57 protein-coding genes (1 of these 57 running past the window's edge) are annotated in these 56210 nt (G+C 58.1%); 31 read left to right on the forward strand and 26 right to left on the reverse strand.

Features of this window, described 5'->3' with window-relative positions:
- Positions 1-173: 173 nt before the first annotated feature.
- From mazG to eno, 3 genes are all read left to right on the forward strand, one after another.
- Positions 174-965: a nucleoside triphosphate pyrophosphohydrolase gene (gene mazG, locus HMPREF3142_RS14880; protein ID WP_070612185.1), complete on the forward strand. Its 792-nt coding sequence runs from the start codon at positions 174-176 to the stop codon at positions 963-965.
- A 280-nt stretch (positions 966-1245) separates the two neighbouring features.
- A complete protein-coding gene (pyrG, locus tag HMPREF3142_RS14885; RefSeq protein WP_008806244.1) occupies positions 1246-2883 on the forward strand; it encodes a glutamine hydrolyzing CTP synthase in 1638 nt (545 codons plus the stop codon).
- 80 nt (positions 2884-2963) lie between these two features.
- Positions 2964-4262 carry a phosphopyruvate hydratase gene (gene eno, locus HMPREF3142_RS14890; protein WP_008806243.1) on the forward strand — a complete coding sequence of 433 codons (1299 nt, stop codon included), beginning with the start codon at positions 2964-2966 and terminating at the stop codon, positions 4260-4262.
- Between the two features lie 62 nt (positions 4263-4324).
- Here the strand turns inward: eno and HMPREF3142_RS14895 are convergent, their stop codons facing one another.
- Positions 4325-5434: an SDR family oxidoreductase gene (locus HMPREF3142_RS14895; RefSeq protein ID WP_008806242.1), complete on the reverse strand. Its 1110-nt coding sequence runs from the start codon at positions 5432-5434 to the stop codon at positions 4325-4327.
- A 475-nt stretch (positions 5435-5909) separates the two neighbouring features.
- Between HMPREF3142_RS14895 and queE the strand changes: the two genes are divergently transcribed.
- Positions 5910-6581, forward strand: a complete 672-nt coding sequence (queE, locus tag HMPREF3142_RS14900; protein ID WP_008806241.1) for a 7-carboxy-7-deazaguanine synthase QueE — start codon at positions 5910-5912, stop codon at positions 6579-6581.
- Positions 6582-6621: 40 nt separating this feature from the next.
- On the opposite strand, the gene queD is transcribed toward queE, so the two are convergent.
- Positions 6622-6987: a 6-carboxytetrahydropterin synthase QueD gene (gene queD / locus HMPREF3142_RS14905; RefSeq protein WP_004174641.1), complete on the reverse strand. Its 366-nt coding sequence runs from the start codon at positions 6985-6987 to the stop codon at positions 6622-6624.
- A 316-nt stretch (positions 6988-7303) separates the two neighbouring features.
- Between queD and cysJ the strand changes: the two genes are divergently transcribed.
- The 3 genes from cysJ (at position 7304) to cysH (ending at position 11648) form a co-directional block, all read left to right on the forward strand.
- Positions 7304-9103 carry an NADPH-dependent assimilatory sulfite reductase flavoprotein subunit gene (gene cysJ / locus HMPREF3142_RS14910; protein ID WP_008806240.1) on the forward strand — a complete coding sequence of 600 codons (1800 nt, stop codon included), beginning with the start codon at positions 7304-7306 and terminating at the stop codon, positions 9101-9103.
- Positions 9103-10815, forward strand: coding sequence for an assimilatory sulfite reductase (NADPH) hemoprotein subunit (gene cysI, locus HMPREF3142_RS14915; protein WP_008806239.1), 1713 nt, complete (start codon positions 9103-9105; stop codon positions 10813-10815). Before cysJ ends, cysI begins: the two co-directional genes overlap by 1 nt.
- Positions 10816-10913: 98 nt before the next feature.
- Positions 10914-11648 (forward strand): phosphoadenosine phosphosulfate reductase, encoded by a 735-nt coding sequence (cysH, locus tag HMPREF3142_RS14920; RefSeq protein WP_008806238.1) that lies wholly within the window; start codon positions 10914-10916, stop codon positions 11646-11648.
- A 72-nt stretch (positions 11649-11720) separates the two neighbouring features.
- Here the strand turns inward: cysH and HMPREF3142_RS14925 are convergent, their stop codons facing one another.
- Positions 11721-12767 (reverse strand): aminopeptidase, encoded by a 1047-nt coding sequence (locus HMPREF3142_RS14925; RefSeq protein WP_012540734.1) that lies wholly within the window; start codon positions 12765-12767, stop codon positions 11721-11723.
- Between the two features lie 246 nt (positions 12768-13013).
- On the opposite strand from HMPREF3142_RS14925, the gene cysG reads away from it, so the two are divergent.
- The 13 genes from cysG to rpoS all read left to right on the forward strand — a co-directional run bounded on the left by cysG (position 13014) and on the right by rpoS (position 24244).
- On the forward strand, positions 13014-14420 hold the full coding sequence (gene cysG, locus HMPREF3142_RS14930) for a siroheme synthase CysG (RefSeq protein WP_162494494.1): 1407 nt from the start codon (positions 13014-13016) through the stop codon (positions 14418-14420).
- A gap of 9 nt (positions 14421-14429) precedes the next feature.
- On the forward strand, positions 14430-15338 hold the full coding sequence (gene cysD, locus HMPREF3142_RS14935; RefSeq protein ID WP_048268107.1) for a sulfate adenylyltransferase subunit CysD: 909 nt from the start codon (positions 14430-14432) through the stop codon (positions 15336-15338).
- 9 nt (positions 15339-15347) lie between these two features.
- A complete protein-coding gene (cysN, locus tag HMPREF3142_RS14940) occupies positions 15348-16775 on the forward strand; it encodes a sulfate adenylyltransferase subunit CysN (RefSeq protein ID WP_012967340.1) in 1428 nt (475 codons plus the stop codon).
- Positions 16775-17380, forward strand: a complete 606-nt coding sequence (cysC, locus tag HMPREF3142_RS14945; protein WP_002915158.1) for an adenylyl-sulfate kinase — start codon at positions 16775-16777, stop codon at positions 17378-17380. Before cysN ends, cysC begins: the two co-directional genes overlap by 1 nt.
- 50 nt (positions 17381-17430) lie before the next feature.
- Entirely contained in the window at positions 17431-17757 is a 327-nt protein-coding gene (locus HMPREF3142_RS14950; RefSeq protein ID WP_008806224.1) for a DUF3561 family protein, read from the forward strand.
- A gap of 140 nt (positions 17758-17897) precedes the next feature.
- Positions 17898-18215 (forward strand): cell division protein FtsB, encoded by a 318-nt coding sequence (gene ftsB, locus HMPREF3142_RS14955; protein ID WP_002915156.1) that lies wholly within the window; start codon positions 17898-17900, stop codon positions 18213-18215.
- 19 nt (positions 18216-18234) lie between these two features.
- The gene (gene ispD, locus HMPREF3142_RS14960; RefSeq protein ID WP_008806223.1) at positions 18235-18945 is read left to right on the forward strand and encodes a 2-C-methyl-D-erythritol 4-phosphate cytidylyltransferase; all 711 of its coding nucleotides are present in this window, start codon (positions 18235-18237) and stop codon (positions 18943-18945) included.
- The gene (ispF, locus tag HMPREF3142_RS14965; RefSeq protein ID WP_008806222.1) at positions 18945-19424 is read left to right on the forward strand and encodes a 2-C-methyl-D-erythritol 2,4-cyclodiphosphate synthase; all 480 of its coding nucleotides are present in this window, start codon (positions 18945-18947) and stop codon (positions 19422-19424) included. Before ispD ends, ispF begins: the two co-directional genes overlap by 1 nt.
- Positions 19421-20470 (forward strand): tRNA pseudouridine(13) synthase TruD, encoded by a 1050-nt coding sequence (gene truD, locus HMPREF3142_RS14970; RefSeq protein ID WP_012540736.1) that lies wholly within the window; start codon positions 19421-19423, stop codon positions 20468-20470. Before ispF ends, truD begins: the two co-directional genes overlap by 4 nt.
- A complete protein-coding gene (gene surE / locus HMPREF3142_RS14975; RefSeq protein ID WP_012540737.1) occupies positions 20451-21212 on the forward strand; it encodes a 5'/3'-nucleotidase SurE in 762 nt (253 codons plus the stop codon). The genes truD and surE overlap by 20 nt, the downstream gene beginning before the upstream one ends.
- A complete protein-coding gene (locus tag HMPREF3142_RS14980) occupies positions 21206-21832 on the forward strand; it encodes a protein-L-isoaspartate(D-aspartate) O-methyltransferase (protein ID WP_008806219.1) in 627 nt (208 codons plus the stop codon). Before surE ends, HMPREF3142_RS14980 begins: the two co-directional genes overlap by 7 nt.
- Positions 21833-21956: 124 nt before the next feature.
- Complete coding sequence (nlpD, locus tag HMPREF3142_RS14985; RefSeq protein WP_016161719.1) at positions 21957-23093, forward strand: murein hydrolase activator NlpD; 1137 nt, start codon at positions 21957-21959, stop codon at positions 23091-23093.
- A gap of 158 nt (positions 23094-23251) precedes the next feature.
- Complete coding sequence (gene rpoS / locus HMPREF3142_RS14990; RefSeq protein ID WP_002915106.1) at positions 23252-24244, forward strand: RNA polymerase sigma factor RpoS; 993 nt, start codon at positions 23252-23254, stop codon at positions 24242-24244.
- 52 nt (positions 24245-24296) lie between these two features.
- Here the strand turns inward: rpoS and HMPREF3142_RS14995 are convergent, their stop codons facing one another.
- Positions 24297-24674 carry a DUF4440 domain-containing protein gene (locus HMPREF3142_RS14995; protein ID WP_032731156.1) on the reverse strand — a complete coding sequence of 126 codons (378 nt, stop codon included), beginning with the start codon at positions 24672-24674 and terminating at the stop codon, positions 24297-24299.
- Positions 24671-25873, reverse strand: a complete 1203-nt coding sequence (locus HMPREF3142_RS15000) for an MFS transporter (RefSeq protein WP_064176443.1) — start codon at positions 25871-25873, stop codon at positions 24671-24673. Before HMPREF3142_RS15000 ends, HMPREF3142_RS14995 begins: the two co-directional genes overlap by 4 nt.
- 108 nt (positions 25874-25981) lie before the next feature.
- Between HMPREF3142_RS15000 and HMPREF3142_RS15005 the strand changes: the two genes are divergently transcribed.
- Positions 25982-26869 carry a LysR family transcriptional regulator gene (locus HMPREF3142_RS15005; protein WP_064166573.1) on the forward strand — a complete coding sequence of 296 codons (888 nt, stop codon included), beginning with the start codon at positions 25982-25984 and terminating at the stop codon, positions 26867-26869.
- Between the two features lie 8 nt (positions 26870-26877).
- Here HMPREF3142_RS15005 and HMPREF3142_RS15010 read toward each other — a convergent pair whose 3' ends face one another.
- Positions 26878-27285, reverse strand: coding sequence for a MarR family winged helix-turn-helix transcriptional regulator (locus HMPREF3142_RS15010; RefSeq protein WP_008806213.1), 408 nt, complete (start codon positions 27283-27285; stop codon positions 26878-26880).
- A gap of 174 nt (positions 27286-27459) precedes the next feature.
- Between HMPREF3142_RS15010 and HMPREF3142_RS15015 the strand changes: the two genes are divergently transcribed.
- The 4 genes from HMPREF3142_RS15015 to HMPREF3142_RS15030 all read left to right on the forward strand — a co-directional run bounded on the left by HMPREF3142_RS15015 (position 27460) and on the right by HMPREF3142_RS15030 (position 30218).
- Positions 27460-28053 (forward strand): non-oxidative hydroxyarylic acid decarboxylases subunit B, encoded by a 594-nt coding sequence (locus HMPREF3142_RS15015; RefSeq protein ID WP_002915099.1) that lies wholly within the window; start codon positions 27460-27462, stop codon positions 28051-28053.
- Positions 28053-29480: a non-oxidative hydroxyarylic acid decarboxylases subunit C gene (locus tag HMPREF3142_RS15020; RefSeq protein WP_004205612.1), complete on the forward strand. Its 1428-nt coding sequence runs from the start codon at positions 28053-28055 to the stop codon at positions 29478-29480. Before HMPREF3142_RS15015 ends, HMPREF3142_RS15020 begins: the two co-directional genes overlap by 1 nt.
- A 10-nt stretch (positions 29481-29490) precedes the next feature.
- Positions 29491-29727: a non-oxidative hydroxyarylic acid decarboxylases subunit D gene (locus HMPREF3142_RS15025; protein ID WP_049162931.1), complete on the forward strand. Its 237-nt coding sequence runs from the start codon at positions 29491-29493 to the stop codon at positions 29725-29727.
- Between the two features lie 338 nt (positions 29728-30065).
- A complete protein-coding gene (locus tag HMPREF3142_RS15030) occupies positions 30066-30218 on the forward strand; it encodes a Hok/Gef family protein (protein WP_002915097.1) in 153 nt (50 codons plus the stop codon).
- Positions 30219-30336: 118 nt separating this feature from the next.
- Here HMPREF3142_RS15030 and mutS read toward each other — a convergent pair whose 3' ends face one another.
- From mutS to HMPREF3142_RS15070, 9 genes are all read right to left on the reverse strand, one after another.
- Positions 30337-32898, reverse strand: coding sequence for a DNA mismatch repair protein MutS (gene mutS, locus HMPREF3142_RS15035; protein WP_012967342.1), 2562 nt, complete (start codon positions 32896-32898; stop codon positions 30337-30339).
- 268 nt (positions 32899-33166) lie between these two features.
- Positions 33167-33514 carry a DUF1493 family protein gene (locus HMPREF3142_RS15040; protein ID WP_008806210.1) on the reverse strand — a complete coding sequence of 116 codons (348 nt, stop codon included), beginning with the start codon at positions 33512-33514 and terminating at the stop codon, positions 33167-33169.
- The gene (locus tag HMPREF3142_RS28010; protein WP_004188736.1) at positions 33499-33948 is read right to left on the reverse strand and encodes an STM2901 family protein; all 450 of its coding nucleotides are present in this window, start codon (positions 33946-33948) and stop codon (positions 33499-33501) included. Before HMPREF3142_RS28010 ends, HMPREF3142_RS15040 begins: the two co-directional genes overlap by 16 nt.
- Positions 33949-33959: 11 nt before the next feature.
- Positions 33960-34442, reverse strand: a complete 483-nt coding sequence (locus HMPREF3142_RS15045; protein ID WP_002915094.1) for an Hcp family type VI secretion system effector — start codon at positions 34440-34442, stop codon at positions 33960-33962.
- Positions 34443-34720: 278 nt separating this feature from the next.
- On the reverse strand, positions 34721-35500 hold the full coding sequence (locus HMPREF3142_RS15050; RefSeq protein WP_023323188.1) for a heme ABC transporter ATP-binding protein: 780 nt from the start codon (positions 35498-35500) through the stop codon (positions 34721-34723).
- Positions 35493-36488, reverse strand: coding sequence for a FecCD family ABC transporter permease (locus HMPREF3142_RS15055; protein ID WP_064166571.1), 996 nt, complete (start codon positions 36486-36488; stop codon positions 35493-35495). Before HMPREF3142_RS15055 ends, HMPREF3142_RS15050 begins: the two co-directional genes overlap by 8 nt.
- A complete protein-coding gene (locus tag HMPREF3142_RS15060; protein WP_070612186.1) occupies positions 36488-37306 on the reverse strand; it encodes a heme/hemin ABC transporter substrate-binding protein in 819 nt (272 codons plus the stop codon). Before HMPREF3142_RS15060 ends, HMPREF3142_RS15055 begins: the two co-directional genes overlap by 1 nt.
- Entirely contained in the window at positions 37303-38334 is a 1032-nt protein-coding gene (locus tag HMPREF3142_RS15065) for a hemin-degrading factor (protein WP_012540747.1), read from the reverse strand. The genes HMPREF3142_RS15060 and HMPREF3142_RS15065 overlap by 4 nt, the downstream gene beginning before the upstream one ends.
- A 71-nt stretch (positions 38335-38405) precedes the next feature.
- Positions 38406-40769, reverse strand: a complete 2364-nt coding sequence (locus HMPREF3142_RS15070) for a TonB-dependent receptor domain-containing protein (protein ID WP_060619910.1) — start codon at positions 40767-40769, stop codon at positions 38406-38408.
- 215 nt (positions 40770-40984) lie between these two features.
- On the opposite strand from HMPREF3142_RS15070, the gene HMPREF3142_RS15075 reads away from it, so the two are divergent.
- Positions 40985-41278: an Rdx family protein gene (locus HMPREF3142_RS15075; protein ID WP_016161711.1), complete on the forward strand. Its 294-nt coding sequence runs from the start codon at positions 40985-40987 to the stop codon at positions 41276-41278.
- 39 nt (positions 41279-41317) lie between these two features.
- Here HMPREF3142_RS15075 and HMPREF3142_RS15080 read toward each other — a convergent pair whose 3' ends face one another.
- Both HMPREF3142_RS15080 and HMPREF3142_RS15085 read right to left on the reverse strand, forming a co-directional pair.
- Complete coding sequence (locus HMPREF3142_RS15080) at positions 41318-43027, reverse strand: thiamine pyrophosphate-requiring protein (RefSeq protein WP_064171190.1); 1710 nt, start codon at positions 43025-43027, stop codon at positions 41318-41320.
- Positions 43028-43062: 35 nt separating this feature from the next.
- Positions 43063-44004: an AEC family transporter gene (locus tag HMPREF3142_RS15085; RefSeq protein WP_008806201.1), complete on the reverse strand. Its 942-nt coding sequence runs from the start codon at positions 44002-44004 to the stop codon at positions 43063-43065.
- Between the two features lie 186 nt (positions 44005-44190).
- Here HMPREF3142_RS15085 and HMPREF3142_RS15090 point away from each other — a divergent pair, with 186 nt between their 5' ends.
- Positions 44191-45078, forward strand: a complete 888-nt coding sequence (locus HMPREF3142_RS15090; protein ID WP_016161709.1) for a LysR family transcriptional regulator — start codon at positions 44191-44193, stop codon at positions 45076-45078.
- A 67-nt stretch (positions 45079-45145) separates the two neighbouring features.
- Positions 45146-45487 carry a nitrous oxide-stimulated promoter family protein gene (locus tag HMPREF3142_RS15095; RefSeq protein ID WP_008806199.1) on the forward strand — a complete coding sequence of 114 codons (342 nt, stop codon included), beginning with the start codon at positions 45146-45148 and terminating at the stop codon, positions 45485-45487.
- A 59-nt stretch (positions 45488-45546) separates the two neighbouring features.
- On the opposite strand, the gene HMPREF3142_RS15100 is transcribed toward HMPREF3142_RS15095, so the two are convergent.
- From HMPREF3142_RS15100 to HMPREF3142_RS15140, 9 genes are all read right to left on the reverse strand, one after another.
- Positions 45547-46401, reverse strand: coding sequence for a metal ABC transporter permease (locus HMPREF3142_RS15100; RefSeq protein WP_012540752.1), 855 nt, complete (start codon positions 46399-46401; stop codon positions 45547-45549).
- Complete coding sequence (sitC, locus tag HMPREF3142_RS15105) at positions 46395-47243, reverse strand: iron/manganese ABC transporter permease subunit SitC (protein WP_022065493.1); 849 nt, start codon at positions 47241-47243, stop codon at positions 46395-46397. The genes HMPREF3142_RS15100 and sitC overlap by 7 nt, the downstream gene beginning before the upstream one ends.
- Positions 47240-48061: a manganese/iron ABC transporter ATP-binding protein gene (locus tag HMPREF3142_RS15110; protein ID WP_004181057.1), complete on the reverse strand. Its 822-nt coding sequence runs from the start codon at positions 48059-48061 to the stop codon at positions 47240-47242. Before HMPREF3142_RS15110 ends, sitC begins: the two co-directional genes overlap by 4 nt.
- Positions 48058-48975: a metal ABC transporter substrate-binding protein gene (locus HMPREF3142_RS15115; RefSeq protein ID WP_070612187.1), complete on the reverse strand. Its 918-nt coding sequence runs from the start codon at positions 48973-48975 to the stop codon at positions 48058-48060. The genes HMPREF3142_RS15110 and HMPREF3142_RS15115 overlap by 4 nt, the downstream gene beginning before the upstream one ends.
- Before the next feature lie 181 nt (positions 48976-49156).
- Entirely contained in the window at positions 49157-50119 is a 963-nt protein-coding gene (locus HMPREF3142_RS15120; RefSeq protein ID WP_070612188.1) for a LacI family DNA-binding transcriptional regulator, read from the reverse strand.
- A gap of 56 nt (positions 50120-50175) precedes the next feature.
- The gene (locus HMPREF3142_RS15125; protein ID WP_012540756.1) at positions 50176-51090 is read right to left on the reverse strand and encodes an ROK family protein; all 915 of its coding nucleotides are present in this window, start codon (positions 51088-51090) and stop codon (positions 50176-50178) included.
- A 50-nt stretch (positions 51091-51140) separates the two neighbouring features.
- Positions 51141-51455 (reverse strand): PTS lactose/cellobiose transporter subunit IIA, encoded by a 315-nt coding sequence (locus HMPREF3142_RS15130; RefSeq protein WP_002914983.1) that lies wholly within the window; start codon positions 51453-51455, stop codon positions 51141-51143.
- Between the two features lie 23 nt (positions 51456-51478).
- Positions 51479-52801, reverse strand: coding sequence for a PTS cellobiose transporter subunit IIC (locus tag HMPREF3142_RS15135; RefSeq protein WP_002914981.1), 1323 nt, complete (start codon positions 52799-52801; stop codon positions 51479-51481).
- Between the two features lie 9 nt (positions 52802-52810).
- Complete coding sequence (locus tag HMPREF3142_RS15140) at positions 52811-53125, reverse strand: PTS sugar transporter subunit IIB (protein ID WP_002914979.1); 315 nt, start codon at positions 53123-53125, stop codon at positions 52811-52813.
- 177 nt (positions 53126-53302) lie between these two features.
- Here HMPREF3142_RS15140 and HMPREF3142_RS15145 point away from each other — a divergent pair, with 177 nt between their 5' ends.
- The 3 genes from HMPREF3142_RS15145 to HMPREF3142_RS15155 all read left to right on the forward strand — a co-directional run.
- Positions 53303-54574, forward strand: coding sequence for a PTS sugar transporter subunit IIC (locus tag HMPREF3142_RS15145; RefSeq protein WP_004151052.1), 1272 nt, complete (start codon positions 53303-53305; stop codon positions 54572-54574).
- 262 nt (positions 54575-54836) lie between these two features.
- Positions 54837-56174, forward strand: coding sequence for a maltoporin (locus tag HMPREF3142_RS15150; protein WP_008806192.1), 1338 nt, complete (start codon positions 54837-54839; stop codon positions 56172-56174).
- A gap of 12 nt (positions 56175-56186) precedes the next feature.
- Positions 56187-56210: the 5' end (the start) of a CBM35 domain-containing protein gene (locus HMPREF3142_RS15155; RefSeq protein ID WP_070612189.1), read on the forward strand. Its footprint extends 2169 nt past the window's final position; 24 of the gene's 2193 nt are visible here — the first part of the coding sequence; its start codon is at positions 56187-56189; its stop codon lies beyond the right edge, outside the window.

A 56210-nucleotide genomic window follows, 5' to 3' on the forward strand; every position in this document is an offset into this window, starting at 1 on the left:
GGCGGCGACTGGCCGCCCCCTGTGCGCTCCCTGTACCACAGGAGACATATGGCAGAACATTTACCGGGAGCGCAAAGTACGCTGGAGTCACACGTGAAAAACGCTTTTCCCGGGCTCAAAAGTTGCAAACCGATATCAATTTCTACCATTTTTTACATTTCCAGGATCCTCACATGACCCAAATCGACCGCCTGCTCGGCATTATGAAGCGCCTGCGCGACCCGGAAAACGGCTGCCCGTGGGATAAAGAGCAGACTTTCGCCACCATCGCCCCGTATACCCTCGAAGAAACCTATGAAGTACTGGACGCCATTTCGCGAGAGGATTTTGACGACCTGCGCGGTGAGCTGGGCGATCTGCTATTCCAGGTGGTGTTCTATGCGCAAATGGCGCAGGAAGAGGGACGCTTTAACTTTGACGATATCTGCGCCGCCATCAGCGACAAGCTGGAGCGCCGCCATCCCCATATTTTCGCTGATGCTACCGCAGGAAACAGCAGCGAAGTCCTGGCGCGCTGGGAGCAGATTAAAAGCGCGGAGCGGGCGGAAAAAGCCCAGCACTCGGCGCTGGACGATATTCCCCATAGCCTGCCGGCGCTGATGCGCGCGCACAAAATCCAGCGCCGCTGCTCGGCGGTCGGTTTCGACTGGACCTCGCTGGGACCGGTGCTCGACAAGGTGCATGAAGAAATTGATGAAGTGATGCATGAAGCGCAGCAGGCGGTGGTGGATGAAGCAAAACTGGAAGAGGAAGTGGGCGATCTGCTGTTCGCCACGGTGAATTTATCCCGTCATTTAGGGGTCAAAGCCGAGGTGGCGCTGCAGAAAGCAAACCGCAAATTTGAGCGTCGCTTCCGCGAGGTCGAGCGCATTGTCGCCGCCCGCGGCCTGGAAATGACCGGCATCGACCTCGATACCATGGAAGAAGTGTGGCAGGAAGTAAAACGCCAGGAAACTGATCTCTAACGAGTTTTCGTGATCAAGCGCGATTTGTGTGATTTTATAAATAACAAGCGCTTGATTTACGTCAAAAACATTTCGCCAAAAGCGTCTATTTTCTCTTTCCGTTATGTCGTTGAAACACCATGTAGCCTGCCTCTTCGAGTTGTTCGAGTCGCAACACAGGTGCAACTTGAAGAACGAAGGGGAGGGGAAGAATGAAAGTTTGTGGCGTCACGCATGTTCGGGTATACTACTTTCCCGTCCTGGTTATTCCATCGTTTTACCCTAACTTCTCAGGTTCAGCATGACAACGAACTATATTTTTGTGACCGGCGGGGTCGTATCCTCTCTGGGTAAAGGCATTGCCGCAGCCTCCCTGGCAGCCATTCTTGAAGCCCGTGGTCTCAACGTGACCATCATGAAACTGGATCCGTATATCAACGTCGATCCGGGCACCATGAGCCCAATCCAGCATGGGGAAGTGTTCGTTACTGAAGACGGCGCAGAAACCGATCTGGACCTGGGCCACTATGAGCGTTTCATCCGTACCAAGATGACGCGTCGCAACAACTTCACCACCGGCCGTATCTACTCCGACGTACTGCGCAAAGAGCGCCGTGGCGACTATCTGGGTGCCACCGTTCAGGTTATTCCGCACATCACTAACGCTATCAAAGAGCGCGTACTGGCGGGCGGCGAAGGCCATGACGTCGTACTGGTGGAAATCGGCGGTACCGTAGGCGATATCGAATCCCTGCCGTTCCTCGAAGCCATTCGTCAGATGGCGGTAGAGATCGGCCGCGAGCATACCCTGTTTATGCACCTGACCCTGGTGCCGTACATGGCTGCTGCGGGCGAAGTCAAAACCAAGCCGACCCAGCACTCCGTGAAAGAGCTGCTCTCCATCGGTATCCAGCCAGATATCCTGATCTGCCGCTCAGACCGCGCGGTTCCGGCCAACGAACGAGCCAAAATTGCTTTGTTCTGTAACGTTCCGGAAAAGGCTGTGATTTCTCTGAAAGACGTCGATTCCATTTATAAAATTCCGGGCCTGTTGAAATCTCAGGGGCTGGACGATTATATTTGTAAACGATTCAGCTTAACTTGTCCGGAAGCAAACCTGGCCGAATGGGAACAGGTAATCTATGAAGAAGCCAATCCGGCAGGCGAAGTCACCATTGGTATGGTCGGTAAGTACATTGAACTGCCGGATGCCTACAAGTCGGTGATTGAAGCGCTGAAACACGGTGGTCTGAAAAACCGCGTGACCGTCAACATCAAGCTGATCGATTCGCAGGATGTGGAAACGCGCGGCGTCGAAATCCTCAAGGATTTAGATGCTATCCTTATCCCGGGCGGCTTCGGCTACCGCGGTGTGGAAGGTAAGATCGCCACCGCGCGCTATGCGCGTGAGAACAATATTCCTTATCTGGGCATCTGCCTGGGTATGCAGGTTGCGCTGATTGAGTTCGCGCGCAACGTAGCGGGTATGGAAAACGCCAACTCGACGGAATTTGTGCCAGACTGTAAATACCCGGTTGTGGCCCTGATTACCGAATGGCGTGACGAAGATGGCAACGTTGAAGTCCGCTCCGAGAAGAGCGATCTGGGCGGCACCATGCGCCTGGGCGCACAGCAGTGCCAGCTGGATGATGAATCTCTGGTGCGCCAGCTGTACGGCGAGCCGACCATCACCGAGCGCCATCGTCACCGCTACGAAGTCAACAACATGTTGTTGAAACCGATTGAAGCTGCTGGTCTGCGCGTTGCGGGCCGTTCCGGGGATGATCAGTTGGTCGAGATCATCGAAGTGCCGAACCATCCGTGGTTTGTTGCCTGCCAGTTCCACCCGGAGTTTACTTCGACGCCGCGTGATGGGCACCCGCTGTTTGCTGGCTTTGTGAAAGCCGCGAGCGAGTACCAGAAGCGTCAGGCGAAGTAAAAGAGTTAGAACGGCAATGCACCCAACTGGGTGCATTGTTTGTCTGGAGTTTTAGTTTAACTTGTACTGAGGAAAACCTAATGTCCAAAATCGTTAAAGTCATCGGTCGTGAAATCATCGACTCCCGTGGTAACCCGACTGTTGAAGCCGAAGTACACCTGGAAGGTGGTTTCGTCGGTATGGCAGCTGCTCCGTCAGGTGCTTCTACTGGTTCCCGCGAAGCGCTGGAACTGCGCGATGGCGACAAATCCCGTTTCCTGGGTAAAGGCGTAACCAAAGCTGTTGCTGCGGTAAACGGCCCGATCGCTCAGGCAATCCTGGGCAAAGATGCTAAAGATCAGGCTGGCATCGACAAGATCATGATCGACCTGGACGGTACTGAAAACAAATCTAACTTCGGTGCGAACGCTATCCTGGCTGTTTCTCTGGCAAACGCCAAAGCAGCTGCAGCGTCCAAAGGCCTGCCGCTGTATGCGCACATCGCGGAACTGAACGGCACTCCGGGCAAATACTCCATGCCGGTTCCGATGATGAACATCATCAACGGTGGTGAGCACGCTGACAACAACGTCGACATCCAGGAATTCATGATTCAGCCGGTTGGCGCGCCGACCCTGAAAGAAGCCGTACGCATGGGTTCTGAAGTGTTCCATCACCTGGCGAAAGTGCTGAAGTCCAAAGGCATGAACACTGCCGTTGGTGACGAAGGCGGCTACGCGCCGAACCTGGGTTCTAACGCCGAAGCACTGGCTGTTATCGCTGAAGCGGTTAAAGCTGCTGGCTACGAGCTGGGCAAAGACATCACCCTGGCGATGGACTGCGCAGCATCTGAATTCTACAAAGACGGTAAATACGTTCTGGCTGGCGAAGGCAACAAAGCGTTCACCTCTGAAGAGTTCACTCACTTCCTGGAAGACCTGACCAAACAGTACCCGATCGTCTCCATCGAAGATGGCCTGGACGAATCTGACTGGGACGGTTTCGCATACCAGACCAAAGTACTGGGCGACAAAATCCAGCTGGTTGGTGACGACCTGTTCGTAACCAACACCAAGATCCTGAAAGAAGGCATCGAAAAAGGCATCGCTAACTCCATCCTGATCAAATTCAACCAGATCGGTTCTCTGACCGAAACTCTGGCTGCCATCAAGATGGCGAAAGACGCTGGCTACACCGCTGTCATCTCTCACCGTTCTGGCGAAACTGAAGACGCGACCATCGCTGACCTGGCTGTCGGTACCGCTGCAGGCCAGATCAAAACCGGTTCTATGAGCCGTTCTGACCGCGTTGCTAAATACAACCAGCTGATTCGTATCGAAGAAGCGCTGGGTGAGCAAGCGCCGTTCAACGGTCGTAAAGAGATCAAAGGCCAGGCATAATCCTGTCTTTGTGAAATAATAATGCCAGCCTCAGGGCTGGCATTTTTTTACCTCGTCGGCGATTATTTAAAATCGACGGCCATTTGCTGGGGGATCGACAGCCCGCGAGTGGTCTCCACGCAGCGGTCGATGTAATCCGTAAAACGCGGTGGTTTTGGCATTCCCATGCTCAACAGCTTGTCGTTACTAAAGCGCACATTCAACGTAGCGAACGCGCCATATAAGCGCATGGCTTTCAGCATCAGACGTTCATTGCATGGCCCAAATATCCCTTTCAGTTCACGACGCATTTTGACCAGCGTGTCATAGCTGACCTGGGCGTACTTATCCCCCACCGGGGCCTGTTCGAGGGCCTGAGCCATCGCCCGGTCGATTTCGGCAAACTTCACGCTATTCTCCTCCCCGGCAGAGATGTGCACCACTTCGCCGTGAGCCAGCGGCTGGTTAAGCAGCATCAGCAGGGCATCAGCGCAGTAGTCCACCGGGATGACATCGATTCGGTCCTCCATGGAACATAAAAATTTCTGCAGCATCAGCCCCATGCTGAACACCCAGAAAATACTGCTGGAAGGCCGGCAGCCGTGATGGGTATGACCCACCACGATAGAAGGGCGGGCAATGACCAGCGGCAGTGTAGGGCAATGCTGCTGCATCAACTGCTCGATGGTTGATTTCGAGTGGGTGTATTCCACCAGGTGCTCAGCGCGTTCCCGAAACTCCGCGCTTTCGGCGACCAGTGAATCCGGCTCAGGCGAACATGACATCGCTGTGCCGACGTGCAGAAAACGCTGCAGACCCTCAACCTGCGCCATCCGTTGCGCCAGGCGCAGCGTACCCTCAACGTTAACCTTCCAGATGAGCGGGTTGCTGCCAAACGAGGCGACAGCGGCGCAGTTGAGGACATGCGTCACCTGATCGAGGCGCGGATCGTTAAGAAAATGCTCCGGAGAAGCGAGATCGCCCAGCAGGATATGCTGCGGGTGAAGCATCGCCAGCTTCTCCTCGGCGATGTTGAACTTACGCATGTTCTCTTTGACCCGTTCGAGGCCTGCCTCGGGGCTATCAGCACGCACGAGCAGTAGCAGATCTAACCGGGTTTCCTGATGGAGTATTTTCTCTAACGCGGCACCGCCCAGAAACCCCGTAACGCCGGTAATTAATAATGTGGTCATAAACGCTATCTCATTATGGTTGGTCTGCGGGATTCTAGGCGGGCAAAAGTAAACGACGATTAAATAAAAAAGGGGCCCGATCAGGGATTTATTAAGACCAGTTTAAGGTTATTATCACCGGCGGATTGAATTGGACTCGCAGATCGGCCAGATAATTCACTCTTTCATGTATCAGTTTGTACATCACTGTATTTTAAGGTTTTTTATTTTACTGTCTGGACCTTTTATTTTATCCTGAATGACAGGAATAACATTTTCTGTTACACATTTTCAGTCCACGTGTCAGAATATTAATTATTTTAATTCTTATCATGCTAATAAATTAAGCCAAAAGAAAAGATTGTTTCTTTAATCAATAATATTATTCCCGACACGGATATTGACGAAGGGGTAAAAAAGGGATCGCAGCGCAGGACAAGACCTGTGCGCTGAAATCTGCGATAATGGACGTTTATGACCCTAAACAGAGATGACTATGCAGTACCCGATTAACGAGATGTTCCAGACCCTGCAAGGCGAGGGTTACTTCACCGGCGTGCCTGCCATTTTTATTCGTCTGCAGGGATGCCCGGTAGGATGCGCGTGGTGTGACACCAAGCATACCTGGGACAAGCTGGCCGATCGGGAAGTGTCGTTGTTCAGCATCCTGGCGAAAACCAAAGAGAGCGATAAGTGGGGTCCGGCAAGCAGCGAGGATCTGCTGGCGATTATTGGGCGCCAGGGGTGGACTGCCCGCCACGTGGTCATTACCGGCGGTGAACCCTGCATTCATGATTTAACGCCGTTAACCTCGCTTCTGGAACAAAACGGCTTTAGCTGTCAGATTGAAACCAGCGGCACCCATGAAGTGCGCTGCAGCCACAACACCTGGGTGACGGTATCCCCTAAGGTCAATATGCGTGGCGGGTATGATGTGCTGTCGCAGGCTCTGCAGCGGGCGGATGAGATCAAGCATCCGGTAGGGCGCGTCCGCGACATCGAAGCGCTGGACGAACTGCTGGAAACGCTGAGCGATGACAAACCGCGGATCATCGCCCTGCAGCCGATCAGTCAGAAAGAAGACGCGACGCGCCTGTGTATCGACACCTGCATCGCCCGCAACTGGCGCCTGTCCATGCAGACGCACAAGTATTTGAATATTGCCTAAAAAAAAGCCCGGCAGCGTACTGACCGGGCTTTTTTTTCGCTTACTCGCCGCGATAGACGCAGCCAGCGGTGCAGGTCTCTTTGACCATCACGGCGCTCAGCAGCGGTACCCGCGGTTTCATCTCATCCCAGATCCATTTCGCCAGCACTTCGCTGGTGGGGTTTTCCAGACCGGGGATATCGTTCAGATAATAGTGGTCCAGGCGATCGTATGTCGGCTTGAAGGCGGCCTTCAGCTCGGCAAAATCCATGATCCACCCGGTATGGGGATCGACTTCACCGGTGATCTCCAGACGCACCATAAAGGAGTGGCCATGCAGGCGACCGCATTTGTGCCCTTCCGGGACGTGCGGCAGGTGGTGGGCGGCTTCGAAGGTGAAATCTTTAAACAGCGTGGTGGACATCATTGACTCTCAACAGGACGAAAAAAACCGCCGTAGGGTACCGGAAAGCACATTTTTTCGCATTAACTAAAACGGCCCTGAACAGAAAATGGACACATTTATCTGGGTTATCTGAATTAAATGGTTATATTTCATGTGGTTATTTAATCGATTTTGTTGTTAATAACTACAACTAAAACAGGTTAGTCCATTTGGTTATTTATTATTTCCATCCCTTCTTTAATTGTTACTATCAGCACCGTTACCCTTCTATTCTCTTCTGTTTTTGTCGCGCTGACAGGGCGCGAACAACAGCTTTGCTTACTGGAACAAACGACGCATGACGACACAGGCCACACCTTCCAACTTGCTGCCGCTCAACCCGGAGCAACTGGCGCGCCTTCAGGCGGCCACCACTGACTTCACGCCCACTCAGCTTGCCTGGGTGTCTGGCTATTTCTGGGGCGTGCTGAATCAGCAGTCCGGCGCGGCTGTGGCCGTTCCTGCCCAGGCCGCTGAGGTGCCCTCGATCACGCTGATTTCCGCCTCGCAAACCGGCAATGCCCGCCGCGTCGCCGAAGCGCTGCGCGACGATCTGCTGGCAGCGAAGCTGAACGTGAAGCTGGTGAATGCAGGCGATTATAAATTCAAACAAATTGCTGCGGAAAAACTGCTGGTGGTCGTGACGTCCACCCAGGGGGAAGGTGAGCCGCCGGAAGAAGCGGTCGCATTGCATAAGTTCCTGTTCTCGAAAAAAGCGCCGAAGCTGGACGGGACCGCGTTCGCTGTCTTTGGCCTCGGCGATACTTCTTATGAATTCTTCTGCCAGTCTGGCAAAGATTTCGACAGCAAGCTGGCCGAGCTCGGCGCGGAACGCCTGCTCGATCGCGTCGATGCCGACGTCGAATATCAGACCGCGGCTGCGGAATGGCGCGCGCGCGTCGTTGAGGTGCTGAAAGCCCGTGCGCCAGTTGCCGCGCCCGCCCAGCTGGCCACCAGCGGCGCGGTGAACGACATCCATACCAGCCCGTACACCAAAGAGGCTCCGCTGTCGGCGACCTTGTCGGTCAACCAGAAAATCACTGGCCGCGATTCCGAAAAAGATGTGCGCCATATCGAAATTGACCTCGGTGATTCCGGTCTGCGCTATCAGCCGGGCGACGCGCTGGGCGTCTGGTATCAAAACGATCCTCAGCTGGTCAAAGAGCTGGTGGAGCTGCTGTGGCTGAAAGGTGACGAGCCGGTAACCGTTGATGGCAAAACTCTGCCGCTGGCGGAAGCGCTGGAGTGGCATTTTGAGCTGACGGTTAACACCGCGACTATCGTCGAAAACTACGCCACCCTGACCCGCAGCGAATCGCTGCTGCCGCTGGTGGGCGATAAAGCTCAGCTGCAGCAGTATGCTGCTGCGACGCCGATCGTCGATATGGTCCGTTTCTCGCCGGCGCAGCTGGACGCCGAGGCGTTAATCGGTCTGCTGCGTCCGCTGACGCCGCGCCTGTACTCCATTGCCTCCTCACAGGCGGAAGTGGAGAGCGAAGTGCATGTCACCGTGGGCGTGGTGCGCTATGAAATAGAAGGCCGCGCCCGGGCTGGCGGTGCCTCCAGCTTCCTCGCCGACCGTGTGGAAGAAGATGGCGAAGTCCGCGTCTTTATTGAACACAATGACAACTTCCGTCTGCCGGCTAACCCGGAGACGCCGGTGATCATGATTGGCCCGGGCACCGGCATTGCGCCGTTCCGCGCCTTTATGCAGCAGCGCGCAGCGGACGGGGCGCAAGGCAAGAACTGGTTGTTCTTCGGCAACCCACACTTCACTGAAGATTTCCTCTATCAGGTAGAGTGGCAGAGCTATGTGAAGGAAGGTCTGCTGACCCGTATTGACCTGGCCTGGTCCCGCGATCAACAACAAAAAATCTACGTGCAGGACAAACTGCGCGAGCAGGGAGCCGAGCTGTGGCGCTGGATCAATGATGGCGCCCACATTTATGTCTGCGGCGACGCCAATCGTATGGCGAAAGACGTGGAACATACTTTACTGGAAGTGATTGCCGAATACGGCGCGATGGACGCCGAAGCGGCGGACGAATTTTTAAGTGAGCTGCGCGTTGAGCGCCGTTATCAGCGAGATGTCTACTAATGAGCGAAAAACATCCGGGGCCTTTAGTGGTCGAAGGTAAACTGACCGATGCCGAGCGCATGAAGCTTGAGAGCAACTACCTGCGCGGCACCATTGCGGAAGATTTAAACGACGGTCTGACCGGCGGTTTTAAAGGCGATAACTTCCTGCTGATCCGTTTCCACGGCATGTACCAGCAGGACGATCGCGATATCCGCGCGGAACGCGCCGCCCAGAAGCTGGAGCCGCGCCATGCGATGCTGCTGCGCTGCCGTCTGCCGGGCGGGGTGATCACCACCACCCAGTGGAAGGCGATCGATAAGTTTGCCGCGGACAACACCATTTACGGCAGTATTCGTCTGACCAACCGGCAGACGTTCCAGTTCCACGGCATTCTGAAAAAGAACGTGAAACCGGTGCATCAGATGCTGCACTCGGTGGGGCTGGATGCGCTGGCCACCGCCAACGATATGAACCGTAATGTGCTGTGCACCTCCAACCCGTACGAGTCGCAGCTGCACGCTGAGGCCTACGAGTGGGCGAAAAAGATCTCCGAGCATCTGCTGCCGCGTACCCGCGCTTATGCCGAGATCTGGCTGGATCAGAAAAAGGTCGCCACTACTGACGAAGAGCCGATCCTCGGTCAGACCTATCTGCCGCGTAAGTTTAAAACCACGGTGGTGATCCCGCCGCAGAACGATATCGATCTGCACGCTAACGACATGAACTTCGTGGCGATTGCCGAAAATGGCAAGCTGGTGGGCTTTAACCTGCTGGTGGGCGGCGGTCTCTCTATCGAACACGGCAACAAGAAAACCTACGCCCGCACGGCGAGCGAATTCGGTTATCTGCCGCTGGAGCATACTCTGGCGGTGGCGGAAGCGGTCGTGACTACCCAGCGCGACTGGGGCAACCGTACCGACCGTAAGAATGCGAAAACCAAGTACACCCTTGAGCGCGTTGGCGTCGAAACCTTCAAGGCGGAAGTGGAGCGCCGGGCCGGCATTAAGTTTGAGCCGATCCGCCCGTATGAATTCACCGGCCGCGGCGACCGCATCGGCTGGGTGAAGGGGATTGATGACAAATGGCACCTGACGCTGTTTATTGAAAACGGCCGCATTCTCGATTATCCGGGTCGTCCGCTGAAGACTGGCTTGCTGGAGATTGCTAAGATCCATAAAGGCGAATTCCGCATCACTGCCAACCAGAACCTGATCGTTGCCAGCGTACCGGAAGATCAGAAGGCGCGGATCGAGAAGCTGGCGCGGGATCATGGTCTGATGAATGCCGTTACTCCGCAGCGCGAAAACTCGATGGCCTGCGTCTCCTTCCCGACCTGCCCGTTGGCAATGGCGGAAGCCGAACGTTTCCTGCCGTCGTTTATCGACAAGGTGGAAGGGGTGATGAACAAGCACGGCGTGAGCGATGAGCATATCGTCACCCGGGTCACCGGCTGCCCGAACGGCTGCGGCCGCGCGATGCTGGCGGAAGTGGGACTGGTGGGCAAAGCGCCGGGGCGCTACAACCTGCACCTTGGCGGTAACCGCAGCGGCACCCGCATCCCGCGGATGTACCGTGAGAATATTACCGAGTCGGAAATTCTCGACTCGCTAGACGAACTGGTAGGGCGCTGGGCGAAAGAGCGCGAAGCGGGTGAAGGCTTCGGCGACTTTACGGTGCGTGCGGGCATCATTCGCCCGGTGCTCGACCCAGCCCGCGATTTCTGGGAATAACATCCTGGTGCCCGGTGGCGCGTAGCGACCCGGGCCTGTAAAACCCGTAGGCCGGGCAAACGCAGTGCCGCCCGGTAAAACAGGCAAACGAGGTTTATATGTCCGTACTCGATCTAAACGCGCTTAATGCATTGCCGAAAGTGGAACGTATCCTGGCGCTGGCGGAGACCAATGCGAAGCTGGAGAAGCTCAGCGCCGAAGAACGCGTAGCGTGGGCGCTGGAAAATCTGCCTGGCGAGTATGCTTTATCTTCCAGCTTTGGCATTCAGGCGGCGGTGAGTCTGCACCTGGTGAATCAGCTGCGCCCGGATATTCCGGTGATCCTCACGGATACCGGCTATCTGTTTCCGGAAACCTATCAGTTTATCGATGAGTTAACCGACAAGCTCAAGCTGAACCTGAAGGTCTATCGGGCGCAGGAGAGCGCCGCCTGGCAGGAGGCGCGTTACGGTAAGCTGTGGGAGCAGGGCGTTGAGGGCATTGAGAAATACAATGAGATCAACAAAGTCGAGCCGATGAACCGGGCGCTGAAAGAGCTCAATACCCAGACCTGGTTCGCTGGTCTGCGCCGCGAGCAGTCCGGTAGCCGGGCAACCTTACCGGTGCTGGCTATCCAGCGCGGGGTGTTCAAGGTGCTGCCGATTATCGACTGGGATAACCGGACGGTGTATCAGTACCTGCAAAAGCACGGGCTGAAATACCACCCGCTGTGGGATCAGGGCTATCTGTCGGTAGGCGATACCCACACCACGCGCAAATGGGAGCCGGGCATGGCAGAAGAAGAGACCCGGTTCTTCGGGCTTAAACGCGAGTGCGGATTGCACGAGGGTTAAGCTGTTAGCGCTTTCTTTGGGTGATAATTCAAGAAGAACACGCGGGTGATACCGCGCGTTCTTTTGTGCGTATCAGCTTTTCTTCTCCACCTTCGCCAGCTCTTTCACCAGCGGCAGCATCACTTTCACTACCTCGCGGCTGCGGCGTTCTATGCGTCCCGGCAGCGCGTGGTCGAGATACTGCTGATTATCAATCTGCACGCTATGCCAGCTGGTGCCGTCCGGGAAGGCGCGGGATTTCTGGCGCTGCTGATAGCCATCCTTTTTGCCGAGTGACCAGTTGGTTGCCTCGACCGACAGCACCGGGATCCCCGCGCTGTCGAAGACGCTGGCGTCGTTACAGCAGGCGGTGCCTTTTGGGTATGCTGGGTTCAGTCCTGGATTGGTCGCCGCGACAATCCCCTTGCTGCGGGCGATAGCCAGCGCGCGGTCGCGGGTTAGCTTACGCACCGAGGCCGGCGTGCGGCGGCCACTGTTGAAGTAAAGCTTATCGCCCACCACCAGATTATCGAGGTTGATCACCAGCAGGGTATTTTTCTTTTCCGCCTCACTCATGCGCTGTAGCAGATTTTGCGCCCCGAGACGACCTTCCTCTTCACCGCTGGTGGCGATAAAGCGAATGCCATAGCGGGTGGGGATATTCTTTAAATGATCCGCCAGCTCCAGCATCACGCCGAGCCCCATCGCGTTGTCGTCGATGCCCTGCAGCGTCAGGCCGCCAAGGTTGTTCTCCACGTCTTTATCGCTCTGCGGCGCGTAGGTATCGAGATGCGCCATAATAATGATTTGCTGGCGGGACTGGCCTTCATGGGCGGCGATCACCGTACTGCCGGTGGCGTTATGCCAGTTCTTACGCTGATTGTTATCGGTATAGATGTAGCGGGTATTGAAGCTGCGCACGTCGCTCTGATAACCCATCTGGGCGAACTGCTGGCGGAGGTACTCGGCTGACAACATCTCGGCTGGTGTTCCGGTCATTCGTCCCGGGAAGACGGTGGCGATATGACGGGCCTGGCTACTGGCGGTGTCGCCCAGCGCGCTGAAAGCGGGGGCGGCGGCGAAAACAAAACCGGTGCCGAGCGCCAGAGGAAGCAGACGGCGGCACAACGCGGAAAACATAAGGGGTCCTTACACGAACAAGACAATTTGACGCGTACAGTATGAAACTGTGACCGCGGTTAAACAATTTCAATTGCTCTTAAATAGCGGAAAAATAGCGCGTTAAGCACTTTTTGATATTTGTATTTCCACAGCGTTATTCCTTTGCGTCACAACTCATTCCATTTCGTAATTTCATTTGCTCTCAGGCGCACCCTATAGTCGCAGTATCGCTGATTGTAAGAGAGTTGTTGCGCCGTGGATTACTTGCCCCTTTTTGCCGAACTGAAACAAAGGCCCGTGCTGGTGATCGGCGGCGATGAGATTGCTGAACGCAAGATTAAATTCCTGCTGCGCGCTCAGGCGCAGGTGCAGGTGGTCGCCGGGACGCTCTCTCCGGCGCTGGCCGATCTGGCGGCGCGCCAGGCGCTTAGCTGGCGGGCGACGGAATTTAGCGAGTCGCTGGTGGATGATGTCTTTCTGGTGATTGCGGCCACGGAGGATGAGGCGCTTAATCAGCGGGTGTTTGCGGCGGCTAACGCGCGCTACCGGCTGGTCAACGTGGTGGATAACCAGGCGCTGTGCTCGTTTGTCTTCCCTTCTATCGTCGACCGTTCGCCGCTGCTGGTGGCGATCTCCTCCAGCGGCAAAGCGCCGGTGCTGTCGCGTATTCTGCGCGAGAAAATTGAAGCGCTGCTGCCGACGAACCTCGGGCGGCTGGCGGAATCGGCGAGCTACTGGCGCAACCATCTGAAAACCCGTCTGACGACCACCGAAGCGCGTCGCCGCTTCTGGGAACGCGTCTTTACCGGCCGCTTTGCCAGCCTGATGGTGGCGGGCAATCATGCGGAGGCGGAAAAGGCGCTGCAGGATGAGCTGGATAAGCCCGAACGCGAGACGGGAGAAATTATTCTGGTGGGCGCCGGGCCGGGCGATGCCGGGCTGCTGACCCTTCGTGGTCTGCAGGCGATCCAGCAGGCGGACGTGGTTTTCCACGACCATCTGGTGACCCCGCCGGTTCTCGAGCTGGTGCGCCGTGATGCCGAGCTGATCTGTGTCGGCAAACGCGCCGGCGAGCACTCGGTGCCGCAGCATGAAACCAATCAGCTGCTGGTGGCGGCGGCGAAGGCGGGGAAAACCGTCGTGCGTCTGAAGGGCGGGGATCCGTTTATTTTTGGCCGCGGCGCAGAAGAGCTGCAGGCTGCCGCCGAAGCGGGGATCCCGTTCCAGGTGGTGCCTGGCGTCACTGCTGCTGCCGGGGCGACGGCCTACGCCGGTATTCCGCTGACCCATCGCGACTATGCGCAAAGCGCCGTCTTTGTCACCGGCCACTACAAGCCGGATAGCGCCCCCTTCGACTGGTCGCTGCTGGCGAAGAGCCAACAAACGCTGGCGATCTACATGGGCACCATGAAGGCGGCGGAAATCAGCGCGCAGCTGATCGCCCACGGTCGCGACAGCGCTACGCCGGTCGCGGTGATTTCCCGCGGTACCCGCGACGATCAGCAGACGATAACCGGCACATTGCAACAACTCGAACACCTGGCGAAAGACGCCCCGATGCCCGCCCTGCTGGTGGTCGGCGAAGTGGTGCAGCTGCATCAGCAGCTCGCCTGGTTTCAACATACATCATCCGCCGAAGGGTTTAACGCTTCGGTGGTCAATCTGGCTTAAGGAACGGTTATGGACCAAAAACGACTCACTCACCTGCGGCAACTGGAGGCGGAAAGCATCCATATTATTCGTGAGGTGGCCGCCGAATTTTCTAACCCGGTGATGATGTACTCCATCGGGAAAGATTCCAGCGTAATGCTGCATCTGGCGCGCAAAGCGTTTTATCCGGGAACCCTGCCGTTCCCGCTGCTGCACGTCGATACCGGCTGGAAATTCCGTGAGATGTATGAGTTCCGCGACCGTACCGCCAAAGCCTACGGCTGTGAGCTGCTGGTGCATAAAAACCCGGAAGGGGTGGCGATGGGCATCAACCCGTTTGTCCACGGCAGCGCTAAGCATACCGATATCATGAAAACGGAAGGCCTGAAGCAGGCGCTGAACAAATACGGCTTTGACGCCGCGTTCGGCGGCGCGCGTCGCGACGAAGAGAAATCCCGCGCGAAAGAGCGCATCTACTCCTTCCGCGACCGCTTCCACCGCTGGGACCCGAAAAATCAGCGTCCGGAGCTGTGGCACAACTACAACGGCCAGATTAACAAAGGCGAAAGCATCCGCGTCTTCCCGCTCTCCAACTGGACTGAGCTGGATATCTGGCAGTACATCTATCTGGAAAATATTGAAATCGTGCCGCTGTATCTGGCCGCTGAGCGCCCGGTGCTGGAGCGCGACGGTATGCTGATGATGATCGATGACGACCGTATCGATCTGCTGCCGGGCGAAGTGATTGAAAAACGGATGGTGCGTTTCCGTACCCTTGGCTGCTGGCCGCTGACCGGCGCAGTGGAGTCTGAAGCGCAGACGCTGCCGGAAATTATTGAAGAGATGCTGGTATCGACCACCAGCGAACGTCAGGGCCGCGTGATTGACCGCGACCAGGCCGGCTCGATGGAGCTGAAGAAACGTCAGGGGTATTTCTAAGGAGCCGCCATGAACACCACAATTGCCCAACAAATTGCTAATGAAGGCGGCGTAGAAGCTTACCTGCACGCGCAACAGCACAAGAGCCTGCTGCGTTTTCTGACCTGCGGCAGCGTCGATGATGGCAAAAGCACCTTAATTGGCCGTCTGCTGCACGATACGCGCCAGATCTATGAAGACCAGCTGTCGTCTCTGCACAACGACAGCAAGCGTCACGGTACCCAGGGCGAAAAACTGGACCTGGCGCTGCTGGTGGACGGCCTGCAGGCTGAGCGTGAGCAGGGCATCACCATCGATGTCGCTTACCGTTACTTCTCGACCGAAAAACGCAAATTTATCATCGCCGACACCCCGGGGCACGAGCAGTACACGCGCAATATGGCCACCGGCGCGTCAACCTGCGACCTGGCGATCCTGCTGATCGATGCGCGCAAAGGCGTGCTCGACCAGACCCGCCGTCACAGCTTTATCTCTACGCTGCTGGGCATTAAACACCTGGTGGTAGCGGTCAACAAAATGGATCTCGTCGAGTTTAGCGAAGCACGCTTCAACGAGATCCGGGAAGATTATCTGACTTTCGCCGAGCAGCTGCCGGGCAACCTCGATATCCGCTTTGTACCGCTGTCGGCGCTGGAAGGCGATAACGTCGCCAGCCAGAGCGCGAACATCCCGTGGTATAGCGGCCCGACCCTGCTGGAAGTCCTCGAAACCGTGGAGATCCAGCGGGTAGTCGAGAGCCAGCCGCTGCGCTTCCCTGTGCAGTATGTTAACCGTCCGAACCTCGATTTCCGCGGCTTCTCCGGCACGGTCGCCTCCGGTACGGTTACCGTTGGCCAGCGTTTGAAGGTGCTGCCGTCGGGCGTCGAATCGAGCGTGGCGCGTATCGTCACCTTCGACGGCGACCTGCAGGAAGCTGCCGCCGGCGAAGCCATTACCCTTGTGCTGAAAGATGAAATTGACATCAGCCGCGGCGACCTGCTGGTTGACGCACAAGCCTCGCTGCCGGCGGTGCAAAGCGCCAGCATCGACGTGGTGTGGATGGCTGAGCAGCCGCTGACCCCGGGCCAGAGCTACGACATCAAAATCGCCGGGAAGAAGACCCGCGCTCGCGTCGACGCTATCCGCTACCAGGTCGATATTAACAACCTGACCCAGCGTGAAGTCGAGTCTCTACCGCTGAACGGCATTGGGCTGGTGGAGCTGACCTTTGACGAACCTTTAGTGCTGGATCCGTATCAGCAAAACCCGGTGACCGGCGGGCTTATCTTTATCGATCGCCTGACCAACGTCACCGTGGGCGCCGGGATGGTCAACGAGCCGCACCTGCAGGCGTCGACCTCGGCATCGCAGTACAGCGCCTTCGAGCTGGAGCTGAACCAGCTGATCCGTAAACACTTCCCACACTGGGACGCCCGCGACCTGCTGGGAGGCCAATAATGGCCCAGCATGACGAAAACGTCGTCTGGCATGCCCATCCTGTGACTCAGCAGCAGCGGGAACAGCATCACGGCCATCGCGGCGTGGTGCTGTGGTTTACCGGCCTTTCGGGGTCGGGTAAATCCACCGTCGCCGGGGCGCTGGAAGAGGCGCTGCATGAGCGTGGCGTCAGCACCTATCTGCTGGACGGCGACAACGTGCGCCATGGTCTGTGCAGCGATCTGGGATTCAGTGATGAGGATCGCAAAGAGAACATTCGCCGCGTCGGCGAAGTGGCCAGGCTGATGGTCGATGCCGGGCTGGTGGTATTGACGGCATTTATATCACCACACCGCGCGGAACGGCAGATGGTGCGCGAGCGCCTGGGGGAGGGACGCTTTATCGAAGTGTTCGTCGATACCCCGCTGGCCATCTGCGAGGCGCGGGATCCGAAAGGATTATACAAGAAGGCGCGGGCAGGGGAATTACGCAATTTCACCGGCATAGACTCGGTCTATGAGGCACCGGAAAAGGCGGAAATTCATCTGGATGGTGAACAATTGGTAACAAATTTGGTGCACCAACTATTAGACCTGCTGCAACAGAGCGATATTATCAGATCCTGAAACGGCAGCGGCATCGAGGGGTGCCGGTTGCCCGGTCTACAGGATTCGATATGCGCAATACCCAGAACCTCAGTATTATTCGTTCAGAACCGCCTCCGGCGATCGGCGACGAGACCACCTGGTCTCTGTCGGGCGCTGCCGTGGGCTTTATTTCATGGCTGCTGGCGCTGGGTATTCCCTTCCTTCTCTATGGCAGTAATACGCTCTTCTTCCTCCTTTACACCTGGCCGTTCTTCCTTGCGTTGATGCCGGTGGCGGTAGTGGTCGGTATTGCGCTGCACTCTCTGCTCAATGGCAAACTGCTCTATAGCGCCAGCGCGACTATCCTGACCGTCGGGCTGATGTTTGCGCTACTCTTCCTCTGGCTGTTGGGATAACCCGTTTCCGGGATGAATCAAGCATGGGTATCGGCAGCAAAAATATGGTACAGTCCCCGCGTTACGCGGCATCGTCCGCGCGCCCCGGTAGCGTACCCGGGCGAGTTTTGGGATGATGATGCCGTTTTTCAGGGGGCAGGATGGGTAAACTAACGCTGCTATTATTAGCTTTGCTGGTCTGGCTACAGTATTCACTGTGGTTCGGTAAAAACGGCCTGCACGACTACACGCGGGTTAACGACGACGTCACCGCCCAGCAGGCGACTAACGCCAAATTAAAAGCACGCAACGATCAGCTATTTGCCGAAATTGACGACCTCAACGGCGGGCAGGAAGCGATCGAGGAGCGCGCGCGCAATGAACTCAGTATGACCCGCCCGGGCGAAACCTTCTATCGTCTGGTACCGGATGCGTCTAAACGCAACCAGGCATCGGGGCAACAGCAGAACAATCGATAACCAGGCCCAGGATTACGACATGGCAGCCACTTTTCCGGGCGTTTGCGCCGTGGTGCCGGCAGCCGGTTTTGGCCGCCGCATGCAAACGGAATGCCCGAAACAATATCTCTCAATCGGTAACAAAACGATTCTCGAACATGCCGTCGCCGCACTGCTGGCGAATGCGTGCGTCCAGCGCGTGGTGATTGCCGTCAGCCCCGGCGATCGGCGCTTCAGCCAGCTACCGCTGGCGCAGCACCCGCAAATTACCGTCGTGGATGGCGGCGCCGAGCGCGCCGATTCCGTGCTCGCGGGCCTGAAGGCGTTGCCGGAGGCGCAGTGGGTGCTGGTGCATGACGCCGCGCGCCCCTGCCTGCATCAGGACGACCTCAGCCGTCTGCTGGCGCTCAGCGAAACCAGCCGTGTCGGCGGGATCCTCGCGGCGCCGGTGCGCGACACCATGAAGCGCGCCGAGCCGGGCAAAACCGCTATCGCCCATACCGTCGATCGTAATGACCTGTGGCATGCGCTCACCCCGCAATTTTTCCCTCGCGAGCTGCTGGTGGATTGCCTCACCCGGGCGCTGAACGAGGGGGCGACCATCACTGATGAAGCCTCGGCGCTGGAGTACTGCGGCTTCCATCCGCAACTGGTCGCCGGTCGCGCGGATAATATTAAAGTGACGCGCCCGGAAGACCTGGCGCTGGCTGAATTTTACCTCACCCGTTCCCGACACCAGGAGAAAGCTTAATGCGAATTGGACATGGTTTTGACGTACACGCTTTTGGCGGTGAAGGCCCAATCATTATTGGCGGGGTACGCATTCCTTATGAAAAAGGGCTGCTGGCCCACTCCGACGGCGACGTCGCGCTGCATGCGCTGACCGACGCGCTGCTGGGCGCCGCGGCGCTCGGCGATATCGGCAAACTGTTCCCCGATACCGATCCGGCGTTTAAAGGCGCCGATAGCCGCGAACTGCTGCGCGAAGCGTGGCGTCGTATTCAGGCCAAAGGCTATACGCTCGGCAACGTCGACGTCACCATTATCGCCCAGGCGCCGAAGATGCTGCCGCATATTCCGCAGATGCGCGTCTTTATCGCGGAAGATCTCGGCTGCCATATGGACGACGTCAACGTGAAAGCGACCACCACCGAGAAGCTGGGCTTCACCGGCCGCGGGGAAGGGATCGCCTGCGAAGCGGTCGCGCTGCTGCGTAAGGCCGAAAAATGATCGCCTTTGACCAACTGACCTGGCTGCACGGCAAGCCGCAGAGCAGCGGGCTGCTGAAAGCCAATCCGGAAGATTTTCTGGTAGTGGAAGATCTGGGCTTTGCGCCGGACGGCGAAGGCGAACATGTGCTGGTGCGGATCCTGAAAAACGGCTGCAATACGCGCTTTGTCGCCGACGCGCTGGCGAAATTCCTCAAGATCCACGCCCGTGAAGTGAGCTTCGCCGGGCAAAAGGATAAGCACGCCGTCACCGAGCAGTGGCTGTGCGCGCGGGTGCCCGGCAAAGAGATGCCGGACCTGAGCAAATTTCAGCTCGAGGGCTGCCAGGTACTGGAATATGCCCGCCATAAGCGTAAGCTGCGTTTAGGCGCGCTGAAAGGCAACCAGTTTACCGTGATCCTGCGCGAGATTAGCCATCGCCAGGACGTGGAGACGCGTCTGCAGGCCATCGCTGAACGGGGCGTACCGAACTATTTCGGCGCGCAGCGCTTTGGCATTGGCGGCAGTAATCTGCAGGGCGCGTTGCGCTGGGCGGAAAGCGACGCGCCGGTGCGCGATCGCAATAAGCGCAGTTTTTGGTTGTCGGCGGCCCGCAGTGCGTTGTTTAATCAGCAAGTCAGTATTAGATTAAAAAAAACGGAATTTAATCAGGTTGTTGATGGCGATGCGCTACAATTAGCGGGGCGTGGGAGCTGGTTTGTCGTCACACCGGAAGAACTCGAGGTTTCGCAGGCGCGGGTGCACAACCGCGAACTGATGATCACGGCTGCGCTGCCGGGCAGCGGCGACTGGGGAAGCCAGCGCGACGCTCTGGCCGCCGAGCAGGCCGCCATCGCCGAAGAAACGTCGCTGCAGGCGCTGTTGGTGCGGGAGAAAGTTGAGGCGGCGCGCCGGGCGATGCTCCTCTATCCGCAGCAGCTTAGCTGGAACTGGTGGGATGACGTAACCGTTGAACTGCGTTTCTGGCTGCCGGCGGGCAGCTTCGCCACCAGCGTGGTCAGGGAGCTTATCAATACAACGGGTGACTATGCGAATATTGCTGAGTAACGATGACGGGATCCATGCGCCGGGGATACAGACCCTGGCAAAGGCCTTAAGGGAGTTTGCCGAGGTCCAGGTTGTTGCACCCGATCGTAACCGCAGCGGAGCCTCGAATTCGCTGACGCTGGAATCATCCCTGCGTACGTTTACCTTTGAAAATGGCGACATCGCCGTCCAGATGGGCACCCCGACCGACTGTGTCTATCTCGGCGTGAACGCGCTGATGCGCCCGCGTCCGGACATCGTCGTTTCCGGCATTAACGCGGGTCCCAACCTGGGCGATGACGTCATCTATTCCGGCACCGTGGCCGCAGCGATGGAAGGTCGCCATCTGGGGTTCCCCGCGCTGGCCGTGTCGCTGAACGGCTATCAGCATTACGATACCGCCGCGGCGGTAACCTGCACCATTCTGCGCGCCTTAAGCCGCGAGCCGCTGCGTACCGGGCGGATCCTTAACATCAACGTGCCGGATCTCCCGCTTGATCAAATCAAGGGAATTCGCGTGACTCGCTGCGGCAACCGCCATCCGGCCGACCAGGTGATCCCGCAAAAAGATCCGCGCGGCAACACCCTGTACTGGATTGGCCCGCCGGGCGATAAGCGCGATGCCGGGCCGGGCACCGATTTTGCGGCAGTGGATGAAGGCTATGTTTCCGTGACGCCATTGCACGTCGATTTAACCGCCCATCAGGCGCATGAGGTAGTCAGCGATTGGCTGGAACGTGTCGGGGTTGACGGGCAATGGTAAGTAAACGTGTTGAAAGTTTGTTGAATCAACTGCGCACGCAGGGCATCGTCGATGAGCGTGTCCTCGAGGCGATCGCGCGGGTCCCGCGCGAAAAATTTGTTGATGAAGCCTTTGAACATAAAGCGTGGGAAAACACCGCGCTGCCGATTGGCCAGGGGCAGACCATCTCCCAGCCTTACATGGTGGCGCGGATGACCGAGCTGCTGACGCTGACGCCGGAGTCGCGCGTGCTGGAGATCGGCACTGGTTCCGGCTACCAGACGGCCATCCTGGCGCACCTGGTGCATCACGTTTGCTCGGTGGAGCGGATTAAGAGTTTACAGTGGCAGGCGCGTCGTCGCCTGAAACAACTTGATTTACATAATGTTTCAACCCGTCATGGCGATGGGTGGCAAGGTTGGCAGGCACGGGCGCCGTTTGATGCCATTATTGTGACGGCGGCGCCGCCAGAGATTCCAACCGCGCTGCTGGCGCAGCTGGATGACGAAGGCGTGCTGGTGCTGCCGGTTGGCGAAGAGCATCAGTTTCTCAAACGGATCCGTCGCCGGGGCAACGAATTTATCATTGATACCGTCGAGGCCGTTCGCTTTGTTCCCCTGGTGAAGGGGGAGCTGGCCTGAGACCCGGATTATTCCAGGTTTTTTTGCCTGACTTTAGGCGTAGGGTGGACGCATTTTTCAGTGTCCTGGCCGGGCGCCGCCCGGTAAGCAAGATATTGGCAGTTAACATATTCCTGGGGGATAAATGAGCGCGGGAAGCACCAAATTTACCGTCAGCCGTATTGCGGCTCTTTCACTGGTTTCACTCTGGCTGGCCGGGTGTACCAACACCAATAATCCGCCAGCGCCGGTTAGCTCTGCCGGCGGTGCCGCCTCTTCCAGCACCAACTCCGGCATGCTGATTACGCCGCCATCCTCCGGCGTCAAGTCTGCTCCTCAGGCGCAGCCGATCCAGCCGGTACAGACCCAGACCATTCAGCCGCAGCCGACGCCGATGGCGCAGGAGCCGGTGCAGACGGTGAACGGTAAGATCGTTTACAACCGCAAATATGGCGATATTCCGAAAGGTAGCTACACCGGCGGCAGTACCTATACGGTCAAACGCGGCGACACGCTGTTCTATATCGCGTGGGTCACCGGCAACGATTTCCGTGACCTGGCGCAACGCAACAATGTCCCGGCCCCGTACGCGCTGAACGTGGGTCAGGTGCTGCAGGTCGGCAACGCCTCAGGCCAGCCGATCACCGGTGAAAACGCCGTTTCTCAGGCCAGCGCAAGGGCGAGCGGCGGTGCGACAGCCACCACAACTTCTGCACAAAAATCGACCGCGGTGGTTGCTTCACAACCGACTATTACGTATTCTGAATCTTCAGGTGAACAGAGTGCTACCAAGATGTTGCCTAATAATAAACCAGCGTCCACGACCACAACGGTTGTCGCGCCGGTGACGGCACCAACAACGGTGAGCACAACCCAGCCGACTGCAAGCAGTACGTCAACCAGTTCGCCGATCTCATCATGGCGCTGGCCGACTGATGGCAAGGTTATCGAGAACTTTAGCGGCGCGGAAGGCGGCAATAAAGGTATCGACATTGCAGGCAGTAAGGGACAGGCTATTGTCGCGACCGCCGATGGGCGTGTCGTCTATGCCGGTAACGCACTGCGCGGCTACGGTAATCTTATTATCATCAAACACAACGATGATTACCTGAGTGCCTACGCTCATAACGATACCATGCTGGTTCGGGAGCAACAGGAAGTCAAAGCGGGGCAGAAAATCGCTACCATGGGTAGCACCGGAACCAGTTCAACAAGATTACATTTTGAAATTCGTTACAAGGGGAAATCCGTCAACCCGCTGCAGTACTTACCGCAGCGATAATTTGGCAAAGTACGGATAAGCGAAGCATCAGCTAACAGGCGCCAGGGCGGTGTCTACGTCCTCTCTCACAGAGAGGGCAGGGGAAATCGTCCAGGCGTCGTTTGTTGATGTGCCGTGGAAGGTGCTTTGCTCAGGGATCACGGGTAGGAGCCACCTTTATGAGTCAGAATACGCTGAAAGTTCATGATTTAAATGAAGACGCGGAATTTGATGAGAACGGAATTGAGGTTTTCGACGAGAAGGCCTTAGTAGAAGAGGAACCCAGTGATAGCGATCTGGCTGAGGAAGAGCTACTGTCGCAAGGCGCAACACAACGCGTACTTGACGCCACTCAGCTTTATCTTGGAGAGATTGGTTATTCCCCACTGCTGACCGCGGAAGAGGAAGTCTATTTCGCGCGTCGCGCACTGCGTGGTGATGTCGCTTCACGCCGTCGCATGATTGAAAGCAACCTGCGTCTGGTGGTGAAGATTGCCCGTCGTTACAGCAATCGTGGTCTGGCGCTGCTGGATCTGATTGAAGAAGGTAACCTCGGTCTGATCCGCGCCGTTGAAAAGTTTGACCCGGAACGTGGGTTCCGTTTTTCGACCTATGCGACCTGGTGGATCCGCCAGACTATTGAACGGGCGATCATGAACCAAACCCGTACGATCCGTTTGCCGATCCACATTGTTAAAGAGCTGAACGTCTATCTGCGTACCGCGCGCGAGTTGTCCCATAAGCTGGACCACGAGCCGAGTGCGGAAGAGATTGCCGAACAGCTGGACAAACCGGTCGATGACGTCAGCCGTATGCTGCGTCTGAACGAGCGCATCACCTCCGTGGATACTCCGCTGGGTGGCGATTCAGAAAAAGCGCTGCTGGATATTCTGGCCGATGAGAAAGAGAACGGCCCGGAAGACACCACGCAGGACGATGATATGAAGCAAAGCATCGTCAAATGGCTGTTCGAACTGAACGCCAAGCAGCGTGAAGTTCTGGCGCGTCGTTTCGGTCTGCTGGGTTATGAAGCAGCCACGCTGGAAGATGTGGGCCGTGAAATTGGCCTCACCCGCGAGCGTGTGCGGCAGATCCAGGTGGAAGGTCTGCGTCGCCTGCGGGAAATTCTGCAGGGGCAGGGGCTGAATATCGAAGCGCTCTTCCGCGAATAAGATCTTTTCTCTCAAAAAGGCCCCCTCGACAGTCGGGGCCTTTTTCTTTGCGCTAGCCGAGGCGGGTTTCCTGCAGATGACGCCAGATCATTTTTCCTTCCGCTTGCTGAAAAATCGCCGTCGACCAGCGTACGTTCTCACTGCCATCCGCCAGCGTTTGGCTTTCACGGTATAGCACTGCGGCGCCGTCGTGCCATTCGCTAATGATTTTCGCCTGATCCACCGCGATGTGTAATCCCGGACGGGTTGCCCCCGCATGGTGGAAAAAACGGCTCACCGCCGGGTAGTCCATCTTCTCGCCGCCCGGAGGGATCATGATGAATTCGGCGGCAAAACGTGTCATCAGCGCCTCAGCGCTTCCTTCCCCCTGGCTTAACCAGCGTTCAATAAGGACATGGGCGTCGAGGACTTCCTGCAGATAAGGGTTCATGACTTCTCCAGAGTGGTGTGCAGGCGATGGATAATCGCCCGATTGTTCAGCCGCAGGCAAAACAGCAGCGGCAACAGGGTGATGGCAGCGGCGCTAATAAACACCCCCTGCCAGGCGTAGACCGGCGGGAACACCCTCAGCAGCAGGGCGAGCAGCGCGCTGCCGGCAAAGAAGCTGAGCTGGCGGTTCAGATTCCACAGCGCGCTGGCGTCAGGCATCTCTTCGGCAGGCGTATGCAGGAAGGCGCTGCTTTGCGCAGTACTGCTGCATAAGCTGCCTCCGCCGCCCATCAGCGTAAAGGCCAGAATCAACAGCGCCAGCGGGCTGTGCGCATCGATCTTCAGCAGCAGCAGGATCCCCGCCGCCTGTAGCAAGCAGCCAACCATCACCAGCGGTCGTGGTCCGAAGCGGTTGAAATACCTGCCGGTAAAAGTGATGGCGGCGAACGAGGCCAGCGACCAGGGCACCATCAGGGCACCGATGGCCCCCGGCGCCATCCCGGTGACGCGTTGCAGGTAGAACATCCCGACCACGTTGACGCCAATAAACATCCCCGGTACGCAGAGGTAGATCAGCATCGCGAAGCGCAGCAGGGGATCGGCCAGCAACGACAGCGGAAGAAAGCGAGTTGGGCGAACCGGGCCGGGGCTGTCGTTCAGCCATCGCACCGCCAGCACAAAGGTTAGCAGAGCCACAGGCAGGCTGGCGAAAAAGACCCAGCGCCAGCTGAAGGCCTCGACTAACAGGCCGCCGATCGCCGGCGAGCAGGCTGGCGCCAGCAGGCCGACCAGCATCACCGCCGCCGAGAGTTTCGCCCGCTCATGCGACTGAAACAGCGGCCACGTCAATGCCTGGCCAAGGGGGATTAACAGCCCGCCGCCCATCCCCTGCAGCGTCCGCCAGAAAATCAGCTCGCCGAGACTGCTGGCAAGCCCTGCCGCCAGCGCGCCGAGGCTGAACAGCCCCAGCGAGAGTAAAAACAGTCGTTTCGCCCCCCAGCGCTGACTAAGCCAGGCACTGAACGGTACGACGACCGTCAGACCGAGAATATAGGCATTGCTGACCCACGCCAGCTGAGAGACGGAAACCGCCAGCGCGCGGCTGATGGCCGGGAAGGCGATGCTGGCGATAAACATATTGATCAAATCGAGAAAAAAGCCGAACAGAAAAACGGTGGCAACGCGGTGGCGATAGGTCATGGTTCACTCCCTCAGACAGGCGGCTACTGTAAACCCGGTTCTGCGGGGGATAAACGGGGCTAGTCGGGATATACTGTCTGAATATTTTTGACAATCATCCGGACGACGATGCTTAATCTTCAGCGTGTGACCATGTTTATCGCCGTGGTGGATGCCGGCAGCTTCACCCTGGCCGCTGCGGCGCTGGGGCAGACCAAGGCGGTGGTCAGCTTTAACGTGCGGCAACTGGAAAATGAGCTGGGGGTGACCCTGCTGCTGCGCTCTACGCGTCGTCTGCGCCTCACTGACGCCGGGACGTTGTTCTATCAGCGCGGGGTGGCGCTGCTGAAAGCGGCGGAAAATCTGCAGGATGAGGTGCGGGCCAGCCATACCGGCTTAAGTGGCGAGCTGCGGATCACCACCACGCCGGAGTATGGCGCGCAGGTTATCATTCCGGCGCTGGCCGCGTTTGCCCGTCGTCACCCGGCGCTGCGGGTGCGCCACGTCTCCTCCTCCCATCATGCGGACCTCATTTCAGAACGATTTGATGTGGCGATACGCCTCGGTACGCTGGCCGATTCCCGCTATCGGGCGACGCGGATAGCCAGTTTCGCGATCCTGCCCGTCGCCTCTCCGGCCTGGCTGGCAAGCCATCCGGTGCAGACGCTGTCCGATCTGGCGCAAGCTGACTGGATTATTCATGAGCGTCTGTCGGCGCCGCTGCGCTGGCAGCTGCGCACGGATCAACAGACAGAGGTGGATTTCGCCATCGCCAGCGCGCCGCGCTTTTCAGCCGACAGCGCTACGGCGCTGATGAGCTTTGCCCTGGCCGGGTGCGGCATCGCCTTGCTGCCGGCATGGCTGGTAGCCGAAAAAGTGGCGCAGCGGGAGCTGGTGCCGCTCCTGTCGGAATACCGTTTCCCACAGCAGGGCGTGTATGCCCTTTATCCCGATGCGCAGCATATGCCGACCCGGGTGAGGGCGTTTATTGACTTCCTGCGCGAGAAGGTCGGTTAAGCGCCCGTTCAGGGCGCCATCATTTTGCGCACCAGCCGGGTGAACTGTTCACGTTCGCCATCGCTCAGGCGGCCGAGAAACTCGTCATCGATCTCATTGCCCTGCGGAATCGAACGGTTAAGCAACGCCTCGCCTTGTTCGGTCAGATAGACAAAACGGCGGCGTTTATCGGCGGGATCGTGTTCCCGGCGCACCAGGCCGCGCGCCTCCATCCGGCTGAGCATCTCCGCCAGCGTGGCCTTGGTACTGACCGCCGCTTCAATCAGCACGACCTGCTCAATACCCGGCTGCTCCGCTACCGAGCGCATCACCGCATACTGAGGTTTAGTCAGGTCCGGTAACGCCTGCTGCCAGCGGGCGGTATGTTGTTGAAAAAGCTGGCGCAGCAGGTGAAATGCTTCGTTTCGTAACTCCATGAATACTCCGTAACAAAACTGTCACCTCTATGATAGCCGTTCGTACGCCATTTTATACCCTTTCTGCGTTTTTGATTAAAAATGCGCACGTATACGAACGATCTTGTCATCCCCGTCCGGAGAGGGTAATTTAAATATAAAGTTCGTGTACGAACAAAATGAATGAGGTCTGGAATGAAACTGATTATTGGGATGACGGGGGCCACCGGGGCTCCGCTTGGGGTGGCATTGCTGCAGGCGCTACGTGATATGCCGGAGGTGGAAACCCACCTGGTGATGTCGAAATGGGCCAAAACCACCATCGAGCTGGAAACGCCCTGGACAGCGCGCGAAGTGGCCGCGCTGGCGGACTTTTCCCACAGCCCGGCAGACCAGGCCGCCACCATCTCTTCCGGTTCATTTCGTACCGACGGCATGATCGTTATTCCCTGCAGTATGAAAACGCTGGCAGGCATTCGCGCGGGTTATGCCGAAGGGCTGGTGGGCCGCGCGGCGGACGTGGTGCTCAAAGAGGGGCGCAAGCTGGTGCTGGTCCCGCGGGAAATGCCGCTCAGCACGATCCATCTGGAGAACATGCTGGCGCTGTCGCGCATGGGCGTGGCGATGGTGCCGCCGATGCCAGCTTACTACAACCACCCGGAGACGGTTGACGATATCACCAATCATATCGTCACCCGGGTGCTGGATCAGTTTGGCCTCGACTATCACAAAGCGCGCCGCTGGAACGGCTTGCGCACGGCAGAACAATTTGCACAGGAGATCGAATAATGGCTTTTGATGATTTGCGCAGCTTTTTGCAGGCGCTGGATGACCAGGGACAACTGCTGAAAATCAGTGAAGAGGTGAACGCTGAGCCCGATCTGGCGGCGGCCGCCAATGCCACCGGACGCATCGGCGACGGCGCCCCGGCGCTGTGGTTCGATAATATTCGCGGCTTTACCGACGCCCGCGTGACGATGAACACCATCGGCTCGTGGCAGAACCATGCCATCTCGCTGGGCCTGCCGCCCAACACGCCGGTGAAAAAGCAGATTGATGAATTCATTCGCCGCTGGGATAACTTCCCGGTGACGCCAGAGCGCCGCGCCAACCCGGCGTGGGCGGAAAACACCGTGGATGGCGACGATATCAACCTGTTCGATATTCTGCCACTGTTCCGCCTCAACGATGGTGACGGCGGTTTCTACCTCGATAAAGCCTGTGTCGTTTCGCGCGATCCGCTTGATCCTGACAACTTCGGTAAGCAAAACGTCGGTATCTACCGCATGGAAGTGAAAGGCAAGCGCAAGCTCGGTCTGCAGCCGGTGCCGATGCACGATATCGCGCTGCATCTGCACAAAGCGGAAGAGCGTGGGGAAGATCTGCCGATCGCTATTACCCTCGGTAACGACCCGATTATTACCCTGATGGGCGCCACGCCGCTGAAATACGATCAATCAGAATATGAAATGGCTGGCGCGCTGCGCGAGAGCCCGTATCCCATCGCCACCGCGCCGCTGACCGGCTTTGACGTGCCCTGGGGTTCGGAAGTGATCCTCGAAGGGGTCATTGAAGGGCGTAAGCGTGAGATCGAGGGGCCGTTCGGTGAATTTACCGGTCACTACTCCGGCGGTCGTAACATGACGGTAGTGCGTATCGACAAAGTCTCGTATCGCAGCAAACCGATTTTTGAATCGCTCTATCTTGGAATGCCGTGGACCGAAATTGATTATCTGATGGGGCCGGCGACCTGCGTGCCGCTGTATCAGCAACTGAAGGCCGAGTTCCCGGAAGTGCAGGCGGTCAACGCCATGTACACCCATGGTCTGCTGGCGATCATCTCCACCAAAAAACGCTACGGCGGTTTTGCCCGCGCGGTGGGCCTGCGGGCGATGACCACTCCGCACGGCCTCGGCTATGTGAAGATGGTGATCATGGTTGATGAAGACGTCGACCCGTTCAACCTGCCACAGGTGATGTGGGCGCTCTCCTCGAAGGTTAACCCGGCGGGAGACCTGGTGCAGTTGCCGAACATGTCGGTCCTTGAACTTGACCCAGGCTCCAGCCCGGCAGGCATCACCGACAAACTGATTATCGACGCCACCACCCCGGTTGCGCCGGACCTTCGCGGCCACTACAGCCAGCCGGTGCAGGATCTGCCGGAAACCAAAGCCTGGGCTGAAAAACTGACCGCTATGCTGGCCAACCGTAAATAAGGAGAAGAAGATGATTTGTCCACGTTGCGCCGATGAAAAGATTGAAGTCATGGCGACCTCGCCGGTGAAAGGGGTCTGGACCGTGTATCAGTGCCAGCACTGTCTTTACACCTGGCGAGATACCGAGCCGCTGCGTCGCACCAGTCGCGAACACTATCCGGAAGCGTTCCGCATGACGCAGAAAGATATTGATGAGGCACCGCAGGTGCCACAAGTACCGCCGCTATTGCCGGAAGATAAGCGTTAATGAAAGGGGCCCGCTAAGTCGGGCCTTTTTTATATTTAGTACAATCATGGAAGCTATTTTTTCATTAAATTAAAAAATTACGCGAAGGGTTAATATACTGGGATGACTTTGCGAGCCTGCTTCCAGATTATTATAAAATCCGTCTGATTAATTCCTTGCAGATAAATTTCACGCCCTGACGAGTATAGAATAGCGGCGGGTGCTTGAGGCTGTCTGGCCTTGAGCATTACCAGGACCCCAGACAGACGAAAGCCCCAGGAGATATTTCTATCAACTGAGGCTAGCGAATGAACATAGACAATTCAGATGTTAGTCTCTTCTTTGCAGGGAGGCAAGATATGCTGACAAAATATGCCCTTGTGGCAATCATCGTACTCTGTATTACGGTACTGGGATTTACGCTGTTGGTGCACAGCTCACTATGCGAGCTGAGTATTAAAGAGCGTAATATTGAGTTTAAAGCTGTTCTCGCTTACGAATCGAAGAAGTAGCATCCGCGCGGGGGCAACCCCGCGTATGGGTTGTCAGGACGCATCCTCTAGCACCCATTTTTAGTTTGTTAAAACGGCAGCGCTGAGCGGCGCTGCCGTTTTTCACCTTAATGGGTGGCTAAACCAGGCTTTTCAGACGGTAGATCCACTCCAGCGCCTGACGCGGGGTCAGGGAGTCGGGATCAAGATTCTCCAGCGCCTCAACCGCAGGCGAGGTCTCTTCCGGGGCGGCGAGTAGCGACATCTGCGTGCCGTCGACCTGGGTCGCCGCCGCGTTGGGCGAGATGCTCTCCAGCTCGCGCAGTTTCTGCCGCGCGCGCTTGATCACCTCTTTCGGCACCCCGGCCAGCGCGGCGACCGCCAGGCCATAGCTCTTGCTGGCCGCGCCGTCCTGCACGCTGTGCATAAAGGCGATGGTATCGCCGTGCTCCAGCGCGTCGAGGTGGACGTTGGCGACGCCTTCCATTTTCTCCGGCAGCTGAGTGAGCTCGAAGTAGTGGGTGGCGAACAGCGTCAGCGCCTTGATTTTGTTGGCCAGATTTTCCGCACAGGCCCACGCCAGCGATAGCCCGTCGTAGGTGGACGTGCCGCGGCCAATCTCATCCATCAGCACCAGGCTATGCTCGGTGGCGTTGTGCAGAATATTGGCGGTTTCAGTCATCTCCACCATAAAGGTCGAGCGGCCGCTGGCCAGGTCATCCGCCGCGCCGACGCGGGTAAAGATGCGATCGATGGGCCCGATCTCCACCTTCTGCGCCGGGACGTAGCTGCCGATATAGGCCAGCAGCGCAATCAGCGCGGTCTGGCGCATATAGGTACTTTTACCGCCCATGTTCGGCCCGGTGATGATCAGCATCCGCCGCTGCGGCGCCAGCTGCAGCGGGTTGGCGATAAACGGCTCTTTCAGCACCTGCTCGACCACCGGATGGCGGCCTTCGCTGATGCGAATGCCCGGCTTATCGCTAAAGGTCGGACAGCAGTAGTTCAGGGTTTCCGCACGCTCCGCCAGGTTGACCAGCACGTCCAGCTCGGCCAGCGCGCTGGCGCTGGTTTGCAGGTCGGCGAGATGCGGCAGCAGCAGGTCGAACAGTTCGTCATAAAGCTGTTTTTCCAGTGCCAGCGCTTTGCCCTTGGAGGTCAGCACCTTATCTTCGTATTCCTTCAGCTCAGGAATAATGTAGCGTTCGGCGTTCTTCAGCGTCTGGCGGCGCACGTAGTGGATCGGCGCGAGGTGGCTCTGGCCGCGGCTAATCTGGATGTAGTAGCCGTGGACGGCGTTGTAGCCGACTTTCAGGGTATCGAGGCCCAGCCGCTCGCGCTCGCGGATCTCCAGCTTATCGAGATAATCGGTGGCGCCATCGGCCAGCGCCCGCCACTCGTCCAGCTCTTCGCTATAGCCCGGAGCGATGACTCCGCCGTCGCGGACCAGCACCGGCGGCGCGTCAATCACCGCGCGCTCCAGCAGTTCGCGCAGTTCGGTGAACTCGCCCATTTTCTCGCGCAATTTTTGCACCGGCTGACGGTCAACGTCGGCCAACAGCTCACGCAGCAGCGGCAACTGCTGCAGGGCATGACGCATGCGGGCTAAATCGCGTGGACGGGCGGTACGCAGCGCCAGACGCGCCAGAATACGTTCCAGATCGCCGACCTGGCGCAGCACCGGCTGCAGCTCGGTATAGCGCTCCTGTAGCGCGCCGATGGTCTGCTGGCGCTCCACCAGCACGGCGGTATCGCGGACCGGCATATGCAGCCAGCGCTTGAGCATCCGGCTGCCCATCGGCGTCACCGTACAGTCGAGTACCGAGGCCAGGGTGTTGTCGGTGCCGCCGGCCAGATTCTGGGTGATCTCGAGGTTACGGCGGGTGGCGGCATCCATAATGATGCTGTCCTGCTGGCGTTCCATGGTGATGGAACGGATGTGCGGCAGCGAGGTGCGCTGAGTGTCTTTGACATACTGCAGCAGGCAGCCGGCGGCGCACAGGCCGCGTGGGGCGTTTTCCACGCCGAAGCCGACCAGATCGCGGGTGCCGAACTGCAGGTTAAGCTGCTGGCGCGCGGTGTCGATTTCAAATTCCCACAGCGGGCGACGGCGCAGACCGCGGCGGCCCTCGATCAGCGACGATTCGGCAAAATCTTCCGCATACAGCAGTTCCGCCGGATTAGTACGCTGCAGCTCTGCCGCCATGGTTTCGCGGTCGGCCGGTTCACTCAGGCGAAAGCGCCCGGAGCTGATATCCAGCGTCGCGTAGCCAAAGCCCTTGCTGTCCTGCCAGATGGCGGCCAGCAGGTTGTCCTGGCGCTCCTGCAGCAGCGCTTCATCGCTGATGGTGCCCGGCGTAACGATACGCACCACTTTACGCTCGACCGGTCCCTTGGTGGTGGCCGGATCGCCAATCTGCTCGCAAATGGCCACCGACTCGCCCTGATTGACCAGTTTGGCGAGGTAGTTCTCCACAGCGTGGTGGGGGATGCCGGCCATCGGGATGGGTTCGCCCGCGGAGGCGCCGCGCTTGGTCAGCGATATATCGAGCAGCTGCGACGCGCGTTTCGCATCGTCATAAAATAGCTCGTAAAAATCCCCCATCCGGTAAAACAGTAGAATGTCAGGATGTTGCGCCTTCAGCTTGAGATACTGCTGCATCATCGGCGTGTGGGCGTCGAGATTGTCAATTGTGCTCATGGGGTGTTATCCAGATCCCTGATTTGAAATGGCTGCGATTTTGTAGTTGTCGTCGTTATCACATGGATGAGACATGATAACGGAGATGGGCAGGTGAGGGAAACCGACGAAAGCGCGCGGCGCGATCCGGATTCCAGTTGCAGAGGGGGCGGGGTACCGTCACAGTGATTGAACCGCCGCCACGCGATCGTCTTCATACATTACGTTCGCCGTCGATGTTGTTCTGCCTTCTGGCCGTAGACCTCGTTACGACAACGGCTTGTGGTTGCTAGTCGTAAAGCCATTTACCTGCTTTTGCTGATTCGGCAAACATTTTGATAGTTAAAGGTTTACGCGTTTTTTCTACATCTTCTCGTTTTACTTTAAACCACCGAGTTAGCATTGGAGTATTCTCCCAAGGGAAATAACACGACCATTTAACACTTGAAAGATCAACATTAAATTTTTGTTCAAATTTATTTAAAGCGTCATGCAGATCGTCGCCGGGAGCATCAAATAAGTCATAATCAAGTTCCAATGGGATTTCTTTCCAATTTTTATCTAAACGGGTTGAGATCTCATCTTTAAACAAGTCTAAAACCTGATCTTGAATGCTTTTCATTAAAAGGATGTCCATTGTATACGGTCTTTGGGGCGAGCTATTAGGTTGTATTTTTCCTGAGTTTTTCTTGAAACTTGATAAATTGAGTTTACAAGTCCTATCCAACCTAACCACGGAACATAACGGGCGATAACAGCAGCAAGACTATTCGTTTTTCTCATTCTTACACCAACGGGTGTAGGAACCCTAATACCAAATGGAGTTTTTGCATTTCTCAGAAGCATCCTTCCATATTTAGAAACAACACTTGTTCCTTTTATTGCCTCTCCTGGCTTTGTTCTGGTTTTTAGCCAAGGTTGCCCGGCGAGGATAGCGGCACCAGATTCAATACCAATGCCAAGTTCGTCACAAAATTGTTCAAGAAAAATGACATCAAAAAGTTCACCAGCCGAAAGATTGGATTGTCCGTGATAGAAATAGGTTCCATTTAGTTCTTCTGTCGTATCCATTTGCTCATCTATTATGCTGTTTGTCTTTCATTCCAGGCATCGGTGAAAATTATATTTCCGTCACAATGTTTCCAGGTGATCTTCTCATATCTAAGTTCGACAGATTCAAGATGGTTGTTGTTCTTGTCTTCTGGGGAAGCCATTGTAGGAGATATTGATACGATTCGGACGCCTTCAAGTAGCATATTGAAGTATTCCACTTCTTGACCAGCATCGCTGATTTTATACCATTTGATTTCAGCAGATTTCAGGTTCTGACCAGTAGCTACTGCTTTGTAGAGGTATGGACTGGAATAGTCGAATTCTTTAACGATGATCATTGGTGAGTGCTGACGAGTGCCGGTAGGCTTGCCAGTGGCATTATCAGTGGGAATGGAGAGATTGTGATGAAACCCTTTAAATTCGATGCTGAACTCCCTGTCTGCAACATCACAACCACCTTTGATTAGTGCCCCACCGTCGTCGTATATCCACATATTACCTGGAATAGCCATGCTTCTTCTTCCCTCTATTATCATTAGTAAGAAAACAGTGTATCGAGTTGATTAAGCGCAGTAAATAATCAATGTGTCGTTTTTGGATTAATACGGGAAATATCTTCTCTGTAATGATGGTTTATATTTAAAAATAGCTGTCGTAAATATTTCATTGGGTTATTACGCCATTGGTATAGATTTTAAATATAAATGACCCTCAATAATATAATGCAGGCAATTATTGCCAGAAAGCGTAAGCGCGGCGCGATCCGGATTCCAGTTGCGCCGCGCGGGGATTATGGCGCCAGATAAACCTGGGGGGCCGCGTTGTCCGGGTGCTGGACGAGGCGGACATCCGCCCCGTACCAGCGATGGATAACCGGCTGCTGGATCACCTCCTGCGGCGTGCCCTGGGCGACCAGATGGCCCTGGTGGAGCAGCAGAATGCGGTCGGCCCACAGGGCGGCGAGGTTAAGGTCATGCAGCACCACGCAGACATGCAGTTGCCCGCCGGCGGTGAGCCGTTTGAGCAAGCGCAGCAGATGCTGCTGATAGTAAAGATCCAGCGCCGAGGTGGGCTCATCAAGAAACAGCCAGCCCTGCGGCGCGCCGTCGCGCCACAGCTGCGCCAGACAGCGGGCCAGCTGTACCCGCTGCTGCTCGCCGCCGGAGAGGCCGGGATAGCGGCGACCGGCAAGGCCATCGCAGCCGGTGACGGCCATCACCGCCGCCAGCACCGCTGGATCTGCCGTCGCGCCCCACGGTGCGCGTCCCATGGCAATGACCGTTTCCACCGTCCAGTCGGCCTGCAGGGCCGTTCGCTGCAGCATGACCGCCCGCCGGCGCGACAGCGCCTCGGGGGACCAGGCCTCCAGCGGCTTGCCTGCAAGACGGCGGGTGCCGCTGTCCGGAGTCAGATAGCCGGTCAACAGCCGCAGCAGAGTGGATTTCCCGGCGCCGTTCGGCCCGATAAGCGCCGTCATCTCGCCGCCGCGCAGCGCGACGGAGACGTTGTCGATGATCTGCCGCTGGCCGAGGCGAAGCGCCAGCCCCTGGGCGCAGTATTCATTAACCATGTCTGGAGTTCTCCCGACGAAAGACCAGCCACAGAAACCAGGGGGCGCCCAGCAGGCTGGTGAGCAGACCGACCGGTATCTCCGCCGGCGCCGCCACGGTGCGGGCCAGGGTGTCGGCCAGCAGAAGCAGGATCGCGCCGGCCAGCAGCGAGCCGGGGATCAGTCCGCGATGGTCCGGTCCCAGCCACAGGCGCATCAGGTGCGGCACCACCAGGCCGATAAAGCCGATGACTCCGCTGATGGCCACCGCGGCGGCCACCAGCACCGCGCTGCACAGCAGCAGCCAGCGCTGTAGCGCCTGCACGTTGACCCCGAGATAGTGTGCCTCTTCATCGCCAAGCTGCAGCAGATTGAGGCGGGACGCCATCCACCACACCGCCAGCGCCGCCGGGATAATCAAGGTCGCGGCCACCAGCAGCGTCGGCCATTCGGCCTGGCCCAGACTGCCCATTCCCCACAGCGACAGCTGGCGCAGCTGGGCGTCATTGCTCAGCCAGGACAGGACGCCGACCAGCGCGCCGCACAGCGCGTTGATGGCGATCCCCACCAGCAGCAGGCGCGACAGCGAACCCTCCTCCGCCCGGCTGAGGATGAAAATCACCACCATCACCGCCAGGCTGCCAATAAACGCCGCCAGCATCGGCATGTACAGGGCGATCAGCCCCGTAGCGGAGAACGGAAGCACCAGCCAGCTGGCCACCGCCAGCGCGGCGCCGCTGCTGATGCCCAGCAGGCCCGGGTCGGCAAGCGGGTTGCGAAACAGCCCCTGCATCACGCAACCGGAGAGGGCCAGCGCCGCGCCCACCAGCAGGGCCAGCAGCACCCGCGGCAGACGGATACTCAGCCAGATGTGGCGCAGCATCTCATCCCCGGAAGGCAGCAGGTTGACCAGCGGCAAGCGCATAGCGCCGAGGGTGGTGGCAAACAGCGTCAGGGAGACCAGCAGCAGCGTCATCAACAGCAAACGGGGGGCGAGGGCAGGGCGCATCAGGGCAACTGCTCCGCTTTGTTTCGCAGCGCGATTATCGCCTGCGGTGTGCGCGGCCCGAAGCCCAGCAGGGCCATATCGTCGATCGTCAGCAGCTGTTTATGACGCCCCGCCGGGGTCTGTGCCAGACCGGGCAGTTTCCACAGCCCAGCTTCGCCGCCCATCCCTTTGAGACCATCGGCGGAGATCACCACCAGATCCGCCTGGCTGGCGGCGACCCCTTCCTGCGACATGGCGCGATAGTGCTCGAAGCCCTGCATCGCGTTCTGCAGCCCGGCGGCGCGAATGGCGCCATCGGCCGCGGTGTGCTGTCCGGCCACCAGGGTATTCATTCCGCCGTGGCTGAGAATAAACAGCACCCGCTTAGCAACCGGCTGCGTGGGAATGGCGGCGATCTGTTGCTGAAGCTGCTGGCGCAGCGCGTCGCCTGCCGCCGTTTTGCCTAACGCTTCGGCAATGACAGCCACTTTGTTATCGATCGCGGACAGACTTTCGCCGCCCGGCACGTTAACCACCTTCACCCCGCTCGCCTGTACTTTGTGTAAGACCAGCGAAGGCTGCACCTGGGCGCTCGCTAATACCAGCTGCGGGCGTAACGCGAGGATCCCCTCGGCGTTCAGCTGCCGCAGGTAGCCGACGTCCGGCAGCTTTTGCGCCGCCGGGGGCCAGCTGCTGGTGCTGTCCCGCGCCACCAGGCTCTGTTCCGCGTCAAGGGCATAGACGATCTCAGTGACATCTCCGCCGAGGGTGACGAGTCGCTCAACGGCAGCGTGGCTCAGCAGCGGGAAAGCGATGAAGAGCAGTAACCAGCGCATCATGCGGGCAGTCCTTCACGGGTCAGACGATCTACCTGCTGGCGCCATTGTGCCTGCTCGGGGTGGCCTTCGCTGCGCTGGCCATAGAGCTGGGCAATCTGGGTGCCATCTTTGGCGAACAGTTCGACGCTGGTGACGTGTCCATCTGAGGTCGGTTTACGGGTCACCCACACTTCATCGAGGCTCTCTTCGCGCAGATGCAGGGTAAAAGTGGTATTGAAGATATTCAGCCAGCCGCGCATGGGGGCCAGCTTTTCCAGGGCGCCGGTGAAGATCTGCACGCAGCCGCGATTGCCGACGAAAATCATAATTTCATTACCTTCCTGGCGCACCGTCTCCAGCAGCGACGGCAGCGCATGGCGATCCACGCGGCAGGCGAGGTCGTCGCTCACCAGACGGAAAGCCTGCTGGCGGGAAAGCTGATATTTACGCAGCAGACCGAAGAACTGGTGAACGTCGGTCATCGCGCGCCAGTCGTTCTCCAGGGCGGCGCCGTCGGCGGTATCGGCATATTTCACCGGCTCCAGCGGGCGCAGGGCCAGCGGTGCCGGCGCCGCCACCCGATGTTCCGCGATCAGGGTGTCCCAGGCCGCCATGTCGGTCTGCGTGGTCGCATAGACTTTCAGCAGGGCGTCGCCGTGGTGGTCGAAAAACTGGATGCTCTGGCGGCCATTATCGTTCAGATGGAAGGCGCTGGCCCACTGGCTGAGGAACAGACGCAGGTCGAGCGCGCGCGGGTTCAGTACCAGCCCGGCGTGGCCGCTGAGGTGCTGGTGCGTGAACTGGCCCACCTGCTCATGCACGGCATACTCGTTGCGGCAGATGCATTTGGTTTCGCCGACGCGCTCCAGGGCGGCAATCAGCGTCCGGGCGTCATCGCTCAGGCGCACGGCATCATGGCCGAGGCGGGCGGCGGTCAGCTCGGCTTCGCTGATCCCCATTTCCGCGGCGATATCGCGGGCATATTTCGCGGTACTGGCCGCTTTGGTGGCCTGGTAGCGCTGCCACAGGTCAGGGTGTGCATTTGGCATAATCATATCCTTCTCGACGATGAATATCCCCGGCCGGCGGGCCGGGGGCAGGTGCGTTATTATTCGGGCAATCAGAAGTCGACGTTGACGCCCAGCTGCCAGGTGCGCCCCGGCATCACCGCCAGCGCTTTATCGTTGGCGTCCTGGTTGGTGCCGGTCTCGATATTGCGGCTGCTCAGGTAATCCCAGTATTTACGATCGGTGAGGTTGTAGACCCCGCCATTGAGGCGCACGTTTTTCGCCACCTGCCAGTACGCGGTCCAGTCCAGCATGCCGTAGCCCGGCACGCGCATATAGTCGCTGCTGGCATCGGTGATGGCGGATCCGCTGTTGCTGTAGCTTTCGCGGTTGGTGGCGGTCGCCTGTTTCCCTTTGACAAAGGTCGCCGTCAGGGCGGTGCCGTAGCGTTTCGCCGGATCGTCCCACGCCACGCCGACGATGGCTTTCATCGGCGCCACGCTGTCGAGGTCGACGTATTTATCGCCGCTGTAGCTGGATTTCGATTTCCCTTCGCTATAGCCGAGGGCGAGGGTGGTGCTCAGGCCGTTCACCTGCTCAAACCAGGTGCCAAAGTTAAATTTGGTGCTGATCTCTCCGCCGTAGATATAGGCTTTATCGCGGTTTTCCGCCTGATAAATGGTGTAGATGTTCGACGGCACATTCGTGAACTGGCCCGGATTATTGGCGCGGGTATAGCGCGTATAGGCGATAAAGTTCTTATAGCTGTTGTAGAACAGCGCCGTGCGCACGGTGATGCCTTCGGTGACTTCCCCTTTCAGCCCCCACTCGAGATTATCGCTGGTTTCCGTCTTCAGATCGGTATTGCCGATCAGGGCATATTGCTGGCTACCGGCGTAGCTGGAGCCGAGGTTCCAGGAGCCATACAGCTGGCTGGCGTTGGGGAACTGCGCGCCGCGCTGGTACTGCAGGTAGGTCATCAGGCGCGGGGTGAGGTCGTACTGGAAGGTCAACGACGGCAGAACCTGGGTATCGCTGTTTTTGCCGTACAGATTCGCCACCGACGATTCGGTCAGTACGCTGCTGTTGGCGGCAAGGTCGGACAGATTTTCCGGCTTAGTCGATTGATGCACCACGCGCACGCCGGGAATAATGGCGAAGTTGTGGCTATCAAGGTCGAAGTTGATCTTATCCTGGACAAAGCCGCCGAGAGTGTAGCTGCGGCTGTCTGCCTCCGGCTGCATGATCTCGCTGTAAACGCTGGGGATCGGCGACTGGCTGAACGGCCGCTGGGTTTTGCTGGTGCTGGCGTTGAAGCCGGCGCTCAGATCGTGGCGGCCCAGGGTTTTCGCCAGCGCGGTCTGCAGGCCCCAGGTATCGGTATCGTAGTTAGAGTTCACCGTCTGCATTCTGCGGGTGACGCTGTCCGGCATATAAGTCCAGTCATGGGCTTCGGTATGCTGGTAGTAGATTTTCGTGGAGACGCTGTCGAGGTAGTCGTTCATCGGCGTCCAGTCATCCTTCAGGCTCAGGCCCCAGCGCCGGGTCTGGCTGGTCTGGTTGGCGGTGCCGATGGTGCTGTTGCCGCTGGAGTCCCAGGTATCGTAGTGGGTGTGGTTGGTTTTATGGTAATAGTCGAAGGTGCTGGTCAGTTTGTGTTCATCGTTAGGTTGCCAGATCCCGGAGGCCAGAAACGCATCGGAGTGCCAGTTCGCCGGGTAGGCGTCGACGGTGCCGCTGTTGTTTTCGGTTTCCTGACCGTCACGGCGGCTGTAGACCAAAATTCCGCGCAGGAACTCATCGCCGCCGGCGACGGTCACCCCGTTGTGCCAGCTGCGATCCGCAGAGTCGTAACCGCTGCGGTAGCCGAAGGCGCTGGTCTTGCCCGGGCGCAGGTAATCATCCGCCGATTTCGGGCGGAAGGAGACATTTCCCCCGATAGCGCTGTTGGCCGTTTCCGTCGAGGTGGCGCCGGACTGAATATCCACACTGCCATACATATACGGGTCGATATAATCGCGGCCGATGCCGAAGGTGTTGAGGCCAGCGCGGCCGACGTAGCCGCGGCCGGTGGCGTTGGGTTGGGCGATACCGTCCACGTCGATGCCGACGCGGTTGCTCTCCATGCCGCGGATGTTGTAGCCGGTGTAGCCTCCGCGGTCGAAGCCGCTTTTGCCGTTGCCGGAGCCGCCGCTGGCCCCGGTGGCGCTGATGAGCGGCTCATAGCGCATGATAGAGCCAAAATCGTTAGCGCCTTTATCCTCCAGCTCCCGGGCGCTGATGCTGTGTTCGCTACCGGCTTTCTGCACCGGTGCGGGAGCGGTAACGGTCATTTGTTCCGAGGTGTCATCCACCGCCTCGCCGCTAACGGCGGAAGTGTCTGCTGCGATGGCAGAAGTCTGATAAATTGCTGCAAGCAAAGAGGTCACCAGCAGGCGTTTTTTACACCATGCTGCTGACGGAGTCGATTTGTACATAGTCGCCACGCCTTGATAGTTATTAGTATCGGCTCACGCGTTACTTCCAGAGTTGCAGGTTGCTCCGTCTTTTCCGTTGCGGATGGGATCTTACTCCATTTGTTGATTGCGAATGGTAATGATAGGTATTATCGTTTGCAACAAAATAATCATGTGTTCTCCATTTAAACTGCACTTTGTTTACAATTTGCCCTTTCAGACTTAGCGAGACGACGATGAACTCAAAAGCGGCCATCACCATCACCTACTGTTCCCAGTGCAACTGGATGCTGCGCGCCAGCTGGATGGCGCAGGAGCTGTTACATACCTTCAGCACCGACATCGCCTCGGTGACGCTGGTGCCGGGGACCGGCGGGATCTTCACGATCGATGTCGATGGTCAGCAGATCTGGGAGCGCAAGCAGGATGGCGGTTTTCCGGATGCGGCCGAGCTGAAACGCCGGGTGCGCGATGTCTGTTTCCCGGAGAAGCCGCTGGGCCATGTGGATAAAGGTGAGCAGAAAGGGTGACAACCCCCTCCGGGCGACAAGCGCCCGGAGGAGAAGCCGTTAGCGGGCTAACTGCACGTCAACCAGCACGCTTTGTCGGCGGGTGCGTATGAGGGCGACCGCTTCTTCCAGCACGCCGGGGAGATCCTCGGCCCGGGAAACCGACAGGGCCGCCGCGCGGCTGGAGGCGGCGATCGCGGCGAAATCCGGCGAGGTGGTAAAGGCGGTGGCCGGAATGGTCTCCGCGCGGGCTGCGTAGCCGTCCGGGTAGAGCGCTTTGGTGCCGCCCGCGACGGCGCCCCATCCGCCGTTATTTCCGACCACGACGAGGACAGGGAGCTTCATTACCTCCGCAATATGGTGGCAGACCGCAGGGTTGGCGAACAGGTACGACCCGTCGCCGACGGCGGCAATAATCAGCTCTTCCCGGCGCGCAAGCTGCAGCCCCAGCGCGATAGGCAGGGCTTCGCCCAGGCCGCCGGCCAGCGCTTCCTGGTAATAGCTCTCGGCATGGATCAGCCCGGCAAATTGCGGCAGCGTGGTCAGCTCAGAAACGATCCGGCCGCGGTGTTGATTCGCCAGATGGCCGAGGCAGTAGCTGAGCCAGGGTTTGGTAATGACCCCGGTCTGGCTGGCACGGAGAAGCGCGTCGCGCTGGTTTTTCTGTTGCTGGATGCGGTGCTGCGTATATGCCGCCCGCTCCGCCACATGTTGCTGGCGGGCGGCCTGCAGCGGGCGCAGCGCCTCTTCCAGCAGGCTGAAGACTTCATCGGTCTCGCCCGCCAGGTTGATGTCCGCGCGATAGCCACGTACCGGGTAGCGGGAGAAGAGCGGATCGGGGCCCATCTGGATCACGGTACAGTCCTGGCGACAGTCGCCCTCGGCGAGCATCCATGGCGCCTGCGAGTCGACCACCAGAATCACATCGGCGTCGGCGAGCCAGGCGCTGGGATCAGCCCCGGCGAGCAGTGGGTTATCGGCGCTCAGGGTCACCTCGGTACCCCAGTATTCCACCAATGGGATCGCCCATTCGCGCACCAGGCTATTAAGTCGCGCAAAGCCACCCGCCGTTCGGGCGCCGCGCTGGGCGAAGATGACGGGATGCCTGGCGCAGGCGATTGCCTCGGCGGCCCGGGCGATATCTTCCCGGACTGGCGCATAGCGGACCGGCTGCTGCGAAGGACCGGCCTGCAGCGCGGCCTCATCAATGGCAAAGGTCTCGCACAATGGCTCGCGCGGTAAGCTCAGGTAGACCGGCCCTTTCGGCAGGGAGCTGGCAATCGCCCAGGCCCGGTCAACATGCTCGCCGATCTGATCGGCCAGCCGCAGTTCAAAATCCCACTTCACGGATTCACGGATCAGCGCCGCCTGGTCGCGCATCTCCTGGCCGTAGCCAATCGGCGTATTGCGGCAGCCGAAGTGGGAATGTTCGCTAATCGGCGTGCGACCACCAAAAATCAGCACCGGGATATTGCTGTTCGCCAGATTGATGACACCGCAGGCGGCGTTGGCTAACCCGACGTTGGTATGAACCATTACCGCCTGCACCTTGCCAGTGCCGAGGTAGTAGCCGTGCGCCATGCCGATGGCGGCGTTTTCATGCGGGCAGATCACCAGCTCGGGTACCTTTTGCCCGGTCGCCCGGGCCTTTGCCCAGGCTTCAATAACTGGCGGATAATCGGTGCCCGAGTTAATAAAAATATATGCCACGTCCAGCGCCTGTAGCCGATGCAGTAACAGTTCAGCAGCCGATAATGTGATAGAGGCCATATTCTCTCCGTATTCACGCGGTGTAATCGCGATAATTAAAAGGTTAAGAAAATAAATCCGCCCATCGTAATGATGGAGGCAATAATACTCAGCGCCATCGTCGAGGCCATTTCCTGCTCGCCGGTTTTATACTGCATGGCAATAATTATCGCGATGGAGCCTACCGGGATAGCCATCGTCAATACGACTTCCTTTATTTGCTCCATGCTGAAGCCCATTTTTAATAACAGGAGATAGCAGGCGCCGGGCACCAAAATATTGCGGGCGATAACGGTGATAATGGTAGCGGTGGTGATAACAATGCTGCGTGTATAGAGCACGATCCCGGCGGCAAACAGCGCCAGCCCGCCAGAGGCTTTACCCAGCAGACCCAGCGACATCGAGATAGTCTGCGGAATATGGATATCCGCCAGCACGATGATCAGGGCGATCACCGGTGACCAGACCACAGGTTGTTTAATGGCGTTTATCACCCGTGTGCCAAAGGAGATATGCTGGCTTTTATCGCCAGTGGCGACCGACATCAGAATCATTACCAGCGGCAGCTGGAAGACGTTTTGCGTGATGCTGGACACGGTGATCAGCGACGCGCTGACGGTGCCAAATAAAAAGGCCAGCACCGAGGTGCCGATGAAAGGAACCGCCGGCGAGCCGATGGCCAGCGCCTGCAGCGTACTGAGGGCGAGGTCGCGTCGGAACAGATAGCGGGCGACCAGTAAGGGAATGACGAAGCTCAGAATCAGCGCGAGGATAATGGCCACCGCAACCGGGCCCATGGTCATGACGATGTGTCGCGGCGTCATCACCATATTGCTGAAAATACTTAGCGGTAATGCATAGAGCATCACAATTTTATTGATGTCTCCTGCCTGCTGCCAGTTAAAGTCTTTTCGTTTACCGCTAATATAGCCGATGATGACGGTAATGATGACCGGTAATATAGCGCCTGAAATTAATAGAATATTGTTCTGTGTCATGGTGATATATTCTCGTTATAAATTATCTTCGGGTCCGCAATTCGTTTTTGCCGTGCGTGATGAGGTTAATAAATCCGTTTTTCCTGATGCGCGGTAGCTATTTTTGAGCGTATTGATAGCGACATTTATTCGCTAAAACAGGCCGCAAGGGAAATGCAAAAACCGTTTATTCAATGAGTAAATATCATGCCAATGAAATTTAAGCAGATTCAGGCGTTTATTACTGTCGCTCACGAAGGCAATATGACCCTGGCCGCAGAGAAGATGGGGATCACTCAGTCGGGACTGAGCCGGCTGTTATTGAGCCTGGAAGCGGACCTGAGCGCGACCTTATTCGAAAGACACAAACACGGTATGGCGTTGAGCGAATATGGCAGCGCCTTTTTACCCTATGCGCTGACGATGCTGAATACCGAACAAAAGGCCCGCGAGGAGATTGCGCTCATCCGCGGCGCCGGGAAAGGTATCCTGCGGATTGGCTGTGTTTCCAGCCTGCTGACCAGCCATTTCATCGATAAGCTGGCAGCTTTCCATCAGCGACATCCCCGGATCCATCTGCGGATCGTCGACCGCATTGACTCCGAGCTCTTTAAACTCCTGCTGATGCACGACATCGATATCGCCCTCTGCGGCCCCTTACCGCATGATGAGAAAATCGTGGTGCGCGGTAAAATTAACTGGCAGGACCGGATCTGCATCGTCGCCAGGCAGTACCACCCGCTACATCAGGCGGCGAACTTATCCCTCGAGGCGATGCTGGACTATCCGTGGATCATGCCGCCGCCGTTAAGTACCCCGATGAACATCCTTGAGGATATCTTTCGTGCCCATCAGCTACCCTGTCCGCAGCCGGTGATTGAGTGCGCGTCCTCCTCGGCCATTAAGGCCTTTCTGTGCGAGAGCGATCTGTTAACGTCGATGCCGGCCCCGGTTTACCGGCACGAGGAAGCGCTGGGCCTGCTGCGTCCGTTCGAACTCGAGGGCAGCGTTTTTATCCGCGATTTCTATGCCTATAGCCATTTCGGGGTTCTGTCCGGGGCAGCCCTGCAGTTGATCCAGCATCTCAAGCAGTGAGGCTGGTCGGGCACGAACAATAAGGTGTATAATATATGCATCTTAATAACAGGCGAAAGGCGGGGAGATGGGGAAGCGTATCGAACGGGAAAAGATGACGATTCAGCGGATGATTGCCCTCTACCAGCGGCGCTGTCCCGGGGCGCTGGCCGATAATGCGCACTATCAGGCGCTGAACGCCTACGCCGACAAGCGCCTTGATAAGTGCGTGTTTGGCGAGAATAAACCAGCCTGCAAGCAGTGTCCGGTGCATTGCTACCAGCCGGCGAAGCGCGAAGAGATGAAGCAGATTATGCGCTGGGCCGGGCCGCGAATGCTCTGGCGCCACCCGATCCTCACTATTCGCCATCTGCTGGACGACAGGCGCCCGGTGCCGGCGCTACCGGAAAAATACCGACCGAAAAAATAGCGGCCTTTCCCTGGTCAGCGCGGCGCGTAGCCGGGCGACAAGTCGGCCCCGGTAAGGCATTAGCCGCCACCGGGGATGGTTGCTGAAGCCCTCTGTTTCTGACTATCCCGAATTGTGCTTGCCACAAAGGCGACCACAAACAGCGCGGAAAACAGCACCACGATAGTCGGCGCCGGCGCGCTGTCGAGATAAAACGCCAGCCACACCCCTCCCGCCGAGCAGCCGATGGCCACCGCTACCGCCAGCAGCAGGGCGTGGATAAAGCGCCGCACCAGCAGGAGCGCGATCGCCCCGGGGGCAATCAGCAGCGAAATCGACAGGATAATCCCCACCGACTGCAGCGTCGCGACGATGGTCAGGGCGATCATGCACAGCAGACCGTAGTGCAATAGTCCGCCGCGCAGGCCGCTGGCTTTGGCCTGCGTCGGGTCAAAGGCGTGCAGCAAAAAATCGCGCCATTTGAGACCGATAATCAGCGCAATCACCAGCGCGATAGCCGCCGTTTGTCCAATATCGCGAAGGGATATCCCCAGCATGTCGCCGAACAGGATATGGTCGAGATGAACATCGGACTGGATCGCTACATACAGCACCAGCCCGGCGCCAAACATGCCGGAGAAGACAATCCCCATGATGGTATCGCGCTTGAGTCGGCTGTTATCGTCGAGAAAACCGGTCGTCACGGCGCACAGCAGCCCGGCGATAAACGCGCCGATGGCGAAGGGGATGCCGATAATGTAGGCCAGCACCACGCCCGGAAAGACCGCGTGGCTCATGGCGTCGCCCATCAGCGCCCAGCCTTTGAGCACCAGAAACACCGACAGTAGCGCGCAGGGCACGGCCACGATGATCGATACCGCTATCGCATTGACCATAAAAGGAAACTGGAACGGGGCCAGGAACAGGTTCAGCATGCGGCCTCCCTGGCGCGGCGGCGGCTGGCCAGCAGGCCGTGCTTCGGCGCGAAGATAAAGGTGATGAGGAACAACAGCGTTTGCGCGACCACGATAATGCCGCCGGTGGCGCCGTCGAGATAGTAGCTGAGCCAGGCACCGAAGAAACTGGTCAGACTGCCGATAGCCACGGCGATGGCCAGCAGGCGCGGAAAGCGGTCGGTTAACAGCCACGCGGTGGCCCCGGGAGTCACCACCAGGCAGATGACCAGAAAGGCGCCGACGGTCTGCAGCGCCGCCACGGTGCAGGCGGCCAGCAGGGTAAAGAACAGCAGCTTCAGGCCGCGGGTGTTCAGGCCAATCGAGCGGGCATGGTTTTCATCAAAGAAGGTCACCATCAGATCTTTCCACTTCAGCAGCAGGATCGCCATCGAGATAAAGCCGATCGCCGCCAGCTGGATAATATCCTCCGGGGCGATGGCCAGAATATTGCCGAGAATAATGGTCTGGATATTCACCGACGTCGGATTCAGCGACACCATAAACAGCCCGATCCCGAAGAAGGAGGAGAAGATCAGGCCGATAATGGCATCCTCTTTCAGCCGCGAGCGTTGCTGCAAAAACATCATGCTGCCCGCCGCCAGGCCGCCGGAGAGAAACGCGCCGAGCGAGAAAGGCAGGCCGAGCATATAGGCCCCGGCGACGCCGGGCACAATCGAGTGGGAGAGGGCGTCGCCAATCAACGACCAGCCCTTCAGCATCAGGTAGCAGGAGAGAAACGCGCAGACGCCGCCTACCAGCGCCGACACCCACATCGCATTGAGCATATAGTGATAGCCAAACGGCTCCAGCAGCCAGCTCATCGTGGGCCTCCTGCCGCGCGCCGGCTGATAAACGGCCGCTCGTCATCGGTGATAACCTGCGCTTCCCCGCCGGTCAGCGCGACGTGGCGTAGCACGCCGCTGAAAGCCCGCTCCAGATTCTCGGCGGTGAAGGTGGTTTCTGTCGGGCCGCTGGCCAGCACGGTGCCTTTCACCATCACCGTGTAATCACAAAATTCGCTCACTGACCCGAGGTTGTGGGTGGAGACCAGCATGGTACAGCCCTCATCGCGGAGCTCGCGCAGCAGGCTGATGATCCGCGCTTCGGTCTGCACATCGACGCCGGTAAAAGGCTCATCCAGCAGGATCACCTGACCCTGCTGAGCGATAGCGCGGGCAAGGAAAACGCGCTTTTTCTGCCCGCCGGAGAGCTCGCCAATCTGCCGATGGCGGAACTCGCTCATGCCCACGCGGGCCAGCGCGGCATCGACAATCTCGCGATCGCGCGGCTTTGCCCGCCGCAGCCAGCCCATATGGCCGTAGCGGCCCATCATCACCACATCCTCCACCAGCACCGGGAAGGACCAGTCCACCTCTTCCGACTGCGGGACATAGGCGACCAGGTTCTGGCGCAGCGCGCGGTTGACCGGCTGGCCGAGTATGGCGATCTCGCCGTGGCCGACGCGCACAAAGCCCATCAGCGCTTTAAACAGTGTGGATTTACCCGAGCCGTTAACGCCCACCAGTGCGGCAATGGAGCCGCGCGGTACGCTGAACGAGGCGTCGCGCAGGGCAGTGTGGCCGTTGCGCCAGGTGACGGTGAGCTGGTCGACATACAGTCCCGCTTGCGCTGCATTCATGGCTGCTTCCTCATCCCGTCCTGGATACCGTTGACGATGGTTTCGGTGGTGACGCGCAGCAGGTCGAGCCAGGTCGGCACCGGGCCGTCGGCGGCGCTCAGCGAATCGACATACAACACGCCGCCGTAGTGGGCCCCGGCTTCGCGCGCCACCTGACGCGCCGGTTTATCGGAGATGGTGCTTTCGCTGAAGATGGTCGGGATGCGTTCTTTCTTCATGGTGTCGATAACCTTGCGCACCTGTTGCGGGGTGCCCTGCTGGTCGGCATTGATCGGCCACAGATACAGTTCGCGCAGACCATAGTCGCGGGCCAGATAGGAGAAGGCCCCCTCGCTGGTGACCAGCCAGCGCTTATCCGCCGGCAGCTGCGCCAGTCTGGCCTGCAGCGGCGCCATCGTTTGACGGATCTTCTCTTTGTAGGCCTCGGCGTTACGGCGATAGGTGTCGGCCTGAGGCGGATCGTACTTCACCAGCGCATCGCGAATGTTATCGACATAGATCAGGGCGTTATCTGCAGACATCCAGGCATGGGGATTGGGCTTCCCACTATAGGGGCCCGCGCTGATGCCCATCGGCTGGATCCCCTCGCTGACTACCACCTCCGGAACGCCCTGTAAGTGCTGATAAAAACGGGCAAACCACCGTTCGAGATTAAGCCCATTGCTGAGGATCAGCTGTGCCCCCTGCGCGCGTTTGATATCGCCTGGCGTGGGCTGGTAATCATGGATCTCCGCGCCCGGTTTAGTGATGGAGCTGACGACGGCGGCGTCGCCGGCCACGTTCTGCGCCATATCGGCGATAACCGTGAAGGTAGTGATAACCCTGAATTTCTCCTGCGCGGTGGCCGGCGCCGCGGCCAGCAGAGCCAGCGCGCTGGCCAGCAGCAATGATTTCAGCGGTGTCAGGTGCAGCATAGGATCCCTCGCAATGATGTGGTTAATTTCCCGGCATTTATAGCCATTGCTATGTTATATAGCACAAGCTATTTATAAATGAAAATAATTCTTATTTGCATGCGTGGGTAATAATGAGCCGGGAAACGAAAGCGACAAGAAAGGGGGAGATAAGGCTGGCCCGGCGCGAACCGGGCGGAGATCAGGCGATATCGGCGACCGACTGGCGCGGGATCAGGCGGCCAGCCAGCGAGCGGCCCTCGGCGGTGAAGGTTGGCCGGTCGTCAATCAGGCTGCGAATACGCTGAATACAGTTTTCCAGCAGCGCCTCCAGTGGCCAGGAGATGCAGGTCAGCGGCGGATAGAGCAGCGAGGCGAGGGGGGAATCCTCAAGGCTCAGCAGGGAGACCTCCTGCGGGACGGCGATGGTGAATTCGCGCAGCAGGCGCATCGCCTCGGCCGCATAGCGGTCGCGTTTAACGATAATGACCGAGTATTTACTGAAGCTGTTAATTAAGGTCAGCAGCGCCTGCTCGACGTCATCGTTGGCCGTCAGCACCAGCTGGCGGTTAAAAGGAATGGAGTAGTTCTGCAGGACGTTGCGGTAGCCTTCCAGCATCTGACGGCTGGCATCGTCGCTATCGCTGTCCATCAGCAGGGCGATGTTGCGGTGTCCCTTGCCAATCACATAGCGGCAGGCGCTTTCGGTGGCGAAGGCGAAGTCGTAGCCCTGGCTGTTGCTCCCGGCGACGCCGAAGCGGTCAAAGGCGATAACGTTGCGCGGCGCGTCGGCGGCAACGGCGCCCAGCACCACCACCGCCACGCACTGGCGCTGCAGATCGTCGATCACCGCCGCCTGCTCTACCGGATCGCTGACATACTGGACCAGCAGGCTTTTATTCAGCCCTTTCAGCGCCTGAGAGAGCAGCGGCAGCAGACGCGCGCCGTGGCTTTCGTCCTGCGCGGAAATCACCAGACCAACATGGCTGGATGTCTGACTGGCGAGGTTTTGCGCGGCAAAGCTCGGGCGATAGTTGAGTTCTTCAACGGCCCGCAGCACAGCTTCCCGGCTCTCTTCGCGCACGCCCCGGGTGCCGGTCAGCACGCGGGAAACCGTCGCTCTTGAGACATTCGCTAATCTTGAAACATCATCAATCGTTGGCATGGCTTTTTCTGTCTGAACATTTTCGCCTAGCTTAACATACCTGCTGAAAAAAGTGTCTACCGCTGCCCGTCCGCGGCGCCGGGCAGACGGGGCAGCCAGGCCGCGCCGCGCACGCCGCTGGCGTCGCCGAAGCGGGCCGGTTTGATCTGCGTGCGGCAGGTGTCGGAGAAGATCCACGGCACGATGGCGGCAGGCAGATCGCGATAGATCTGGCTGACGTTGGACAGACCGCCGCCCAGCACAATCACCTGCGGGTCGAGAATATTGATCACCGACGCCAGGCTACGGGCAAAGGCATCGATAAAGTGTCGCCAGTGGGCCAGCGCGCGCGGATCGCCGTTTTGCGCCGCGGCGACAATGGCTTCCGCACGGGCTTGTTCCCCATAGCGGCGGGCGAAGCCGGTGCCGGAGAGAAAGCTTTCGATGCAGTTCGTTTTGCCGCAGTAGCAGGGCTGCGGCGGACCATCGCGCTCAGGAGTATAGCCCGGCAGCGGATTATGCCCCCACTCCCCGGCGATAGCGTTGGGGCCGCTGAGCAGTTGTTGATGAACGGCGATCCCGCCGCCGCAGCCGGTACCGATAATCACCCCGAAGACGGTGGAGGCCCCGGCGCCGGCGCCATCCACCGCCTCCGAAAGGGTGAAGCAGTCGGCATCGTTTGCCATCCACACCGGCTGGCCAAGCTGCTGCATGATATCCCGGCGCAGATCGTGACCGTTGAGCACCAGGCAGTTGCAGTTTTTAATGCGCCCGCTTTGCGGATCGATAGCCCCGGGCAGGCCGATCCCCAGGGTGAATGGCTGCGGGCTGACCGCGCGAATATCGGCAATCAGGGTCAGCAGCTGACGCATAAAGGCGTCATAGCTCTCTTTGTGGGTCGGCCGGCGCAGGCGCTGGACGCATTCGCCTGCCGGGTCCAGCAGTACGGCTTCCATTTTGGTGCCGCCAATATCTATTCCAAGATGTAACATAGTGACCTCGGGGAATCAGACCCGGCCAGCGCGCCTGGCCGGGGAACGCGCTAGGCGTGAAGCGGTTGCGCGCGGTAAATCGCAATCAGTTCGGCAATCAGCTCTTTCGCCAGAATGGAGGTCATCAGGTGATCCTGAGCATGGACCATTACCAGCGTCATTTTGGTTTTTCCCTCGCCTTCGTCAGCTTCGATAAGCTGGGTCTGTACAAGGTGAGCTTCGCGGGAATAGTGCGCCGCTTCCTGCATTTTGGCGTCGGCGGTGGCGAAATCACCCGCTTTAGCGGCGTGCAGCGCTTCGTAGCACAGACTACGTGACTGGCCGGCGTTGATGATGATCCCCATCACCTGTTCTTCTAATTCCATGATTATCCTCTGAATCGTTAGCGTTAAGCGGTTTGCGCCGCGTTGTCAGCCTGGCCGACGGCGTTTTCACGCTCCTGGGCCAGCAGCTGTTTTTCGTAAGCTTTGAGAAATGGCAGGTACATCACCATGGCGGTGGCCATACAAATGAGGCACAGGATCACCGGGCTAAAGCTCCAGTTCGCCGCCCACGAGGCGCCGATGGGCGCCGGCGTTGTCCACGGCGTCATCGATACTACGCGGCTGACGAGATCCAGCTTCAGCGCAAAGTACGCCAGGGTCGCGTTGACCATCGGCACCAGCACGAACGGCAGGAAAAACAGTGGGTTCATGATGATCGGCGCGCCGAAGAGGATCGGTTCGTTAATATTGAATACCCCCGGCACGACCCCCATCCGGCCAATCGTCCGCAGATGCACGGCCTTGCTGCGCAGCAGCATCAGCGCCAGCGGCAGGGTGGAGCCGACGCCGCCGATCAGCAGATAGTGATCCCAGAAGCCCTGGACATAGATGTGCGGAATAGCGGTGCCTGCCGCCATGGCCGCCTGATTGACCGACAGGTTGGCCATCCAGAAGGGATTCATGATCCCGGTGACGATCAGCGCGCCGTGGATCCCGGCGAACCACAGCACCTGACAGACCAGCACTGACAACAGAATGGCCGGCAGTGTATCGGAAGCCGCGACCAGCGGTTTGACCAGCGACATGATCGCTTCCGGAATGATCATCCCCAGCTGAGCCTCGATAAACAGGTTCAGCGGATGCAGCGTCAGAATGATCGCCAGCACCGGGATCAGGATCTCGAACGAGCGCGCCACCCCTGCAGGCACTTCCGGCGGCAGGCGAATGGTGATGTTATGCCGCTTGAGGAAGGCGTACAGCTCGGTGGAATAGATGGCCACCAGAATGGCGGTGAAGATCCCCTGGCCGGAGAAGTAGGCCGTAGAGATCTGGCCATCTTTCAGCGGCGCGGCCACCAGCAGAAACGACATCAGCGACAGCATCCCGGCGGTCAGCGAGTCCAGGTGATGGTGCTTGGCGAGGCTGGCGGCGATCCCGACGGCAATGAACAGGGTCATCACCCCCATGCTGAAGTTGAACGGCAGCATCAGCGCATCGCGATGATCGAGCGAAAATTGCAGCCAGGCGCGGGCAAAGCCCCACGTCGTATCCGGAGAAAACGGCGGAAAGATAAATACCAGCAAAAACGAGCCGACGATCATAAAGGGCAGGGCGGTGATAAAACCGTCGCGGATCGAGGTCACGTATTTTTGCTGGCCGATCGCGCCGGCCATAGGCGTGATCTGCCGTTCGATCACATCGATCAATTTAGCGTACAGAGAGCTCATGATCTTTCCTTAGTTCTTGTTTTCGATGAGGGAAAGGGCGAAATCAAGGACCGCGGCGCCTTTTTGCATGCCGTAGTCCATCATATTGATGGGTTCGACGCGGATACCGTATTTATCCGCCTGTTTTTGCAGATCCTGCTGCATGTATTTCACCTGCGGCCCCAGCAGCACCACCTGATAATGGCCAACCTGTTCGGCGAACTCCGCTACGCCATAGGCATTGATCTCTACCGGCAGGCCCCGCTGTTCGGCTTCGGCAATCATTTTTTTCATCAGCAGGCTGGTGGACATGCCTGCCGAACAACACAACATTATTTTTTTCATAAGTACCGCTCCTGATGAGGTTGGATGAGCGGACTATAGTCAAAATGGATGCATTACGGAAAGCGCTTTCCGTTTGTGGATTTATTAATTGTGACCATGATCACCTATGGCAGGCTTTCACTTTCCGGTGTTGTGGGCGATCATCCCGGCGAGACAACCATTCGCAAAGGTAGGAGTATGAACATTCAGTTAATGAATGTGGCCGTGGACATCATCGAGCAGCGGCTGGCGCCGCTGGCGAATGTTCTGACGCGCAACAACCACATTACGGCGATGCGCGATAGCTTTGCGCTGGCGATGCCCTTTGTGATTGTTGGCAGCCTGTTGGTGCCCATTTTGTTTCCGCCCGTTTCCATCGACGGCGCCTCGCGTTTCGGCCAGGTCTATTTGCTACTGCGGCCTATCCTGCTGCCGACCTTTCAGTTAACCATTGGCCTGGTGGCGCTGATTGTCGCCTTCGGCGCCAGCGCCAGTCTCGCCAAGCAGTACCGTCTGCCGGAACGGCTCTGCGGTTTAACCGGGTGTCTGGCTTTTCTGCTGTTTATCGGCTTTCGCGAGACTGCGGTGAGCAATGTTTATCTCGGCGGTATGGGGATATTTACCGCTCTGATATCCAGCACCTATTCCATTGAGATAATTCGCTTTTTCTACAAAAAAGGCTGGTGTATTCGCTTGCCTGATGAAGTGCCGCTGATGACCCGCAATGGCTTTCAACTGCTGATCCCGCTGCTGGTGGTGATGCTGTCGATAAGCGTGATGAATGCCATACTGCTGCAGACCACCGGACGCATCGTACCGGAGTTGATCAGCGAAGCGGTGCGGCCGCTGGTGCTGGCGTCCGACACGCTGATGGCGGTACTGATCTCTTTATTTATCTGTAACTTACTCTGGTTTATCGGTATCCACGGCGCGCTGATCATCACCGGGATCATGAACCCCTTCTGGATGACCTATCTGTTTGAAAATCAGCAGGCGCTGGCGGCGGGTTCGCCAACGCTGCCGCATATTTATCTGCAGGGGTTCTGGGATTTTTACCTGCTGATCGGCGGTATTGGCTCCACTTTGCCGCTGGTGCTGATGGCGATGCGCAGCCGCTCGCGGCAGCTGAAAAGCGTGGCAAAAATTGGCCTGCTGCCGTCGCTGTTTAATATCAACGAGCCAATACTGTTTGGTTTTCCGGTAATCATGAACCCGGTTTTTTTACTGCCGTTTCTCTTTGTTCCGCTGATAAATGCCTGTATCGCATGGTATTTAACTCAGCTGGGTATCCTCGACCGCGCGGTGGCGATGCTGCCATGGTCTATGCCTTCCCCGCTGGGGGCAGCATGGTCGGCGAACGGTAGCTGGAAAAATTTGTGCATGAGCCTGTTCGCGATGTTTAACGCCTGGATGCTCTATCGCCCCTTCTTCAAAGTGTACGAACGCCAGCTCGCGGAAACCGAACGCTGACCCCCTCGCCGTCGGCGGCTTATCCCCCGGCGGCACTCATTCACCTGCTCCTCCTTCCGCTCTGCTGCCGGCTCCCGGCGGCATTCTTGTTATTTTATGTGATCAGTCTCACGAATATATTCGTCGCGGAGCGAATTTTGTGAACCAGATAGGCAATTATGGAAAGCGCTTTCCATTAACGGATGTACATTTCCATTTTTGATCCGTAAATTTCCCCTCCGTTATCGGTTCGTGTTAACAAACATAACGTGGGAAAAAAATAATGATAAAGCTGAAACATTCAATACCTCTGGCTCTCCTCTCGCTGGCAGGGGCCAGCAGCCTGGCCTGCGCCGATCCGAAGTATGATTTTGCGCTGCATGGCTATATCCGCTCCGGGATCCTGGCGAACTCCGATGGCAACCGCGCGGACTCCGTCGGCCTGATGCCGGACGGTAAGTGGCGACTGGGCAACGAAGAAGACACCAAGATCGAACTGATCCCCACCGTGACGCTGACGGCGGACAGCGGCGTGGTGGCGAAAGTGCAGGCCAACCTCACTCATCAGTCGAAATGCACCTCCGACTGGAACTGTCAGGATGACGATGGCCATGACGTACAGTTTCGCGAAGGGTTCGCCGAGCTGAGCAATCTGGATTTTGCGCCGGAGATGACCTTCTGGGCCGGTAAGCGCTACAGCAGCTCCAACACCTCCAGCCATCAGTTCGACTGGGAGTACATTCAGTACAACGGCACCGGCGGCGGCTTCGACAACATGGATCTCGGCTTCGCCCGCTTCGACGCCGGGGTGTACGCCTTTTCACCCACCGATGAAACCAAAGCCTACCCGGTGGATAAGGGAGATCAGGGCTACCCGGATGACTATTCCCTCAACCTGTGGCTGAAAAAGATCGCGGGGACAGGCTTCGATCTGGAGCTGATCGGCCACCACATGAACCGTAACGAAAACCACCCGACTTCCGCCGAGAAGGGCTATGGCGTGACCGGTATTTATAACTTTGACGGTTTCTATGGTCTGACCGGAGGCTACTCCCGCCTTGCATTGCAGTACGGGAAAGGGCTGGCGGCGGGTGACTCACTGGGTAAAAACGGCTGGGGCTGGGCCAATCTGGAAAACACTCAGTCCTGGCGAGTGGTGCTGGATAGCGTGGCCTCGATGGGCGACCTGGAGATCTCGACCTTCGCTTTCTGGCAGAAAGATAAAAACTACCGCTGGTGGACGGAAGATGACCATGGCTGGGGACGCTCGATGTGGGTCGCCGGTATCCGCCCTTATCATCAGATCACCCGCAACTTTGCCATGCAGTACGAGCTGGGCTACGAATACCTGGATGACAAAAACTACAAAGGGGTAAACGGCAAAGGCAAAGGCGGCCTGACCAAAGTTACCGTTGCGCCAACCCTGACCTTTGACTCCGGTTTCTGGGCACGCCCGCAGCTGCGCTTCTTCGTCACCTACGCGAAGTGGGATAAAGGTGTCTCCGATGCGCTGGACGGCAACTACAACTGGGATACCAATACCATCACCGCCGGCGGGTATTCCCGCAGTGGCTCTACCGACACCGTTAACTTCGGCGTACAGGCCGAGGTCTGGTTCTAAGGAGAGACAACGATGAAGCCGATGAAAAACCTGCTG

This window comes from Klebsiella sp. HMSC16C06, assembly GCF_001808325.1.
Lineage (GTDB): Bacteria > Pseudomonadota > Gammaproteobacteria > Enterobacterales > Enterobacteriaceae > Klebsiella > Klebsiella variicola.

Coding starts and splice junctions, on each gene's coding strand:
- mazG (WP_070612185.1), top strand. CDS start 174: ATGACCCAAATCGACCGCCTGCTCGGCATTATGAAGCGCCTGCGCGAC.
- pyrG (WP_008806244.1), top strand. CDS start 1,246: ATGACAACGAACTATATTTTTGTGACCGGCGGGGTCGTATCCTCTCTG.
- eno (WP_008806243.1), top strand. CDS start 2,964: ATGTCCAAAATCGTTAAAGTCATCGGTCGTGAAATCATCGACTCCCGT.
- HMPREF3142_RS14895 (WP_008806242.1), bottom strand. CDS start 5,434: ATGACCACATTATTAATTACCGGCGTTACGGGGTTTCTGGGCGGTGCC.
- queE (WP_008806241.1), top strand. CDS start 5,910: ATGCAGTACCCGATTAACGAGATGTTCCAGACCCTGCAAGGCGAGGGT.
- queD (WP_004174641.1), bottom strand. CDS start 6,987: ATGATGTCCACCACGCTGTTTAAAGATTTCACCTTCGAAGCCGCCCAC.
- cysJ (WP_008806240.1), top strand. CDS start 7,304: ATGACGACACAGGCCACACCTTCCAACTTGCTGCCGCTCAACCCGGAG.
- cysI (WP_008806239.1), top strand. CDS start 9,103: ATGAGCGAAAAACATCCGGGGCCTTTAGTGGTCGAAGGTAAACTGACC.
- cysH (WP_008806238.1), top strand. CDS start 10,914: ATGTCCGTACTCGATCTAAACGCGCTTAATGCATTGCCGAAAGTGGAA.
- HMPREF3142_RS14925 (WP_012540734.1), bottom strand. CDS start 12,767: ATGTTTTCCGCGTTGTGCCGCCGTCTGCTTCCTCTGGCGCTCGGCACC.
- cysD (WP_048268107.1), top strand. CDS start 14,430: ATGGACCAAAAACGACTCACTCACCTGCGGCAACTGGAGGCGGAAAGC.
- cysN (WP_012967340.1), top strand. CDS start 15,348: ATGAACACCACAATTGCCCAACAAATTGCTAATGAAGGCGGCGTAGAA.
- cysC (WP_002915158.1), top strand. CDS start 16,775: ATGGCCCAGCATGACGAAAACGTCGTCTGGCATGCCCATCCTGTGACT.
- HMPREF3142_RS14950 (WP_008806224.1), top strand. CDS start 17,431: ATGCGCAATACCCAGAACCTCAGTATTATTCGTTCAGAACCGCCTCCG.
- ftsB (WP_002915156.1), top strand. CDS start 17,898: ATGGGTAAACTAACGCTGCTATTATTAGCTTTGCTGGTCTGGCTACAG.
- ispD (WP_008806223.1), top strand. CDS start 18,235: ATGGCAGCCACTTTTCCGGGCGTTTGCGCCGTGGTGCCGGCAGCCGGT.
- ispF (WP_008806222.1), top strand. CDS start 18,945: ATGCGAATTGGACATGGTTTTGACGTACACGCTTTTGGCGGTGAAGGC.
- truD (WP_012540736.1), top strand. CDS start 19,421: ATGATCGCCTTTGACCAACTGACCTGGCTGCACGGCAAGCCGCAGAGC.
- surE (WP_012540737.1), top strand. CDS start 20,451: ATGCGAATATTGCTGAGTAACGATGACGGGATCCATGCGCCGGGGATA.
- HMPREF3142_RS14980 (WP_008806219.1), top strand. CDS start 21,206: ATGGTAAGTAAACGTGTTGAAAGTTTGTTGAATCAACTGCGCACGCAG.
- nlpD (WP_016161719.1), top strand. CDS start 21,957: ATGAGCGCGGGAAGCACCAAATTTACCGTCAGCCGTATTGCGGCTCTT.
- rpoS (WP_002915106.1), top strand. CDS start 23,252: ATGAGTCAGAATACGCTGAAAGTTCATGATTTAAATGAAGACGCGGAA.
- HMPREF3142_RS14995 (WP_032731156.1), bottom strand. CDS start 24,674: ATGAACCCTTATCTGCAGGAAGTCCTCGACGCCCATGTCCTTATTGAA.
- HMPREF3142_RS15000 (WP_064176443.1), bottom strand. CDS start 25,873: ATGACCTATCGCCACCGCGTTGCCACCGTTTTTCTGTTCGGCTTTTTT.
- HMPREF3142_RS15005 (WP_064166573.1), top strand. CDS start 25,982: ATGCTTAATCTTCAGCGTGTGACCATGTTTATCGCCGTGGTGGATGCC.
- HMPREF3142_RS15010 (WP_008806213.1), bottom strand. CDS start 27,285: ATGGAGTTACGAAACGAAGCATTTCACCTGCTGCGCCAGCTTTTTCAA.
- HMPREF3142_RS15015 (WP_002915099.1), top strand. CDS start 27,460: ATGAAACTGATTATTGGGATGACGGGGGCCACCGGGGCTCCGCTTGGG.
- HMPREF3142_RS15020 (WP_004205612.1), top strand. CDS start 28,053: ATGGCTTTTGATGATTTGCGCAGCTTTTTGCAGGCGCTGGATGACCAG.
- HMPREF3142_RS15025 (WP_049162931.1), top strand. CDS start 29,491: ATGATTTGTCCACGTTGCGCCGATGAAAAGATTGAAGTCATGGCGACC.
- HMPREF3142_RS15030 (WP_002915097.1), top strand. CDS start 30,066: ATGCTGACAAAATATGCCCTTGTGGCAATCATCGTACTCTGTATTACG.
- mutS (WP_012967342.1), bottom strand. CDS start 32,898: ATGAGCACAATTGACAATCTCGACGCCCACACGCCGATGATGCAGCAG.
- HMPREF3142_RS15040 (WP_008806210.1), bottom strand. CDS start 33,514: ATGGACATCCTTTTAATGAAAAGCATTCAAGATCAGGTTTTAGACTTG.
- HMPREF3142_RS28010 (WP_004188736.1), bottom strand. CDS start 33,948: ATGGATACGACAGAAGAACTAAATGGAACCTATTTCTATCACGGACAA.
- HMPREF3142_RS15045 (WP_002915094.1), bottom strand. CDS start 34,442: ATGGCTATTCCAGGTAATATGTGGATATACGACGACGGTGGGGCACTA.
- HMPREF3142_RS15050 (WP_023323188.1), bottom strand. CDS start 35,500: ATGGTTAATGAATACTGCGCCCAGGGGCTGGCGCTTCGCCTCGGCCAG.
- HMPREF3142_RS15055 (WP_064166571.1), bottom strand. CDS start 36,488: ATGCGCCCTGCCCTCGCCCCCCGTTTGCTGTTGATGACGCTGCTGCTG.
- HMPREF3142_RS15060 (WP_070612186.1), bottom strand. CDS start 37,306: ATGATGCGCTGGTTACTGCTCTTCATCGCTTTCCCGCTGCTGAGCCAC.
- HMPREF3142_RS15065 (WP_012540747.1), bottom strand. CDS start 38,334: ATGCCAAATGCACACCCTGACCTGTGGCAGCGCTACCAGGCCACCAAA.
- HMPREF3142_RS15070 (WP_060619910.1), bottom strand. CDS start 40,769: ATGTACAAATCGACTCCGTCAGCAGCATGGTGTAAAAAACGCCTGCTG.
- HMPREF3142_RS15075 (WP_016161711.1), top strand. CDS start 40,985: ATGAACTCAAAAGCGGCCATCACCATCACCTACTGTTCCCAGTGCAAC.
- HMPREF3142_RS15080 (WP_064171190.1), bottom strand. CDS start 43,027: ATGGCCTCTATCACATTATCGGCTGCTGAACTGTTACTGCATCGGCTA.
- HMPREF3142_RS15085 (WP_008806201.1), bottom strand. CDS start 44,004: ATGACACAGAACAATATTCTATTAATTTCAGGCGCTATATTACCGGTC.
- HMPREF3142_RS15090 (WP_016161709.1), top strand. CDS start 44,191: ATGCCAATGAAATTTAAGCAGATTCAGGCGTTTATTACTGTCGCTCAC.
- HMPREF3142_RS15095 (WP_008806199.1), top strand. CDS start 45,146: ATGGGGAAGCGTATCGAACGGGAAAAGATGACGATTCAGCGGATGATT.
- HMPREF3142_RS15100 (WP_012540752.1), bottom strand. CDS start 46,401: ATGCTGAACCTGTTCCTGGCCCCGTTCCAGTTTCCTTTTATGGTCAAT.
- sitC (WP_022065493.1), bottom strand. CDS start 47,243: ATGAGCTGGCTGCTGGAGCCGTTTGGCTATCACTATATGCTCAATGCG.
- HMPREF3142_RS15110 (WP_004181057.1), bottom strand. CDS start 48,061: ATGAATGCAGCGCAAGCGGGACTGTATGTCGACCAGCTCACCGTCACC.
- HMPREF3142_RS15115 (WP_070612187.1), bottom strand. CDS start 48,975: ATGCTGCACCTGACACCGCTGAAATCATTGCTGCTGGCCAGCGCGCTG.
- HMPREF3142_RS15120 (WP_070612188.1), bottom strand. CDS start 50,119: ATGCCAACGATTGATGATGTTTCAAGATTAGCGAATGTCTCAAGAGCG.
- HMPREF3142_RS15125 (WP_012540756.1), bottom strand. CDS start 51,090: ATGTTACATCTTGGAATAGATATTGGCGGCACCAAAATGGAAGCCGTA.
- HMPREF3142_RS15130 (WP_002914983.1), bottom strand. CDS start 51,455: ATGGAATTAGAAGAACAGGTGATGGGGATCATCATCAACGCCGGCCAG.
- HMPREF3142_RS15135 (WP_002914981.1), bottom strand. CDS start 52,801: ATGAGCTCTCTGTACGCTAAATTGATCGATGTGATCGAACGGCAGATC.
- HMPREF3142_RS15140 (WP_002914979.1), bottom strand. CDS start 53,125: ATGAAAAAAATAATGTTGTGTTGTTCGGCAGGCATGTCCACCAGCCTG.
- HMPREF3142_RS15145 (WP_004151052.1), top strand. CDS start 53,303: ATGAACATTCAGTTAATGAATGTGGCCGTGGACATCATCGAGCAGCGG.
- HMPREF3142_RS15150 (WP_008806192.1), top strand. CDS start 54,837: ATGATAAAGCTGAAACATTCAATACCTCTGGCTCTCCTCTCGCTGGCA.